Below are 49,479 nucleotides of genomic sequence, written 5' to 3'. Positions count from 1 at the left end.
CCCAGGAATTATTCCTGGGTTTGTCTACAATCTGGGGAGACCCAGTGAGGTCTCTTTTTCTTTTGGATTTTTTATTTTTAATTTTGTTTTGCTAATTTATATTTTTCAAATCTTTCTCTACTAAGTAGGTTTTTATTTACTAGAATGATTTCGTGTTATAATGTCCTTGGTGAAAAAATGATAATTTTAAGAAATATAAAAATTCCCTATGACAAGGACCAAGGGTTCTTGAGGGAGAAAATTGAAAAGGAAATAAATAAGAAGGATTTTGACTTTAAGATTCACAAGAAGTCTTTCGATGCCAGGAAGGGTTTGAACTTTGTCTACCAAGTTGTAATTGACCTAGACCTTGATGACATTGATGTGAAGATTAAGAAGAGACTTAAGAATAATCTTGCGGCCTTTGAAGAAGAGAAGCTTGAAGTTGAAAATAAAAATAAAGTTGAGTCAGCTGTAATTGTTGGGACTGGTCCTGCAGGACTCTTTGCAGCCTATCTCCTTGCCAAGAAGGGGGTCAAGGTTACTCTAATCGAGAGGGGCAAGGCAGTTGATGAAAGAGTTGAGGACATTGACAAGCTTCACAAGACTGGAGTATTAAATGAAGAATCCAACGTTCAATTTGGAGAAGGTGGAGCTGGAACTTTCTCTGATGGGAAATTAACTTCACGCTCCAAGGACAAGAGGATGGGTCACATCTTCGACATCTTTGTGGACCACGGAGCGCCAGAAGATATTCTCTACGAACAAAAGCCCCACATTGGTACAGACATCTTGCGTGATGTCATAAAAAATATGAGGAAGGAAATTGAAAGCTTAGGTGGAGTCTACCACTTCAGTGAAAGGTTTTTGGACTTTGAACTTGATGGCGGCAAGATTAGCAAAATCATTACTGACAAGGACAAGTACCAAGCTGATGCCTACATCTTGGCCCTTGGCAATTCTGCTCGTGATACCTTTAGGGCCTTAGACAAGTATGACCTAATTGAGCCTAAGCCCTTTGCAGTGGGTTTTAGGATTGAGCACTTGAGAAGGAACATTGAACTTGCACAATTTGGGATGACTTCTGATAAGCTACCAGCAGCGACTTACCAATTAAATGTTACTGACAAGGACTTTGACCACTCAGTCTATACTTTTTGTATGTGCCCAGGTGGCTATGTTGTGAACTCCTCTTCCCTTGAGGGACAACTTTGTGTCAATGGTATGTCCTACCACGATAGGGATGGCAAGAATTCCAACTCTGCTGTAGTTGCATCTATTGATGAGAAAATTTACGGGAAAGGCAATCTTGCAGGCATGGACTTTCAAAATATGATTGAGAAAAAGGCGTTTGATTTTGGTGGGGGCAAGGCTCCAGTCCAAAGACTAAAGGACTTTATGGAGGGAAGAGCTACAGAAAAACTTGGAGAAGTTAGCCCAACTTTTATACCAGGATATGTCTTTGCCGACTTAAATCAAATTTATCCAGAATCTATAAACCTTGCGATAAAAAATGCCCTTAAAGTCATGGACAAGAGGGTCAAGGGTTTTGCCAACGACGATGCGATTTTAACTGGGGTGGAAACTAGGACTTCTGCTCCAATTAGGATCAAGAGAAGTGACTACAGAACAGAAAAATTTCAAAATCTCTATCCCATTGGCGAGGGAGCAGGTTATTCTGGTGGAATAATTTCTTCTGCCCTTGATGGGATAAAGTGTGCCATAGAAATTTTAGAAGGAGACAAAAAATGTTAAACATAGTATTTTACGAACCAGAAATTCCCTTTAACACAGGTGCTATTGCAAGGACTTGTGGACTTACAAAGACAAGGATCCACCTCATAAGGCCCCTTGGTTTTTCCGTTGATGACACCCATTTAAAAAGGGCAGGTCTTGACTACTGGCATCTTGTGGATATTACTTATTACGATTCCTATGATGAACTTGTGGAAAAGTATCCTGACAGGAACTTTTACCTTGCTTCAACAAAGGCAAAGAAGAAGTACACAGATGTTGAGTATAAGGATGGGGACTTTATAGTTTTCGGACCAGAAACTCGTGGTCTGCCAGAAGATTTAATTTTTTCAAATTACGACAAGGCCATAAGGATTCCAATGCTAAAGGACTTTGGCAGGAGTCTAAACTTGTCAAACTCTGCAAATATAATTTTATTTGAAGCCCTAAGACAACTTAATTTTTTAGATTTGGAATAGGTTTAACTTACAACAAGTAGAAAGGATTTATTGTGAAGGAAGTAAGAATCTCCGTAAGAAATTTAATAGAATTCGTCAAGAGGTCTGGCGACATAGATAGGAGATTCTTTTCCAACAAGAGGGCTGTGGAAGGAATAAGGGCCCATCAAAAGGTCCAAAGGGAATACTCCAAGGACTTCTTGACAGAAGTTTTTTTGAGGACCACTGAAGAAATTGAAGGAATAAATTTTACAGTTGAGGGACGTGCTGACGGGATTGAAGTCACAGAACAGGTGACAGTTGATGAAATTAAATCAACTACGAGAGAGCTTGAGGACCTTGAGAAGGAAGAAAATATAATGCACTGGGCACAAGCCAAGTGCTATGCCTATATCTATGCCAAGGATCATGAACTTGATGAGATTAATGTCATGCTCACCTATTTCCAACTGGAGTCAGAAGAAATTTTAAATATAAAAAAGACTTTCACTTTTGGCGAGCTTCGTGACTTTTTTATGGGGACTCTTGTGGAATATCTCGAGTTTTCTAAGAGGATTGTTGAGTGGAAGGATATAAGGGACGAGTCTATAAAAAAATTAAAATTTCCCTTTAAGTCCTTTAGGAAGGGACAGAGAGAACTTTCTGTTGCAGTTTACAACACCATTGATGATGAAAATAAATTATTTGTGGAAGCACCAACGGGGATTGGCAAGTCAATTTCCACAATTTTTCCAACAATTAAGACCATGGGAGAGGACAAGATTGACAAGACCTTTTATCTTGTGGCAAGGTCCACAGGGAAGAATGCAGCCAAGGATGCCCTTGAAAGGCTTTTGAATAAAAAGCTTAGACTAAAGCTTACAATAGTCACAGCCAAGGACAAGATCTGCATCAACGACAAGGTAGCCTGCAATCCAAAGGACTGTCCCTATGCCAAGGGCCACTTTGACAGGGTCAATGATGCCATAATTGACATCTTTGATGCCTGCGACAACTTCACAAGAGAAAATATTGAAAAATTTGCAAGGCTCCACATGGTTTGCCCCTTTGAATACCAGCTTGACCTCTTGGACTTTTCTGACTTCATCGTCTGCGATTACAACTACATATTTGACCCAACAGTTTATCTCAAGAGATTTTTTGAAAATTCCATGTTGAGGTTTACTCTTCTAGTTGATGAAAGTCACAACCTACTTGAAAGGGGAAGAGAAATGTATTCGGCAGAAGTTTCCATTCCCGACCTTGAAAGCTTAAGAGAAATCCTTCCAAAGAAGAGGAAGGCTGCAAGAAAGCATCTTGCTAATGCCCTTGAAGAATTTCAAAAGTTGGACTCACGCAAGACCTTTCATTCTTATGAGTCCTTTGTAGGCTTTAATGGGGAAGTGGAGAAGACAGTTTTCTCCATGAACGACTTTTTGACCAAGGACAAGGACCAAGAAAACTATGACCAAGCTCTTGATATTTATTTTTCACTTTTTAACTACATCAAAATTTTGGAATACTACAACAGGGATTTTGTTTCCATAAAAGACGAGGACAAGATAAGGATAAAGTCCCTTGACATCGCACCCATTTTTCAAAATATTTTAAGGGCACCAAGGTCCTCTGTATTTTTCTCTGCAACCCTAAACCCCATAAAGTATTATGGAAAACTTTTGGGAGCAGACGAAGGGACTTCCTACTACAAGATTGAGTCCCCCTTTGATCCTAACAATCTCTTAGTTCTTCGCAACAATAAAATTTCAACAGTTTACAGAGATAGAGAAGAGTCCATTGACGAAATAATTGATAACCTCAAAGAGTTTTCGCAAGATGATGGAAATTATATTTTCTTCTTTCCATCCTACTCTTATATGGAGGCAGTCTACGATAGATATGTAGAAATTGATGGAGAAGCTATTAAGCAGGATAGAGAGATGACAGAGGTAGAGAGGGAGGAATTTTTAAACAATTTTACTTTCTCATCATCAACAAGGGCCTTTGCAGTCATGGGTGGAGTTTTCTCTGAAGGCATAGACTTAATTGGCGAAAGGCTAAGAGGAGTTGCCATAATTAGTGTTGGCATTCCCGGACTTTCTTACGAGAGAAATATTTTGAAGTCCCACTTCCAAAAGAAGTACAATAGAGGTTACGAGTATGCCTACATCTATCCAGGCATGATCAAGGTCATCCAATCCGCAGGAAGGGTTATAAGGACAGAAGATGACAGGGGAAAAATTTTATTAATCGACAAGAGATTTTCACTTGAACCCTACAAGTTTTTGTTACCCCACCACTGGCAAATTTTTGATTATGAAAAGTTAGACCAAATGGAAACAATTTTAAAGAACTTTACGAAAGAGAAAGGTAATTAAAATCACAAAAAGAATAAAAAAGGAGATTATACAATGAATTTAGAGAGGAAAAAAATTTTAGAAAAAATTGGATATGCTACAATTATTTCTTTTATTATTTTTATTTTTTTAGCATCAATTAAATTTAAAGGAGTTTCCGACTCTTTTTTTGTATTTAGATCTCTTTTAAATCCAGTTTCAATCTTTATTGGATTTAGTTGTTTCTTTGGTATTCATATTAGGGATTTTTTTAGAGATTTAATCAAGGGAATAAAAGAAATAAAATTAAAAGAGCTAATTTTATTTTTAAAATATGTTTTTATTTATCAGGGAATTATTATTTTGACAACAAATTTAGATGTTCTACAAGAAACGGATATTGAGACAAGTAACTTTATTGATTTATATGTAAGCATTACTATGATATTATTTGTCTTATTTGAAGAATATATTTTTAGGTATTTAGTCCAAAGAAAGTTAATGAATGTTTCAAGTGATTATGGGATATTATTTATGGCAATAGTTTTTGGACTATTTCATTATGGAAAATATAAATCAGGTTTTTTATTTGGTATTGCATTAGGAATTATTTACGCAATAACAAAAAATATCACTTGCACCGTAATAATCCACTATTTTTTAAATTCAACAGTATCCGTGAGAATTGTGGTATTTTTTCAAAATCTTTTTATAGCAAAGAATATTGAATTAGCCCAAATAAATAAGATGACAGGATTTATAAGTCTACTCTTGGGAATTATTTTAATTTTTGGACAATTTTTGTTAAATAAAAACTATGTAGCTACTTTTAGTCAAAGGGAAAAGGAAATTCTAAAAAAAATATTGCAAGAGATTAGATGTTTACCTGAACTCATGAAGATATTCCCACTTAACATAGGGCTTCTTTTTAGAGTCTTTATTTTTATACAAAAATATATCTAAAAATTTAATCTTTTGAGTATAAAAAGTCATTTTTTGCTAAAAAATTTTAATGAGGTCAAAAGCCTAAAAAATAGAGAAAATTTATAATAAATATCTTTACAAAGCCTTTCTTATGTGATAATATTGTTGAGTAAATTAGAAGGAGCCAAAGGCGGCTCTTTTTTTTAGCACTGGAGGTGTTTTTATGGCAGATAGAGTAGTACTTGAGTGCACACAATGTAAAAACAGAAATTATGTGACATATAAGAACAAGAAAAAGACTACTGAAAGATTGGAACTAAAGAAGTATTGTAAATTCTGTAAAGAACATACAACACATAAGGAAACTAAGTAAGGAGGATTTATGGCTACTAAAACAGCACCTAAGCCTGAAGAAAACAAAGGTGGTCTAGGTAGATATTTTAGAGGTGTGAAATCTGAATTCAAAAAAGTTGTATGGCCTACTAAGGAGACTGTAATCAAATATTCTATTATAGTAATCGTGGCAGTTATTTTGTCATCACTACTATTATTAGCATATGATAAGATCATAATGTTTTTATTTGGTTTTATTTATTGATTGGAGTGTTATAGTTGGATACACAAGAGCTTAACAACAATGAAGCTTCAAAATGGTATGTAATACACACTTATTCAGGTTATGAAAAAAAGGTAAAGGCAAATATGGAAGCCATGGTTCACAATCGTGGCATGGAAGATGTCATCTTCGACATTAGAATTCCTATGGAAGACTATGTAGATACTAAGGATGGCGTGTCCAAGGCAAAGGAAAGAAAGATGTTCCCATCTTATGTCCTTGTAAATATGATTATGAATGATGAAACTTGGTATCTTGTAAGAAATACAAGAGGAGTAACTGGTTTCGTTGGACCTGCATCAAAGCCTGTACCCCTAACTGATGAAGAAGTGTTACTACTTGGAGTTACTGATAACAAAGAGTTATTCGATAATTACGAGATAGGGGAGTTAGTCAAGGTTATACATGGACCCTTCAAAGACTTGGTGGGTAAAATTGACGACTTCAATTACGACAAAGGAAAAGTTAAAGTTTGTATCTCCATGTTTGGAAGGGATACAATAGTTGAATTAGATTTCAATCAAATTATTAAAGAGTAAGAGATGTGTGGGAGGGTAAACCCGCATTACCACAAGGAGGAAATAAAATGGCAAAAAAAGTCATAGCATTAGTAAAATTACAAATTCCTGCAGGAAAAGCTACACCAGCTCCACCAGTTGGTACAGCACTAGGACCTCATGGTGTAAATATCATGCAGTTCACAAAGGAATTTAACGCAAAGACTCAAGATCAAGCAGGTATGATTATCCCTGTTGTTCTTACAGTTTATCAAGATCGTTCTTTCACTTTTATCACAAAGACTCCACCAGCTGCAGTGCTTATTAAGAAAGCTCTTAATTTGCCAAAGGCTAGTGGTGAACCAAACAAGAAAAAAGTTGGAAAGCTAACAAAGGCACAAGTTGAAGAAATAGCAAAAACTAAGATGCCAGACCTTAACGCAGCAAGCTTAGAAGCAGCTGTTGAATTGATCGCTGGTACAGCTAGAAGTATGGGTGTAGAAGTAGAAAGATAAGTGGGAGGCTAAGCCGTAGGTACCACGAAGGAGGTAAATATGCCAAAAAGAGGTAAAAAATATCAAGAAAGCGCTAAGCTTGTAGATAAATCGAATTTATATGACGTTAACGAAGCTCTTGACTTAGTTACAAAAACTGCTAAGGCAAACTTTGATGAAACAGTAGAACTTGCAGTAAGACTTGGTGTTGACCCAAGACACGCTGACCAACAAGTTAGAGGTACTGTAGTACTTCCTAATGGAACAGGTAAAGAAGTTAAGGTACTTGTTCTTGCTAAGGGAGAAAAAATTAAGGAAGCTGAAGCAGCAGGTGCTGACTTCGCTGGTGGAGAAGAATTAGTTGAAAAAATCCAAAACGAAAACTGGTTTGGTTTCGACGTAATGATTGCAACTCCAGATATGATGGGCGTAGTTGGTAAAATCGGTAGAGTTCTTGGACCAAAGGGACTTATGCCAAACCCTAAATCAGGTACAGTTACATTTGATGTAGAACAAGCTGTTAAAGAAGTTAAGGCTGGTAAGGTTGAATATAGAGTTGACAAGGCTGCTATAATTAACGTACCAATTGGAAAAGTTTCTTTCGGAGCTGACAAACTTGCTGAAAACTTCAAGACAATTGCAGATGCTATTATTAAAGCAAAACCAGCATCAGCAAAGGGTCGTTATTTAAAATCAGTAACAGTTTCATCAACAATGGGACCTGGAATCAAAGTAAATGGTTCAAAATTAATGGAAAAATAAAAACACCTAAGATAAATAAAACCCCTCGACTTCTTATGAAGTAAGAGGGGTTTTATAATGGACTTAAGTTTAAAAGCTTAGGTCCTTTTTATTAGAAATTTTTAAAAACATTTGGTGAAGATTTTGAAAAATTATAATTTTTAAAGCAAAAGAACTTGCAATTTATAAAGTTAGGCACTATAATACTAAACGTTGATTAAGTATTTTACGGTGGTTACCGAAATTTTCAGGTAGTTTTTATCTGATGCTAAAGTTTACGACAAGAGAGCTTACTATCTGCCTGATGTGGGAGATAAAAAAGCTAAAAAGTAACTATTACGCTCAGAGTTTTTACAAGAAAAAATCAGCAAATAAAAAGCATCAACACCACAAGATTGCAAAAGTACGAAGGATATCCTTACGACCGACAGCAGTCTTTTTTTGTTGGTTGGATACCCTTCTAATATTGCGAAATATTAAGGAGGTGTTAAAATGCTAAATCAAAAGCTGACTTGGTTAAAATTATCAAGAGCAGGACTAATTAATATTATCTTAGGATCTATGATTGAGGCTTTTACAGTTGTAAATATTCATATCCCATCTCAAATTACAGAAGGTGGAATCCTAGGCCTTGCCTTATTATCCTACAAGACCCTTGGTATAAACCCATCAATCCTAAGTCCAGTAATGGATGTTATTTGTGTTATTATTGGAATAAATATTTTTGGAAAGGCATTTTTAAGAAAGACTTTATTAGCTTCTTTATTGTTTGCCCTCTTCTATAAAATATTTTCACTTATGGGACCAATTCTTCCTGATCTTTATAGCTATCCATTATTGGCAGCTGTAGTTGGAGGCATTGGCATTGGACTCGGTTGTGGACTAGTAGTATCACAAGGAGGAGCCACAGGTGGAGATGACGCCTTGGCCCTTGTAGTGTCAAACAAGACTAAGATAAATATTTCTTATGCCTACTTACTAATGGACCTAATAGTCTTAGTAATGTCTTTAACTTATATTCCATTTTCTAGATTAATTTATTCTTTAATTACTACAACAATATCATCTCTTTTAGTAGGTCAATTTGAAGTTAATGTTAGTCCATCAGTGGAAAAGACAAATCTTTCGATTTAAAATTTTATTTTAAGTTGATGATTTCTAAGTTCATATATGAGAAAGAGTAGCTTAGGCTACTTTTTTTTATTGAAATTTTTATTTTTATATTAGCTTGTGAGTTTAACTAACTTATTAAAAACTTGTAAACTTGTAGTTATTTATAAAGTCGTGAGAACTTATGACTTAATAAAAGCTTATGAGCTTGTAGTTATTTATAAACTTGCAATAACTTATGACTTAATAAAAACTTGTGAGCTAACAATTTTTTATAAATTAGTGAGACCTTAGGACTTAGCAATTTTTTATAAAGAAGTTAAGTAAAAATTAAAAGGCTTTTGATCTTGAGAAAAATAATGAAAAGTGGTTTGATAAAAATTTTTGAATCATAAATATAAGAAAACTTTAAAATCAATCTAATTTAATATATAATTATCTAGAAAATTGCAATTAAATATAGAAAAACAAAGAATTTAAAAATAAATGCAAATAATCATTGACAAGGACCCGAAGACTATATATAATACATATGTTACTAAGCCGCAGACAGTAGGTGGCACTGCCATAAATCCTACCGAGGTTTGAAATTCGGATTTATTTGATTTTCACATCTCACGGCGGTGTGAGATTTTTTTATTTTGGGGGTGACAAATTGAAAGAAGAAAAATTACAATCAAAACAAGCCCTAGTAGATGAAATTAAAGAAAAAATTCAAGGCGCTCAATCTATCGTTCTTGTAAACTACAGAGGATTAACAGTTGAAGAAGTAACTGAACTTAGAGCTAAGTACAGAGAAGCAAATGTTGATTACAAGGTTTATAAAAACACAATGATGAGACGTGCTTTCGAAGAGTTAGGTGTTGAAGGTTTAGAAGACTTCCTAAAGGGACCAAGCGCTATTGCATTTGGTATGGAAGATCCAGCATCCGCAGCAAAAATTTCATCAGAGTTTGCAGAAGATCATGAAGCACTAGAAATTAAAGCAGGATTTGTTGATGGAAAGGTATTATCACTTCCAGAAATCGACGCACTTGCTAAATTACCATCCAAGGAAGTTCTTGTTGCACAAGTACTTGGCGGCTTAAACGCTCCAATCCAAGGATTCGCAAATGTACTAAGTGGTACACTATCAGGTTTTGCAAGAGTTATTGCACAAATCGCAGACAAGAAAGAAAAGGAAGCAGCTTAATCTGCTAAAAAATTAAGAAAAATTATTATTTAAAATTACGGAGGAATAAAATGTCAGAAAAAGTAGAAAAATTAATTGAAGAAGTTAAAGAACTTACAGTATTAGAACTATCAGAAGTTGTTAAAGCTCTAGAAGAAGAATTCGGCGTATCAGCAGCAGCTCCAGCAGCAGTTGCAGCAGCTCCAGTAGCAGGTGCAGCAGCTCCAGCAGCAGCAGGCGAAGAAAAAACTGACTTCGATGTAATCCTTGCAGAAGCAGGACAAGAAAAAGTTAAAGTAATCAAAGTTGTTAAAGACGTAACTGGACTTGGACTTAAAGATGCAAAAGCATTAGTTGATGGAGCTCCAAAGGCAGTTAAAGAAGGTGCTTCTAAAGAAGAAGCTGACGAAATCAAGGCTAAACTTGAAGAAGCAGGAGCAACTGTAGAAGTTAAATAATTTAACTAAGTTAAAATTTAAAGAAACTGTCCCATTGGGGCAGTTTTTTGTTGAGAAATTTATAAGTGTGTAAAGAAAAAGAGAACTCCTTTTATGTCGAGTTCTCTTTTTTGATTGTGAGTAAAGTTTTGCCTATGAAATTTTCAGCTAAAATAAATTAGTGGAACTTGTTTTCGCTTGGGTTGTGAAATTTCACTACCTTGGCGGGAGCTCCAACGGCAGTTGAGTTGGCAGGTATATCTGTAAGGACAAGGGCGCCTGCACCAATTTTTGCTCCATCGCCAATTGTTACTGGTCCAAGGACTGTGGCACCCGTCCCAATTATGACGTTGCTGCCAACTGTGGGGTGCCTCTTCTTTTGCTTTTCGTTGCCTGTTCCACCAAGGGTTATGTTGTGGTACATGTGACAGTTATCTCCAATCTCGGCAGTTTCTCCTATAACAACAGCCATGCCATGGTCAATAAAAAGATTCTTGCCAATCTTTGCACCTGGATGGATTTCGATGCCAGTCTTCTTCCTTGCCCTTTGTGAAATCCATCTTGCAAGTGTAGTGTGGTCTTTTTCATAAAAGTAGTGGGCAATTCTATGACTCACCATACAGGGAACAATGGGATACATAAAAATTGCTTCGAATAAACTTTTACAGGCTGGGTCCTTTAATAAAATAAATTCTCCGTATTCTTTTATTTTTTTCAAATACTTAATCATTTTCAAAAAGTTCAGTGGACATATATCTTTCAGCTGTGTCAGGTGCAACTGTGACTATATTTCCACCAAGCTCCTCTTGCATTTTTAGTGCACCTACTACATTGGCACCAGCTGATATGCCAACAAGTAGTCCTTCTTCACGAGAAAGTCTTCTTGCCATTTCTATTGCTTCATTTGACTTAACAGTGATTGTCTTGTCTAAGATTTTTGTGTCTAAGACTCCTGGCACAAAGTTTGCCCCAATCCCTTGAATCTTGTGTGTGCCAGCTTGACCTCTTGTGAGTAGTGGAGATTCATCTGGTTCAAGACCCCAAACTTTTATCTTTTCATCCTTAGATTTTAAAAATCTTCCAACACCTGTGACTGTTCCTCCGGTTCCTATTCCTGCAACAAAGCCTGAGATGTCCTTTAGGTCCCTATAAATTTCTGGACCTGTAGTTTCTTCGTGGGCAAGTGCGTTGTACTTGTTTTCAAATTGGTTTGGCATAAAGTAGTTGCCTGTAGCTACAAGTTCCTTTGCCTTGTCAACTGCTGCCTGCATTCCACCTTCTCCTGTTAAAATTAAATTTGCACCAAAGGCTGCGATTAAGTTTCGCCTTTCAATTGACATAGACTTTGGCATAACAATATTTACCTTGTAACCAAGGGCACGACCAATCATGGCTATGGCGATTCCTGTGTTGCCACTTGTTGGTTCAACAATTTCCATGCCTTCTCTTAGGGATCCGTCTTTGATGGCTCCCCTTATCATGTAGAGGGCGGTCCTGTCCTTGATAGACCCTCCTGGATTAGACTTTTCTACTTTTACAAAGATCTTTCCTCCGCCAATGTTTTCTAATTGTACTAATTTTGATTCTCCAACTGTCTCTAATAATTTTGTCATTTTTTTCTCCTCCGTTAATACATAAAAAAAAGAGTATATGAAATCATATACTCTTAAAATCTTTCTCAATAACTAATAAAATTTTAAAATATTGATTCACATTCAAATAAGTCCTATAAAATTTTTTATAGAACAACAACAGAATGCTTGGCTTGTGAAATTTTTAAAAATATTTAAGTTTTTCATTTTTATCGCCTCTCAATATGTTTCGACTATACCCTTTAGAATTTTATTTGTCAAGTACAAATTAAATTAAAAAAATTTTTAGGACTTAATAAAAATTTATAAAAGTGTAAGACTTTACGACTTAATAAAGATTTACGACTTTATAAAAGTTTACAACTTTATAAAAGTTTACAACTTTATAAAAACTTACGACTTTATAAGAAACGATGACTTTGTAAAAATCTATAAGTTCACAAGAATTTATGACTTCACAAGAATTTACAACTTCATCAAGAATTTATTTTATTTTTACAAAATCCAAAAAAATCTTATACAAGAGGCTGAAATATAAATTTATTATGAAATTTTCTTGAATATAAGAGTCAATCTTAGTTATAATGTAAGAAGTAAATAAAAAGAGGTGTTTTATGAAAGTTTCAGTTATCCTGGCAGCAGGAGAGGGAACGAGAATGAAGTCCAAAAAACCAAAGGTACTTCATGAAATTCTTGGAAGACCTATGCTTTTTTATGTCCTAAATTCTTGCAAGCATTCGCAAGTTGAAAAGAATCTTGTAGTTGTGGGACACAATAAGGAAAAAGTACGCAAGGCCTTTGAAGATGAAAAAGATGTGGAATTTATTGAGCAACCCATTGGCGACAATGTACCCTATGGTACAGGCTATGCCGTTATGAATGCTCTTGATAAAATAGACGATGATGACACAGTTATTATCCTAAATGGAGATACTCCAATTATTTCTAATTCAACTATTTCATGCTTTTTGAGATATCACGAAGAGAGAAATAATGATATAACAGTTTTATCTGCTGATATGAAGGATCCTACAAACTACGGCAGGATTGTCAGGGATGAAAATGCAAATGTTGTTGCAATAGTAGAGGAAAAGGACGCAAGTGAAAAGCAAAAGTTAATTCGTGAAATTAATTCAGGAATTTTTGCCTTTAAGGGTTCTTCTCTGAAGTCAGCTCTTACAAAGATTGACACTAACAATGCAGCTAATGAGCTTTATATAACTGACACTCTTGAGATCCTAGTTAATGAAGGCAAAAGGGTTGACTCCTTTAAGCTTAGGGACACAAGAGAAATCCTTGGTGTTAATTCAAGATACGAGTTATCTATTGCAGCAGAAATCCTACAAAAAAAGATAAACAAGGAATATATGATAAATGGTGTTGGGATAATTGATCCTAAGTCCACTTATATTGAATATGGGGCTACAATCGAAAGAGATGTAATGATTTACCCAGGCACTCGCATTGACAGGAAGTCTATAATAAAAGAAGGGGCAGAAATTTACTCTTCAACAATAAAGAATTCAACAATTGGGGAAGATGTTCTTATTAGGTCATCTGAAATAGAAGACTCTACTATTGGGAGGGGAACTACAGTGGGTCCTTACGCCCACCTAAGACCAAACTCTCATGTTGGAGAAAATTGTAAGATTGGAAACTTCGTTGAAGTTAAAAATTCCAATGTTGGAAATGGGTCAAAGATGAGCCACCTTGCTTATATAGGCGATGCCGATGTGGGCAGTGGAGTTAACATAGGTTGCGGAGTGGTCTTTGTTAATTACGATGGAAGAGATAAGTTTAGGGCCAAGGTTGGGGATAATGCCTTTATTGGTTCTAATGCAAACTTAGTAGCACCAATTGAAGTAGAAGACTATGGCTATGTTGCAGCTGGATCTACTATTACAAAAAAAGTTTTGAAGGGGCAACTTTCTCTTGAGAGAGCACCTCAAAAAAATATAGATGGTTGGGTTGAGAGAAAAGGATTTATCAAATAGGAGGACATGGATAATGAACACAGTTAATGGAGATATTGTAGTATTTACAGGAAATTCTAACCTTAGTCTTGTAGATAAAATTTGTGAAAACTTGGGAATTGAAAAGGGCGCTTGTACTGTGTCCACATTTTCTGATGGAGAAATTTCAATTGATATTGGAGTTTCTGTAAGAGGTAAGGATGTTTTTGTTATCCAATCAACTTCTTCACCAGTTAATGACAACCTAATGGAACTTTTAATTTTAATTGATGGTCTAAAGAGGGCATCAGCTGGTAGAATTAACGCAGTTATCCCTTACTACGGATATGCAAGACAAGACAGAAAGACTAAGGCAAGAGAACCTATTACTTCAAAACTTGTTGCAAATCTAATTACTGAAGCAGGAGCTGACAGAGTTGTTGCAATGGACCTTCATGCTGGTCAAATCCAAGGATATTTTGATATTCCAGTCGACCACCTAACTGCAGTTCCTTACCTTGCAAGATACTTCAAGGACATTGTAAAGGAAGACGACTTTGTAGTTGTTTCTCCAGACCTTGGAGGAGTTACTAGGACAAGAAAGTTTGCCAACGAATTAAATCTTCCTATTGCAATAATTGAAAAGAGAAGACCAAAGGCAAATGTATCTGAAGTTATGAATATTATTGGTGATGTTGAAGGCAAGTCAGTTATACTTGTTGACGACATCGCAGATACTGCTGGAACTATTACTAAGGCAGCAGATGCTTTAAAGGCAAGAGGTGCAAAAAAAGTTTATGGAGCTGCAACTCACGGAGTCTTATCAGGTCCAGCTATTGAAAGAATAGAGAATTCATCTCTTGAAAAATTTGTAATCACAGATACTATTGAACTTCCAGAAGAAAAGAAGATAGATAAGATTGATATTGTGTCTGTTTCTCCAATTTTTGCATCAGCAATTAAGAGAATCAACACATCACAATCAGTTAGTGAAATGTTTGAATAAGGTGATTAAGTGTATATAATTGCAGGACTGGGAAACCCCGGCAAGAAGTATGAAGATACTAGGCACAATGTGGGCTTCTCAACAATTGATGTCCTTGCGGATAAGCTTAATATAAAAGTTAATAAGATTAAATTTAAGGGGCTTGTAGGTGAAGGGAGAATCGGCAACGAGAAAGTCATTCTCCTAAAGCCCCATACTTTTATGAACAATTCCGGAGAATCAATTGTAGAAATTTTAAATTTTTATAAATTAAAGCCAGAAGACTTAATGGTTATTGTGGATGATATTGACATTGAATTTGCACAGATAAAGATAAAGAAAAATGGATCTGCTGGAACCCACAATGGACTTAAGTCAATTGTAAACTTAACAGGAAGCAAAAATTTTGCCAGGTTTAAAATTGGTGTTGGAAAGAAACACCCTAATGAAGATTTGGCAAGTTTTGTTTTGTCCAATTTTCCAGCAAAGGATAGAAAGCACATTGCAGATGCTATTGATGCCTGTGCTGATGCAGTAATTGATGCAGTGGACTCAGGCATTGACAAGTCCATGAATTCTTATAACAACAACATTTATTGAGGTGAAAATTGAATTTTTTAATCAATAGTGTAAAAAACCTAGAAGCTTTTAAGGAATTAGATAAGTCGATAAAAATTTCAAAGAACACTGCAGTCTTTGGTTCAGAGGAGGCAGTGCTCTCTCTTTTTGCGCCCACTTTTGCAGCTGAGGGGAGGAAGGTTTGCCTCATCTCACAAGATAGGGTAAGGGCAAGAAAGGCCTACGAGGACCTGGAGTCCATCTCAGATGAGACTTGCGTCTACTATCCAGAGAAGGATGTCTTTTTCTATGACAGGGATTCAAAGTCCAAGGAGAATACAAAGAAGAGGCTAGAAGCCATGGCAGAGCTTTCAAGTGGCAGGGCAAAGATGGTTGTCACAACCTTAAATGCCTTGACTGCAAAAATATCAAGACCAGAAATTTTTGCTTCTTATAAGATTCTTATAGAAGTTGGGCAAGTTTTGAATCTTGATGACCTTCCCAAGAAGCTTGTGGAAATGGGATACGAAAGATTTCCAAGTGTTGAAGGCCTAGGTCAGTTTTCTCTTAGGGGGTCCATCATCGACATTGGGACTCAAGACGCCAATTATAGAATAGAACTTTTTGATAACGAAGTTGACTCTATTAGATCCTTTGAAATCGAAAGCCAAAGGTCCATTGAAAAGTTAGAAAAAATTACAATTTATCCAATAGAAGACTTGATTATAAAAGCAGATGAAAGGGATAAGCTTGCCGAGAGAATAAAAAAAGATATTTCTAAGACTAAGCTCGTGGGAAAAGAAAAAGATCGACTCAATGAAAAGTTTTTAAGATACGTTGACAGGCTAGAAAACCAAGAGACAATTATCAACAAGGACTTAATCCTTCCCTATGTAGACCAAGATGAAGTTGGCTCCTTCTTAGATTACTTAGATGATTTTATATTTTTAATCGAAGAGCCTTCCAGGATTGTTGAAAGAGAAGAAGAACTTGACCTTACCAATGGAGAAAAGTTTGCGATCTTAATTGAAAATGGTGAAGTCACAAAGACCCACGAAAAAACTTTTTACAACTACAAGGACATAGTTGAGGAGTTAAATGAAAAAACATTAATAACTTTTAACGCCCTCTTGAAGCCACCAAAGATGTTTAAGCCAAAGGACATTGTAAATATAAAGGTCAAGAGCGTAACCAACTATATGTCAAAGATAAAACTCTTCAAGGAAGACCTAGACTACTATGGGAAAAATAACTTCCAAGTCATCCTTCTTGGGGCAACAGAAAAAAGAGCCAAGAGACTTTTTGATAACCTTGTGGACTTGGGTTACTCACCTCAATTGGCAAAAAACACAAAGAATGAAAAAATTACTTCCAAGCTTGTTGTCACTACTGGTGCCTTAAATGATGGAATAGAATTTTCTGATTCCAAAACAGTTTTTATAAATTATTCAGAAATTTATGGGTCCTTCTCAAAGAAGAAAAAGAAAAAAACTCCTAAGAAGAAGTCACTAAACTTTGAGGATCTACAAATTGGTGACTACGTAGTTCACGAGGCCCACGGTGTTGGTAAATATGTAGGGACAAGAAGGCTTGAAGTATCAGGCATACAAAAGGACTACATCCTCATTGAGTACGGTGGAGAGGACAAGCTCTTCCTACCAATTGAGGCACTTGTTTCCATTTACAAGTACGTACAAGAGGGCAAGAGACCACCAAAGGTCAACAAGTTAAACTCTCTTGATTGGAAGAAGAAGAAGGCTCGTGCAAGACAGTCCATTGATGATATGGCTGAGGACTTAATAAAACTTTATGCAACTCGTGAGAAGACCAAGGGCTTTGCCTTTAGTGAGGACTCCCAGTACCAAAGGGACTTTGAAGATGCCTTCATCTATGAAGAGACTCCTGGTCAGTTGAAGTCTGCTGAAGAGATAAAAGAGGACATGGAGAAGCCTTCTCCTATGGATAGACTTCTATGTGCCGACGTTGGTTATGGAAAGACAGAGGTTGCCCTTCGTGCTGCCTTTAAGGCAATACTTGATGGAAAGCAAGTTGCAATTCTTGTGCCAACAACTATTTTGGCACAGCAACACTACAACACAATTAAGGAGAGGTTTAAAAACTTCCCTGTTGGAGTTGGACTTCTTTCAAGATTTAGGTCCAAGAAGGATCAGAAGATGGACCTTGAAGGTCTAAGGGATGGTAACATTGATATAATCGTAGGAACTCATAGGCTCCTTTCCAAGGATGTGAAGTTCAAGGACTTGGGACTTTTAATTATTGACGAAGAGCAAAGATTTGGTGTTCGTCACAAGGAAAAGTTGAGGATGCTAAAGGAAAATGTAGACACATTAACTCTAACAGCTACACCAATTCCAAGGACTCTCCAAATGTCTATGATTGGAATAAGGGATATGTCTGTTATAGAAGAGCCGCCTGAAGAGAGATTTCCAGTGGAAACTTACGTCCTAGAATATAACAATCTCATGGTGCGTGAGGCCATCCTAAAAGAAATTGAAAGAGGAGGACAAGTTTACTTCCTCTACAACAAGGTTTCAAATATGGAAAATAAACTTTTGGAACTTAGGAAGCTTGTGCCAGAGGCGACCTTCTCTATGGCAAATGGTCAGATGACTGAGAAGGCCCTTGAAGATACAATGATCGACTTCATAGAGGGTAATGTTGACGTATTAGTTTGCTCAACTATAATAGAAACGGGTATGGACGTTCCCAACGCAAACACGATGATAATAACAGACTCTAATAGACTAGGGCTTTCACAACTTTATCAACTTCGTGGAAGGATAGGAAGGTCATCGAGAATTGCCTACGCCTACTTCACCTACGACAGGACAACATCAATCTCTGAAGTGGCACAAAAAAGACTCCAAGCTATTAAAGAGTTCACTGAGTTTGGGTCAGGTCACAAGATTGCAGAAAGAGACCTTGAGATAAGAGGGTCAGGCTCCATACTTGGGTCAAGGCAGTCAGGTCACATAGAAAAAATTGGTTACGACCTCTATATGAAGTACCTAAAGGATGCTGTTATGAAGTTAAAGGGTCTTGATGTGGAAGAAGAAATTGAAACTACAATTGACCTCAAGCTTGATTCCTTTATACCAAAGGATTATATTGCAGATGACAGGACAAGGCTTGAGATTTATAAAAAGATTTCAGTTTTATCAACTGAAGAAGAGTACTCAGACCTTGTTGATGAATTAATAGACAGGTTCTCAGACTTTCCTGATGAAGTTTCAAACCTTATGGACATTGCCCTCTTAAAGAACAAGGCCCAAAAGGCAAAAGTTTCATCAATTGTTGAGAGAAGAGGAGAGTATAGGGTAAGAGTGGAAGGTGAAGTTCCACTTCCTACCATAATGGAAATAAACAACGAGTTCGAAAATGTTTCTTACTCCATGGGCAATGTTAATGAAATTGTATTGACTAAGCTTAAGTATCCTCTCGACGAGCTTAAAAAATTAGTTACAATTTTGTATTTACACAAAAAGGACACAAAAACTTCTAAAAAGTAGTGTATAATATAGATACTAAATGATAATAATTAAATAGAATAAGGAGAGAAAAATGTTTTTAAAAAAATTTAGTAAGATAGCAGTGACTATTGCACTAGCAGGTTCACTCGTAGCTTGTAGTGGTGCACATAAAGATGCAGCAGCTAAAGTTGGTGGAGTTGAAATCCCAATGGCAGATTTTTATAAGTCTTATGCAGCAAGGGTAAATCAACTTACTTCAATGTATGGTGAAGGTGTTCTTAAGAACAAGGAAGACGGTAAAAAGACAACAGAGGAACTTCTAAGAGAACAAGCAATCACTGACTTAACAACAACTGAAGCTCTTAAACAAGATGCAGAAAAATCAAAAATCACTGTTTCTGATGATGAAGTAAATAAAAGGCTTGACGAAATCAAGGCACAACTTGGTGGCGAAGAAGCCTTCAACAAGTTCCTAAAAGAAAATGGACTTCCAAAGGAATATGTTGCTGAAAATATGAAAAATCAAATGTTAGTTGGTAAATACACTCAAGAAAAATTAAAAGAACTTGAACCAACTGAAGAAGAAGTTAAGAAACAATACGAAGACAACAAGGATTCTTACTACAAGGCTAAGGCATCTCACATCCTAGTTGATGACTTAAAACAAGCTAATATTTTAAGAAAGAAGATCCTAAAGGGCGAAGACTTTGCTAAGCTTGCAAAGGAAAATTCTAAGGACACAGGAAGTGCACAAAACGGTGGATCACTTGGCGAATTCACAAGTGGACAAATGGTTGAAGCCTTTGACAAGGAAATTGCTAAGATGAAGGTTGGCGACATTTCTGAACCTATTAAGACACAATTTGGTTACCACATAATCAAGCTTGAAGATAAAAAGCCTTTAGAATTTGATGCAGTTAAGGACCAAATCAAGGCACAACTACAACAAGAAAAATTCAAAGATTACATTGACAAAGTTAAGAAACATGCTAAAATAAAAATCTATGTTAACACTTCTAAAGAAGTTCAACTTCCAGAAGAATACAAGAACTTTGGTAAGGTAGTAAAAGAAGACCAAGCAAAAGAAGCTAATGCAAAGTCTGAAGCAGCAAATAATAATGCAAAAAAAGAAAATGCAAAGGCTGAGAACAAGAAAGAAACTAAATAAGATTTAAATTAAAGCCTGTGAGTAAAGAGCAAAAGGATTAGAGTCCTCTCTTAGGTCACAGGTCTTTTATTTTTTATCTAATCAAGTCTTACTTTCCTTTAATAGTGAATTAAAAATCTAATTTTAGAAACAATAAAAATAAAATTCTGATATAATAAGAGAAATATGGATAATGAGGTGAAGTAATGAGTTTTTCATCAGAGATTAAAGATGAAGTCGCTAAGATAAAAGTAGATGACTACAAATTAATTTTATCTGAACTCGCAGGGATAACTCCCATGTGCGGGATTTTAAATTTTAAAAATAATAAAATTTCTATGGAATACATTACAGAAAATGCTCCTGTGGCAAGGAGAATTTTTACATTTTTACGAAGGTCCTTTGGTTTTAACGTTGAAGTTAAAAATGTTAGGTCCACTCAACTTAAAAAAAATGTATTTATTATCTATATATCGCAAGATGAGTCTTGCAGGTTACTTCTCGATGAGTTAAAATATATTAAGGGTGCAAGCGTATTTATGATAAACTATGCTCCCACTGATCTCATAAAAACAAGTAATGAGAAAAAGGCCTACATCCGTGGTGCCTTTATGGGTTCGGGATCAATTACTGATCCAAAAAAGGGATATCATTTGGAATTTGTTTCTGAAAACGAATCCAACGCATACTTTTTAAGAGATGCAATTAATGATTTTGGACTTAACTCAAAGGTGATTATGAGGAAGGAAAAATACATAATTTACATCAAGGACTCAGAACAAATTTCTGATTTCCTATCTCTTATAGGTGCCTATAATTCTGTTTTGAATTACGAAAATATTAGGGTTATAAAGGAAATGAGAAACAATGTAAATAGGATTGTAAATTGTGAGACTGCCAACTTAAATAAAACAGTTAAGTCATCTTATGACCAGGTAGAAGATATAAAGCTGATTGAGAAAGAATTGGGGATAGAAAACTTAGATGAAGATTTGAAAGTCATAGCCAAGATAAGACTTGAGAACAGGTCTATGAGTTTAAATGATATCGCGAACTCTCTTGAGCCAAAGCTTTCAAAGTCCACTGTTAATTATAGATTTAAAAAACTTAGGAGAATTGCTAACAAGTTGAGGGGTGTATAAAATGGTAAGTAAAAAAGTTGTACTTAATAATAGTGACGGGCTCCACGCTAGGGCAGCTGCACTGTTTGTAAGAGAGGCTAACAAGTTTGCTTCTGAAATAAATCTTGAAGCTCATAATGATAAGGTAAATGGCAAGTCCATTATTGGTATTATGTCTCTTGGTGCCTTCACAGGCGAAGAGATTATCATCGAAGCTGATGGAGTAGATGAAGAAGAAGCTGTAGAAAGATTAGCTTACTTAGTTGAAAAAGAATTTATAAATCTTTAATTTAATAAAAATAATTTGCTTGGAGTTTTGCTTTGTCAAAACTCTTTTTTCATGTCCTTTTATTTGTCTTTGGCCTTTGATAAAATATATTAAAGATTAGTAATGAAAATTTTTTATTTTTTTAAAGTTTATAAGCTTGTGAAAAAATTTTAAGAAGTCCTTAATGAGTGATAAAAAATTTTTTTTAAATCAAGTTGAAAGTTTTGAAAATTTTTATATCACTAATTAAAGATGAAATGATTTTAAAATAAAAAATTTGTGATTTATAGATTAAGGATGATCCTATGAATAAATTTGTTCACCTACATCTCCATAGTGAATACTCTCTCTTAGATGGTTCGACGAGAATAAGCCTCTTGCCTCAAAGGGTAAAGGACCTTGGCATGGATGCAGTTGCCCTAACTGACCATGGCAATATGTATGGGGCAATTGCCTTCTACAAGGCCTGCAAGGATGTTGGAGTAAAACCCATCCTAGGTTGTGAGGTCTACATCTCAGAGAAGGATATGACTGTAAAGGACAGGACCAACAAGAGGTACCACTTGATTCTCTTGGCAGAGAACAATGAAGGCTTCAAAAATATTATGAAGATAGTCTCCATAGGTTACGTTGATGGGTACTATTACAAGCCTCGTGTTGATAAGGAAGTCTTAAAAAAATATTCCAAGGGTATTATTGCAACTTCAGCTTGTCTTGGTGGCGAAGTTCAAAAATTTCTTTTAAATAGGGATAAGGAGGCTGCAAAAAAAGCTGCTCTTGAGTATAGAGACATCTTTGGAGAAGAAAACTTCTTCTTAGAACTTCAAGACCATGGCATGCCAGAGCAAGCCAGGGTTAATCGTGAGCTTGTCCTTCTATCTGAGGAGCTAGGGATTCCCCTAACTGCATCTAATGACGTCCACTATTTAATGAAGGAGGATGCAAAGAGTCACGATGTCCTACTTTGTATTCAAACAGGAAAGACTGTCAAGGACACAGACAGGATGAAGTTTCCATCAGATGAATTTTACCTAAAGTCTCCTGATGAAATGGCAGCTATCTTCCCAGAAAATCCTGAGGCCCTAGAGAACACTGTGAAGATTGCAGAAAGGTGCAAGGTTGAAATCACCTTCCACGATCTTCACTTGCCAGAGTTTACAGTGCCAGATGAATACACCCACGAGGAATACTTAAAGAAACTTGCCCTAGAAGGAATGCTTAAGAGATATGAAAATGTAACTGATGAAATTAAGGACAGGTTTGAGTTTGAATTCAACACCATAAAGAACATGGGCTATGTTGACTACTTTTTAATAGTTTGGGACTTTATAAGGTATGCAAGAAAGCATGAGATCCAAGTTGGACCTGGAAGGGGATCTGCTGCTGGTTCTATGGTTTCTTATTGCCTGGGAATAACTGACGTGGACCCTCTAGAGTTTGACCTACTATTTGAAAGGTTTTTAAATCCAGAGAGGGTTTCTATGCCCGATATTGATATAGACTTTTGCTATGAAAGACGTGAAGAGGTTATTGAATATGTAAACAGGAAGTACGGAGACTCTCACGTTGCCCAAATAGTTACCTTTGGAACCATGGCTGCCCGTAATGCCATAAGAGACGTGGGCCGTGCCCTTGATATGTCCTATGCCAAGGTGGACTACATTGCCAAGCAGGTACCCCAAGCCATTAACATGACCATAGAAAAGGCTCTAGAAGTTTCAGAAACCTTTAAGGAAATTTACGATGGAGAAGAGGATTCAAGACTTTTAATTGATATGGCTCTTAAACTTGAAGGACTCCCAAGACACACGTCAACTCACGCAGCTGGTGTTGTAATATCCAAGGACGAACTGACAGAATATGTTCCCCTAACTAGAAATGACAAGATTATTGCCACTCAGTTTAATATGATTGAGCTTGAAGAGTTGGGACTTTTGAAGATGGACTTCTTGGGTCTAAGGACTCTTACAGTTATAAGGGATGCAATTAATTTAATAAAAGAAAATCAGGGGAAGGTAATAAATTTTGACAACTTCAACTACAATGACCCAGAAGTTTTAAAGATGTTTGCAAAATCAGAAACCCTTGGGGTCTTTCAATTTGAATCCTCTGGTATGAGGGCCTTCTTAAAGGAACTAAGGCCAGATGAATTTTCTGACTTAGTTGCTGCCAATGCCCTTTTTAGACCTGGACCAATGAAGCAAATTCCAAAATTTGTGGGTTCTAAGCACGACAAGTCCACAATTTCTTACATCCATCCAAAGCTTGAGCCTATTTTGAAATCAACTTATGGTTGTATAGTCTACCAAGAACAGGTAATGCAAATTGTTCAACAAATTGGTGGCTACTCTCTTGGCAGAGCAGACATTGTTAGACGTGCCATCTCCAAGAAGAAGATGAAGGTCATGGAAGAAGAGAGGAAGAACTTCATCTATGGCAACAAGGAAGAGAGAGTTTGTGGTGCCATTGCCAATGGAGTCGACGAAAAGGCTGCCAACGAAATTTATGACTTGATAATAGACTTTGCCGACTATGCCTTTAACAAGTCTCACTCCGTTGCCTATTCTGTAGTTGCTTATAGGACAGCTTGGCTAAAGTATTATTATCCAAGGGAGTTTATGGCGGCACAAATTTCTACTTACACCAACGACATCAAGCAAGTCAGTCTTTATATTGAAGAGATAAAGAGACTGGGAATAGAAATCTTGCCACCAAATATTAATTATTCTTATAAGAACTTCACTGTTGAGGACAATAAAATTAGGTTTGGGCTAAAGGCTGTTAAAAATGTTGGGGACAACTTAATAGATGTAATTGTGAGAGCAAGGGCAAAGGGACCCTACAAGTCTCTAAAAGATTTTGTTGATAGGATCAATGCCCTTGACAAGTCTGTCCTTAACAAGAGGGCTGTGGAATCCCTAATAAGGTGTGGAGCCATGGACGACTTCAGGGGTAACAGGGCCCAATACCTTGCAATTTATGAAGGGATTTTATCCTCTTCATCAAATACTGCAAAAAATAATGTAATGGGTCAATTTTCACTTTTTGAAGAGACTGACCTCCAAGAGGACTTGCCAAGACTTCGTGACTTTCCACAAAAGGACAAGCTTGACATGGAGAAGGAAGTTATTGGTATGTACATCTCTGGTCATCCCCTTGATCCTTACAGGGAATTAATCGAGAAGAATTCATCTATAAACACAAATCAAATCTTTGAAAAGTATAGGGAAAATCTCTTGAGGGGGTCCAAGGTCAAGGTTGGAGGAATTTTAAAAGCCAAGAAGACCATGATAACAAAGACCAACAAGATGATGGCCTTTGCAGCCCTAGAAGACTTATTTGGAACAATTGAACTTGTAATCTTTCCAAATGTCTACTCACGCTACAAGGACTTGATTGAAGATGAGAATGTGGTTGTAGTTGAGGGTCACTTCCAAGAATCAGAAATTGAAGAGCCAAAGATTTTGGTGGATTCAGTATCAAGACTTAAGATGCCAACAAAAAATAAATTATATATTTCTGTTGACTCTATGAAAAATGAAAATGTAAATGAAATAAGAAGAATTTTAAAAGATTATGAGGGGTCCACTCCTGTGGTCTTCTTTGAAGAAGAAACGCGAAAGGCCTTTGGGACTGATCCAAACCTTTGGATTGATGACAAGTCCTTTGACGAAATTCAAAATAAATTGATAGCTTATACTAAGTCTAGAGACAAAATTATTTTAAAGTAGGTGGATATGAGAGTTGCAATTTTAACAAGTGGCGGAGATGCTCCAGGCATGAATGCCACAATAAGAGCTGTTACAAGAACCTGTATCTTTGAGGGTATAGAGGTTTATGGCATTAGTGGAGGCTACGAGGGCCTCATTGACGCAAAGTTTGAAAAATTAGTCCAGTCTTCTGTTGCTGACATTATCCAAAGAGGGGGAACAATTCTTTCCACTTCACGTTCTGAAAGGTTTATGACAGAAGAGGGACTTGAAAAGGCAATAAACTCCCTAAAAATTTTTGAAATTGATGCCCTAATAGTCCTTGGTGGCGACGGAAGTCTTAAGGGTGCCAATAAATTAAGGGAGAGGGGAGTAACTGTAATTGGTATTCCTTGTTCCATTGACAATGACCTTGCCTACACAGACTTCACAATAGGCTTTATGACTGCAGTGGAAACTGTCACTGAAGCCATAAGTCACATTAGGGACACAACAGAGGCACATGGACGTGCCAATGTTGTCGAAGTAATGGGTCGTGAGTGCGGCGACATTGCCCTTTACTCAGGAGTTTCTTCTGGAGCTGAATCAATTGTAGTTCCAGAGATTGAAACCAACATAAAGGAAATTGCCGAGAAGGCAATTATGGGTAAGAATCGTGGCAAGAGACACCATATAATTATTATGGCTGAGGGCTGCGGGTCTGCCTTTGACTTTGCAAAGGACTTCCAAGACTTAACTGGGATTGACACAAGAGTTACTGTTCTTGGTTACATCCAAAGGGGAGGAGCTCCTTCTATCTTTGATAGGATCCTCGCATCACAATTTGGTTATCTTGCAGTTAAGGAAGCCAAAGAAGGAAAGTCTAGAGTCCTTGGATTTAAAGAAGGCAGGGCAAGGGCAATGACCTTTGAAGAAATGTTTGAGGCTAAGAAAGTTTTTAGACAAGATCTTTTAGACATCCTAAAGACTGTTTCTATATAGAGGTGGAAAATGAAAAATACAAAAATTGTTGCCACTATTGGGCCGGCAAGTGAAAGTGAAGAAACTTTAAAAATCCTCTTCAACGAGGGAGTTAACGTTGCAAGACTTAACTTCTCACATGGAAGCCATGAAGAGCACAAGATAAAAATTGACAGAATTAAAAAACTCAGGAAGGAAATGGACCTTCCTCTTGGGATTATGCTTGACACCAAGGGGCCAGAAATTAGGTTAGGAGATGTTGATGGCGAAGTCACTTTAGAAATTGGAGATGAATTCGTCCTAACAACTGAGGAACTTATAGGCGGCAAGTCTATTGCCAGCATCTCCTATAAAGAACTTTACAAGGATGTAAAGGCTGGCGACAAGATTTTAATTGACGACGGACTTGTGGAACTTCTTGTAAAGGAGATTGAGGGAGAAAAAATTATTACAGAAGTGGAAAACTCTGGAGTGATTTCTTCTCACAAGGGAGTCAATGTGCCTGGAGTTGACATCAATCTTCCTGCCCTAACTGAAAGAGACATTGATGACATAAAGTTTGGAGTTAAAGAAGACGTAGACTTTATAGCAGCTTCCTTTATCAGGTCAAGGGATGATGTCCTTGCCATAAGGAAGGTCCTTGAAGAAGAAAGGGACTACACAACAAAAATTATTTCAAAGATTGAGTCCCAAAAGGCTGTGGAGTTAATTGATGAAATCATAGAAGTTTCAGATGGAATAATGGTTGCTAGGGGAGACCTTGGAGTGGAAATAGAAACCGAAGCTGTCCCTATAGTTCAAAAGGAAATTATAAAAAAATGTAACGTTGTAGGCAAGACAGTAATCACTGCAACACAAATGCTTGATTCAATGATAAGAAACCCAAGACCAACCCGTGCCGAAACTAATGACGTTGCCAATGCAGTCCTCGATGGGACAAGTGCAGTTATGCTTTCAGGGGAAACTGCCAGTGGCAAGTATCCTGTAGAGGCAGTGGAAACTATGAGAAAAATAATAGAATACACTGAGTCCACAGTTGACCATGACGAAATTTTGGAAAACAGGATCAAGGACGTGGAAAATTCTATGACCAACTCCATTGGAAGGTCTGCCTGCGTTATTGCAAGAGACCTCCACGCTAATGCCATCATCACTGCAACAACATCAGGTAACACATCAAAGGCTATTGCAAAATTTAGACCAGGGACTCCAATTATTGCATCAACTCCCTTTGAAAAAATTAAAAACCAACTTAGTTTGGTTTGGGGAGTGAGACCTGTTAAGGTTCTTAACTTTAAAGACACAGACAACCTAATTGATGCTTCTATGGAAATTGCTGTGAAGAAGGGATTTTTAAAATCTGGAGACTTAGTTGTCCTCACTGCAGGAGTGCCTACAGGAATTGCTGGCTCAACTAACCTCTTGAAGATTGAAAATGTTTCAGAGATCTTAGGCAGGGGAACACCTATAGGTAAGAAAAAGAAAAAGGCAAGGGCAGTTGTTGCCAATACCTTTGAAGAGTTAGAAGCGAACTTCGAGACTAAGGACATAATCATCTGCAATGGAACTGATGGCAGAATGATTCCTTATATGGAAAGGTCCTCTGGTTTTGTTACAGAAGAAGCAGGATTCACTTCCAATGGAGCTGTCTCTGCAATTGCTCTCAACAAGACAGCCATTGTTGGGGTAAGGGACATTACTAAGCTTATAAAAACTGGAGACATCATAACAATTGATGGAAGTGATGGAAGTATTAGGAGATAAATTTTTTGTGAACTTGGGATAAAAGACGAAGTTGTAAAAGTTTATGACTTTATGAAACTTATTTAAGTTGTGAAAAATAATGACTTGATGAAAATTTATGAATTTATAAATCACGATGACTTTGTAAAAATTATTTAAGTCATAAGCTACAATGACTTTGTAAAAAATTTGAAGTCATAAATTTATATGAGTTCACGGGAAAAATTGAATAAATTAATTTTTTTAGACAAAGAAAAGAGACCTCTTTTGATACCTTATCAAAGGGGTCTCATTTTTGTCTTATTAATTTTTTAATACTTTCTTCTCTCTCCTTGAGGTTGGAGTTAAAGTTTAAAAATTTGGTCTTAAACTTCTTTGATTCCTCTAGAACTTTTAAATTTGCAAGTCTTTCAGACTCGTTAAGGCCATCAAAGTAGTCACTTAAATTTTCATCTATGACCTCATAAATTTTGTCAAGTGCAAGAGAGCCGTCAACTAAATGATTTAGAGTCAAGGCTAAGTCTACTACAAATAAGATTCCAAAAAATATCACAAGTGAAGTAAGAAGCCTGTCACTTGATAGGGACAAGAAGAAGAGCAAAATTGGAGTGAGCTTCTTGACTATTAAAATATTTGCCAGACCAAAGATCAAAAGACCGTAGAGGCAAACTCTACTCTTGATTTGGAAGGGGTAGTTGGAGTAGTCCCACCAACGCTTATGGAAAAATTTTTCCAAGAGGTAGCCAATGATGTACTCAATGAGGCAGGACAAAAAGGCTGAGTAAATAAAAATTTCAAGGCTTGACTCAAAGTTTTTCAAAAATCCAAAGGAAAGGCTGGCTCCTAAACCATAGATGGGACAAATGGGTCCCAAGAGGAAGCCCCTGTTGTGAATTTTATCTAACTCAATGGCAGAGCAAGGGAAGGTCTCCCAAAACCAGCCAAGGAAGGAGTAGATAAAGAATATTAAGTAGAATTCTTGGTATCTCATGGTCTCACCAACCCAACTTTTACAGGTATGCCCCTAAGAGTTTCGGCAAGGGAGACGTACTTGTCAGAGTAAGTTACAATCCAAGACTCCAAGTACCTTGGTGGAAGGGGAGTCAAGGGGAACATATGCTTGATAATTATGTCTCTCTCAATCCTATTAAGATTTAGCTCGGACTTGGCATTGCGATAGGCCTTCATGGGATGGGTGAAGCCATGAATGCATCTTTCCCTTTTGCCGTCGTGCCAGTCATAGAGGAAGTAATCGTGGAGGAGTGCTCCCCTAATCATTGAGTCCATATCCACATTTAAGTTATATTTTTCTGCCACTTCAATAGATTTTTTTGCCACAGCAATTACGTGGGCATAGACAGTGGTGTCTCCATGTTGTATGAAGTTTTTTGTTTCTAGAAATCTCGTGTTCTCACTTAAGAACTTGATAATTTCTTCTAATTTTTTTATGTTTTCCATTTTTATCTCCTGGATTTATTTTAAACCAAAAAAGTAAAAAAACTTCAAAGTTTTCTTTAATTTTTTATTTAAAAAATTTTTTTATTAGTACATTAATATATCTTATAAAATTTTTCAAAAAAATAAAAGCCATACAAGTATGACTTTTATTTTCTACTAAAATTTTGTTTCCATGTAAATTCTATTTTTCCCTTCCGCCAAGACATCCTTAACTTCTTTTAACTTTTGTCCTTCCTTGTCAAAGATTAGGATTGATGTTATCTTGTCGATTTCTCTATCGAGGAGTCCATACCTCTTCTTGATTAAGTTAACTTCTTCCTTATCCTTTGTTGTGAACTCGTAGGATGTGTCCTCTTTTCTCTTTAGGATTGTTGGCTTTGTTGATGTTATGTTTAAAAAGTCTGCAAGGGATTCAGGACTTAGGGAACTTTTGATTTGATCAAGTGGTAGGTCTGTAATTTCTTCTTCGCTTAAAGTTATTTTTTTCATCGTGTCTTCAAACTTGACTTTTGTGTTTAAGTCATCTGATGTCCAAGGATTATTTTTTATGGAAGCGATAAGATCAGGATAATTGCCAGTGCTTGCAATTTTATTTTCAAATTCTAACTTTTCTTCCTTAACTTCCTCTTTAACATCTTGAACCTTTTCTTTTACTTCTTCTTTAATTTTATCAGCCTTGACGTCAGTTTCCTTTTTTATTTCGTTAGCCTTAACTTCAACTTCTTCTTTGACCTCTTTGGCTTCTTCTTTTACTTCTTTTTTTACATCTTCAACTTTAGTTTGAGTTTCAGCTTTTACTTCTTCAGTCTTAGCTTCAGCTTCTTCTTTTACATCTTGAGCCTTTTCCTTGACTTCTTCTGTAACTTTTTCAAATTTGACTTCAGCTTCTTCTTTAAAGTCTTTAACTTCTTCTTTTACATCTTCAAGCTTAGCTTCTGCTTTTGTTTCGAGTTTCTTAGCTTCGACTTCAGTTTTTTCTTCTACTTCTTCAGTCTTTTTCTTTATTTCATCAATAGCGGAGTTTGTATTTTTCTTTTGACGTCTCTTCTTGCCACGATCCTTTTTCCTTGATCTATCGTAGACTTCCTTTTCTTTTACTTCAGGGACCTTGTCACTAGAAGTTTCTTCAGATGAATTTGCCTCACTCATCTTATGTAGTTCTTCTTTTTTAAAATTACTCTTAGCCTTACTTGATGTGTCAATTGACTTTTGAGCCTTCTTTCTCTTTTTGACAATGGACTTTCTCCAAAAAATCAAGCAAACGATTACAATGACGGCAATTATATAGTTTGTGCCCTTCATATAAACACCTCCAATTTATTAATATTATACCACTTAATTATCAAACGACTACTTTAATTGTATAAAATTTTAATAAAATTACAAAAATAAACAAGACCCAATGACTCGAGCCTTGTTTATAAATTTTAAAATTTAATTTTCTATAGATTTAAGCTTTCTATGTTCAAGCTTTTCTCTCACTATGCCAACCACATCTCTCACTTCACGAACTCCTAACTTGTAGAGGCAGAAGACATAAAAGGTTCCTGCAATAGTAACTACTACCATCAAGAATCCCAACCTTAAAAGTGTTTGGACTCCGCCAGATGTTAGTGACATTATGAGTTTTTCATAAGGGAAGTAAGCTAAAGTTATTGCTCCCATTACAAGGGATGCCATTACAGTCTTTATAAGAGCCTTGATGTAGGATCTTATTCCAAGATTTCCAATTCTTTTCTTCAAAAGTATAAAGGAAATGAAAACTGCAATTGTTGTGGCAATAGAAACTGATGCTGCCAGTCCATTTGTACCAAAGTGTCTTGCTACTAAGAGGTTTAGACCAACGTTAATAATTACGTTAGTTACACCAACATAGAAGGGTGTCTTTGTGTCCCCAATAGAATAGTAAATCCTATTTAAGACGTTGATAACAGAAATTGAAATAAGTGATAGTGAGTAACATCTTAGAGTTGATGTTGCTGCCACACCATCAGCCGCAGTAAAGGAACCACGCACAAAGGCAATTTCTATTATAGGTCTTGCCAAGATAATTAGGCCAACTGTTGCAGGAACAGTTATAAATAAAACAGTCTTAACTGATGCATTCATAACTTTTTTACCACGCTTCATATCGCCAGATCCCAAAGTCCTTGTTAGGATAGGGAAGACTATGGCAGTGATGGCTGTGATAAAAATTCCAATTATCATGGTATTCATCTTGTTTGAATAATATAAAATTGATGCTGCACCTTGTCCCATACCTGATGCAAGGTTTCTATTAACAATTGTGTTAATGTCATTTACTGATACAGAAACAAAAACTGGAAGGGCAAGGACAATTGCCTCCCTAACATACTTGTCTTGAAAGTCTGCAAGAAGCTTTGGTCTGTAACCAATTTTTATCGCATTAGGTAGTAGGAATAAAAATTGTGCCAAGATACCTAATACTGATGCAATTGTAAGTCCTATTATCCCAACGTGGTGGGAGAAGAGGGCTAAATAAACTATATAGGTTAAGTTAAGTGGTATTGCAATGGCACCAGTTGCTGCGAACTTGCCACCGTGTTGGAGGTAGCCTTCCATTACACCAACCCAAGATGAAAATAAAACTACGGGCATTCCAACTTGTATTAACTTAACAACAATTGCATAGGTTTCTGGATCAGCTTGGGATGCAGATAAAAGTGCAATTTGATTTGGGAATAAAATTCCAAGAATAATTAGGACAAGGGACACAAGGGAAGTAACCATAAAAAGGTTGTTAGTAAAATAATTTTTCCTACTTGGTCCATGGTCGCTCTCTGCCTTTTGGGCAGAAGGTATATAAGTTGTTGCTATTGCTTGAGTGACAAAGCTTGCTATCATTGCTGTGGCTGCTTGAGCAAGAGAAAAGGCATCCATTTCCGTGCCTGCACCAAAGACATAAGCTGTAAGTGACTCCCTAAAAAATCCAAAGACCTTACCCACAAGAAGGAAGCCAGTAATGGCAAGGGTGGACTTTGCAATTCGTGAGCCTGCGCTACTTTTATTTTCCAATTTAAAATCTCCTTTGTAAGTCTTATCAAATTATAAGTTGTTTGAATTTTTATGTCAAGTGAGGTTATTTTCTAGACTTTTAAAGGATTTTATTTTTGTGTTATCATATAATTAGATAGTTTAAAAAATAAATTTTATATAGAAGGAGGAGAAATGAAAAATAAAAATTTAATAAAAAAAGTTGCACCCTACTTCTACAAGTACAGGTTAACACTTTTTCTCGATTTATTTTGTGCAGGTCTAACAACTGCCAGCGAAATGATTCTTCCACTTATCTTAAGGGCTCTTACTAACAAGGGGATGAAGGACCTTGCTTCTATTAGCTTCGACTTCATCACGAAGCTTGCCCTTATATATTTAGGAGTTAAGACAGTGGAAGTTGTTGCTCAATACTTTATGACATCCATTGGTCACATCATGGGTGCCAAGATCGAAACAGATATGAGAAGAGACCTCTACTCTCATCTTCAAACTCTCTCAGACACCTTTTACAATGAGACCAAGGTGGGAGTCATTATGTCAAGGATCACCAACGACCTTTTTGACATAACAGAGTTCGCCCACCACTGCCCAGAAGAATATTTTATTGGAGTCATAAAAATAATTGTCTCCCTACTTATCCTCTTACACTTCAACGTAAAGATGACTCTTTTGATTTATCTAATGATTCCACTTATGATTTACTTCTCCGGTCACTTTAGGAACAAGATGCGAAGGGCACAGAAGGACCAAAGAGTTCACGTTGGTCATTTGAACTCAGCTATTGAAGACTCCCTTCTTGGCATAAGGGTGGTCAAGTCCTTTGCCAAGGAAGACCTTGAAAGGGAAAAGTTCACTTATGAGAACAACAAGTTCTTGGGCATAAAGAAGAGATACTACAAGTCCATGGCTGGCTTCAACACAATTAACAGAATTTTTGACGGTCTAATGTATCTCATCTTAATTGTATCTGGTGGCTACTTCCTTATGAAGAGAGAAATTGGTCCAGAAGACTTGATACTTTATGTAATGTATGTTCAATCACTTCTTGCAACTGTTAGAAGAATTATTGAATTTACAGAACAATTCCAAAAGGGGATGACAGGCATTGAAAGATTTTCAGAAATAATGTCTATTGAGTCTGACATCAAGGACAAGAAAGACGCTATAAAAATTAAAAGCCTTAGAGGTGAAATCACTTTTGACCACGTAGACTTTTCTTATGGACAAGATGAAGAAAAAGTCCTAGATGATTTTTCAATTCACATTAGTCCGGGACAAAAGCTTGCCATAGTTGGTCCAAGTGGGGCAGGCAAGACTACAGTTTGCAATTTAATTCCAAGATTTTACGACGTAGACAAGGGAGCAGTGAAGGTGGACGGTCTTGACGTAAGGGATGTGGAGATAAAATCTCTCAGAGAGAACATTGGAATAGTTCAACAAGACGTATATTTATTCTCTGGCTCAGTTAGAGATAACATTGCCTACGGTAAGGAGGGAGCAAGTGATGATGAAGTCATAAAAGCTGCCAAGCTTGCAGGAGCCTACGATTTTATAAGAAATCTCCCAGATGGATTTGATACCTATGTGGGAGAACGTGGAGTGAAACTATCTGGAGGACAAAAGCAAAGAATTTCTATTGCTAGAGTTTTCTTAAAGAATCCGCCGATTTTAATCTTAGACGAAGCCACTTCAGCCCTAGATAACAAGTCAGAAGTTGTTGTTCAAGACTCTATCGAAAAATTATCCAAGGGAAGGACTACACTTACAATTGCTCACAGGCTAACAACAGTACAAAACGCAGACCTAATTCTAGTGATGACTAAGGATGGAATTGTTGAGAGAGGGACTCACAAGGAACTAATGGAAGCAAAGTCCTACTACTACAAGCTTTACACCAAGGGCGGTAGGTTAGAATAAATTTTCAGGGTAAGACTTTACTAAGATATATAAAAAACTTGCGAGGTGAATTATGAAAGATTATATAGAAATAATTAAGAAGAGAAGATCCTACTACAACTTGTCAGAAGATGTTGACCTTACAAATGAAGAAATAAAATATCTTGTTGAAGATGTAATGAATGCTACACCATCACATATGAATGCAGAGACAAGTAGGATTGTATTACTCTTTGATGACAAGTCCAAGGACTTTTGGACAAGAGTAAATGAAACTTTTGACAAGTCTATTAATAAAGAGAAGTTTCATGGCTTTTATCATGCCAAGGGAACAGCCCTCTTCTTTATAGATATGAATGAAATTTGGGATCAAGAGATAAATATGTCATCATACAGAGATTATTTTGAAACTTGGGGACATCATTCAGCTGCCATGCTTCAACTAAATCTTTGGCAAGCATTAAGAGATGAAGAAATTGGTGCCAGCATCCAACACTACAACCCAGTGATTGATGAATGGGTTAAGGAAGTCTATGACCTTCCAGAACATTGGGAGCTTGTAGCACAAATGCCTTTTGGAAAAATTGAAGAAGAGCCAGAAGCAAAAGATAAAAAAGCAAGTGAAGAAAAATTATTAGTCATTGAATAAGACCTAGGTCCATGTGGCCTAGTTTTTTATTTGCCTTTATTCCTTGTAATAAGGAAAACTTATGCTTATAATTAACTTATCAGGGGAGCGCATGCTGAGAATAGGTTTATCCTTAAACCCTATGGACCGGGACAGGTAATGCTGTCTAGGGAAGGCTGCCTCTATTTCTAGAGGCTTTTTTTATTGGAAATTTTTATAAGGAGGTTAAGATGAAAATATCAGTAGCGATACAGATCCTACCTACTACTAAAGAAGGAACTACAGAGTCAGTAGTCAAAGTAGTGGATAGGGTTATAGAATATATTCAAAGCGAAGAAGTTAACTATGTAGTCACTCCCTTTGAAACAGTTATAGAGTTAGACGACTTTGACAAGGCCTTTGAGATCTTAAAGAACTGTGTAAAGTTAGCGGGAGAAATTTCAGAACAAGTGGCTTGTTACTCCAAGACCTTCTATTCTGAGAAAGGAATTTTAACAATTGAAGAAAAAACAGGTAAGTATCAAGGATAATATCTCAGCAGCTTCTTTGATAGTAATTATTTTAGTCCTTTGGCACTTTGCAACAACTTATGGTGGTATATCAGCCTTTATGCTTCCAAAACCACTTGATGTAGTAAAGGCCTTTGTAAATGACTTTCCAACAATTTCATCCCACATGGGGACAACCTTGACAGAAGCCTTTTTAGGTTTATCTGTTGGTGTTACTTTAGGATTTCTTGTGGCACTACTAATGGATTTATCAGACACACTTTATTCAGCATTTTATCCAATCCTAGTAATTAGTCAGACTGTTCCAACAGTTGCCATTGCACCCCTACTTGTCCTTTGGATGGGTTATGGTGTTATGCCAAAGATTGCCCTAATTGTAATTGGAACTTTCTTTCCAATTGCAGTATCCCTTCTCGAAGCCTTTAAGCAAGTTGATCCAGACAAGACAAAATTATTAAAGGCCATGGGAGCTGGCAAGTATGAAATTTATAAGTACATTAAGTTTCCAGAAAGTCTTACAAACTTTTTTGCTGCCTTTAAGATTGCTGTTTCCTATTCAGTTGTAGGAGCAGTTATTGCCGAATGGTTAGGTGGCTACAAGGGACTTGGAGTTTATATGATAAGAGTTCAAAAAAATTACTCTTTTGACAAGATGTTTGCAGTTATATTTTTAATTTCGGCGATTTCACTTTTCTTGATGAAGTTAGTTAGCTTTATACAAAGAAGGGTAATGCCGTGGACGGAGGCAAAATGAAAAATTTAAGAAAACTATTAATTTTAATCCTTGTTGGACTTTTTCTAACAGGATGTGGCAAGAAAGAAGAAAAAAAATCAGAAGAAGCTAAGAAGCTTCCAAAGGAAAAGGTAAGTTTCCTACTTGATTGGGAACCTAACGTAAACCACGCAGGTCTTTATGTTGCTATGGACAAAGGCTTCTTTGAAGAAGAAGGCATTGAAGTAGAAGTAAACCAACCACCAGCTAATGGTGCTGAAGCTCTAGTTGCATCAGGTAAAGCTGACTTTGGAGTATCTTACCAAGATACAATTGCACCAGCCTTTGCTAGTGATGACCCACTTCCAGTAACAGCTGTGGCAGCTATTATTAACCACAACACTTCAGGAATTATTTCTCTAAAGGATAAGGGAATTGAAAGACCAAAGGACATGGAAGGACACAACTATGCAACTTGGGGACTTCCAATTGAGCAAGCAATCCTAAGACAAGTAATAACAGACGATGGTGGAGACTTCTCTAAGGTTCAACTTCTTCCAGAAAATGTTGTAAATGCAGTTCAAGCAATTAGTGGAAAGATAGATACAGTTTGGGTATTCTACCAAGTTGACGGAGTTCTTGCAGCAAAGGAAAATGTGCCAATTAACTACTTCGCATTTAGAGATATTAGTCCAGTTTTTGATTACTACACACCAATCCTTATTGCAAACAACGACTTCTTAAAGAACAAGGAAGATGTGGCAAAGAGATTTATGCGTGCCTTCGTAAAGGGCTATGAATATGCAGCAAAAAATCCAAAGGAAGCAGCAGATATCTTAGTTAAGATAAATCCAGAACTTGACAAGGACCTTGTAGAAAAGGGAATGGAATATCTTGCTGACAAGTATCAAGATGACGCAAAATACTTTGGACAAATTAATCCAGATAGATGGAACAATTTCTACCAATGGTTATGGAAAAATAAATTAATCGACAAAGAAATTCCAAAGAACTTTGGATTCACTGACGATTTTGTAAATCCAGAAAAATTAAAATGAGTGAAAAAATAGAAATTTTAAGAGTAGACAATGTTTATAAGTCCTTTAATGACAGGTTAGTCTTAAAGGACATAAACATAAAATTAAATAAGGGAGAATTAGTTTCTCTCGTGGGAGTTTCTGGCAGTGGTAAGACAACACTCTTTAATATTATTGCAGGACTCTTAGGGCCAGATGAAGGAAAAGTTTATCTAAAGGGCGAAGACGTCACAGGTAAGGCAGGCAATATTTCCTATATGCTTCAAAAGGATATGCTCCTACCCTATATGACAATCATCGACAATGTTTCTCTGCCCCTAGTACTTCGTGGCAAAAAGAAAAAAGAAGCCAGGGAAGAAGTGCGAGGACTCTTTGGTGACTTTGGACTGGAAGGCTGCCAAGAAAAATTTCCTTCACAACTTTCTGGTGGTATGGCACAACGTGCAGCCCTTCTTAGGACCTATGTCTTTTCCAATGAAGTTGCCCTTCTCGATGAACCCTTTTCTGCCCTTGATGCAATAACAAAGGCATCAATCCACAAGTGGTACAAGAATATAATTAGTGAAATTGGAATTTCAACAATTTTTATAACCCACGACATAGAAGAGGCAGTTAAGTTGTCAGACAGAATTTATATCATGGGGAAAAATCCAGGAACAATCATAGAAGAAATACAAATCAAAGAAGAATTTGATGAAAACTTTTTTGAAGATAAAAAATTTATAGAGTACAAAAAACACATTATAGAAAAACTTGACAAACTTATATGAGAAGAGGCTTCGGCCTCTTCTTTTTTAGCCATTAACACTTTTAAAATTATTACAATTTTAGGTAAGAAAAGGTTTGCTTTTTTCTTAGCACAGGAATATAATTTAAGCATATTATTGCAATGATTTATAAAACAGAAGGAGGAAACAAATGCAATATTTTGTAGATTTAAACAGTGACATTGGTGAATCATTTGGTGCCTATAAGATGGGTATGGACCAAGAAATTGTAAAATATGTTACTAGTATTAACTGTGCATGTGGTTACCACGCTGGCGACCCACTTATTATGGATGCTACTTGTAAGGCGGCAGCTGATAATGGAGTAGAAATTGGAGCACACCCAGGCTATCCAGACCTAATGGGATTTGGCAGAAGAAAACTAGCAGTGACTCCAGAAGAAGCGAGAGCCTATATGCTTTATCAAGTTGGAGCACTTTCAGCTTTCGCAAAGGCTAACGGCAAAAAACTTCAACATATGAAACTACACGGTGCATTTTATAACACAGCTTGTAATGATGAAAAACTTGCAAATGCAGTTTTAGATGCAGTTGAAGAATTTGACAAAGATTTAATTCTAATGGTTCTTAGTGGCTCATACATAGCTAGAGAAGGTAAGAGAAGAGGACTTAGAGTTGCACAAGAAGTTTTCGCTGATAGAGGATACAACGAAGATGGAACTCTAGTTAATAGATCTCTACCAGGAGCCTTCGTAAAGGATCCAAAGGAAGCAATACCAAGAGTTGTTAAGATGATCAAAGACAACAAGGTAGTAACTGCTAATGGTAAAGAAATTGATATAGTAGCAGATTCAATTTGCGTTCATGGAGATAATCCAGAAGCTCTTGAATTCGTAAAGAATATTCGTGAAGGACTTAAGGCTGAAGGTATTGAAATAAAACCTTTAATTAGTTTTTTATAATTTAGGAGGAAGAAATGAGTAACAATAAAAATAATTTGTCTGTCCTTTTAGGGGCAGCCTTCCTAATGGCAACATCTGCCATAGGACCTGGATTTATGACACAAACTGCAACATTTACTACAAAAATTGGAGCAGACTTCGCAGCAGTAATTTTAATTTCAATTATATTTTCTTACATTGCACAACTTAATGTTTGGAGAGTTATTGCAGTTTCTAAGATGAGAGGTCAAGACATTGCTAACAATGTACTACCTGGTCTTGGATATGTAATTGCCTTCTTAGTAGCTCTTGGCGGCTTGGCATTTAACATTGGTAACGTTGGTGGAGCAGGACTTGGACTTAACGTTATCTTTGGTGTAGACGTAAAAATTGGTGCAGCTATTGGTGGAGTTATTGGTATTATCCTTTTCTCATCAAAGTCAGCATCTTCTATCATGGATAGAGTAACTCAAGTGCTTGGTGCACTTATGATTATCCTAATTGCCTTTGTAGCAATTAAGACACAACCACCTGTAGGTGAAGCTCTAAAATCATCTGTTAGCCCATCTGGTGGATTTAACAACATTATTTCTCCAACACTTACACTTATTGGTGGTACTGTTGGTGGTTACATTATTTTCTCAGGTGGTCACAGACTTATTGACGCAGGTATCACTGGAGAAGAAAATCTAAACCAAGTAACTAAATCCGCTTCTCTAGGTATCGGCGTAGCTTTCGTAGTAAGAGTCTTATTATTCCTTGCAATCCTAGGTGTAACAAAGATGGCTGGAGCACAAATTGATCCTGATAATATTGCAGCATCTTCTTTCTTAGCAGCTTCAGGTGTTGTTGGTTATAAGATTTTTGGTTTTGTATTTGCAGCAGCAGCCTTCACTTCTGTAGTAGGTGCAGCATATACTTCTGTATCTTTCCTAAAGACTTTATTCAAATTCGTAGCTGATCACGAAAATATGGTTACAATTGCCTTTATCGTAATCTCTACAATTATGTTTATCTTTATTGGACAACCACAAACTCTACTAGTAGTAGTTGGTACACTTAACGGATTTATCCTTCCAATTACACTTGCAGTAATCCTACTTGCATCTAAGAACAAGAAAATCGTTGGCGACTATGTTCACTCTAACGCTCTTTTCATCTTAGGCTGGATAGTAGTAGCAGTAACTGCTTTTATGGGAGCACAAACTGTAATCGCAAACCTTGGAAAATTATTTGGTTAATAAGAGATATTTTGACATAAGTATAGGAGCAAAAAATGTATGATAAAATAAAATTTCTAACTGCTGGTGACTCTGCCATAGTTATGGAATTTGGCGACACTATTGAAAAAGAAATAAACGCCAGAATTGCCGCAGTTGTAGAAAGTTTAAAAAAGAAAAATATTGATGGTATCTTGGACATTTTGCCAACTTACAGGTCTGTTTTAATTAATTATGACCCAGTAAAGATTTCCTATGGCGAAATGGTGGATACCTTAAAGGGACTTAGCAAGACTGACTCAGGGGAACAAAGTGACGAAGTTAGACTTATTGAAATCCCAACACTTTATGGCGGTGAATATGGTCCAGACATTGACTTTGTAGCTGAAAACGCAAAATTATCTAAAGAAGAAGTTATAAAGATTCACTCTGGAACAGATTATTTAGTTTATATGATGGGCTTTATGCCAGGCTTTACTTATCTTGGTGGACTTGATGAGAGAATTGCAACTCCAAGATTAAAGAGCCCAAGATTAAAAATAGAACCAGGTTCAGTTGGTATAGCAGCTAATCAAACTGGTATGTACCCACTTGAATCACCTGGAGGATGGCAACTAATAGGAAGAACTCCACTAAAGCTTTTTGATGACACTAAAGAACCACCTGTATTCATCCAAGCTGGTGACTACATTAGGTATATCTCAATAGATCAAAAAGAATATGACAGGATCAAAGATGAAGTGGAAAAAGATACCTACAAGGTTTCAATTAAGAAGGTAAAGAGGGGTGATCTTCATGAGTAGTATTGATGTAATTAACGGTGGGATTCTCACAACAATTCAAGATTCTGGTAGATATGGCTATCAAGAACTAGGTATACCTACATCAGGTGTCATGGATGATTACAACTACAGACTTGCTAATATCTTAGTTGGAAATAAGCTTGATGAAGCTGTCCTTGAAATGACTTATTTCGGGCCTACTCTTAAGTTTAACGAAGATCTTACACTTGCAATAACAGGTTCAGATATGAATCCAAAAATAAATGGTCAGCCTGCACCAATGTTTGAAACTATTAAGCTTAAGGCTGAAGACACTTTACAATTTGGCAAGGTTAATGAAGGTGTTAGAGGATACCTTGCCTTTGGTGGTTCTATAGATGTACCAGTGGTCAATGGTTCAAAGTCAACTCACATCAAGACAAAAATGGGTGGAATTGACGGAAGAGCCTTAAAGCCAAAGGACACTTTGAATATTATAAAATCTAAGGATAAGACAATGAGAAGGATACCTGAAGAGTACCTCCCTAAGTTTAACCACTGCAACCTTCTAAGAGTTGTTCTTGGACCTCAAGATGATTACTTCACTGAAAAGGGAATCCACGACCTATTTAGGTCAGGTGGTTACCAAGTGACTAAAGACTTTGACAGGATGGGAATTAGACTAAAGGGAACTTCAATTGAACACAAGGAAACTGCAGATATTATTTCTGACGGAACAACTTTTGGTTCAATCCAAGTACCTGCAAATGGTCAACCAATTATCCTAGTTGCAGATAGACAAACTACTGGTGGCTATACAAAGATTGGTAACGTAATAACACCAGACCTCTATAAGCTTGCTCAAATGTCCTTCTTAGATAAAGTTTTATTCCAAAAAGTTACTATCGAAGAAGCACAAAAGGCAACTCTTGACTACAAGAATAAGTTTGAAACAATTAAGAAGGAGTCTGTAATATGAAGCTAAGTGAACTTGGTAAATTACACCCAAGAGAAGTAAGAGAACTTATTAGAAAGGGAGAAGTTGATCTTCCAACTTCAGGCATGAGTGAAGGCTACCTACAAGCTAACCTTGCAATCCTTCCAAAGAAATATGCCTACGATTTTTTATTATTTGCTCAAAGAAATCCAAAGCCTTGTCCAATACTTGAAGTTCTAGACGAAGGAAGCCCTCTTACAAAGATAATGGCTGATGGTGCAGACATAAGGACAGATGTGCCAAGGTATAGGATATATAAAAATGGTGAATTTGTTGAAGAAGTTAAGGACCTTAAAGACGTTTGGCAAGATGACTTTGTTACTTTCGTTATTGGTTGTTCCTTCTCCTTTGAAAAAGCAATGTTAGAAGCTGACATACCAGTAAGACACATTGAAGATGAGCACAACGTTCCAATGTATATAACAAACCTTGCAACAGAACCAGCTGGCATCTTCCATGGAAACACAGTTGTATCTATGAGACCAGTTCCTTATAAGGATGTTGTAAAAGCAACAACTGTTACTGCAAGATTTCCAGCAACTCACGGAGCACCAGTTCATATTGGTGACCCATCTGTAATTGGAATCAAGGATATTGATAAGCCAGACTTCGGTGAAAGAAGTGAAATAAAAGAAGGGGAAGTGCCAGTATTCTGGGCTTGTGGAGTAACACCTCAAGCAGTTGCTATGGCATCTAAACCTGAAATTATGATTACTCACGCTCCAGGTTACATGCTTATCTTAGATAAAAAAGACGCTTACGTTTCAGTATTTTAAATAAAATTAATTTATCTGCCAGGGAAACTTGGCAGTTTTATTATGCTTTAAAATTGAAAATTTGATATTTGTTGATTAGCTAGAGGTGGGGGTAGTATAATTAGATAAAGTAATAAAGTTTAAAGGAGATGTATTTATGAAGAGAGTTTACAAAATTTTACTTAGCTTTGTGACCTTGATGTTTTTCGTTACTGCTTGTGGCAATAAATCTCTTTACTCTATGAAGACTGACCTATCTAATGAAAGGGGTTTAGAAAAATTAGTTGCAAGCATTGACTGGGGACCTTATAAGCTTGAAGATGTAAAGATAAAAGATAAGGCTTTGGAAATTAAATTAAGTGGCAAAGCAAAAGCAAGCAAAGATGAGTCCTCCAAGACAGGATTTATAAATGGAGTGGTCTTACTTGTCTTAACTGATGCAGAAGAAGTTTGGTATTCAGGAGAAGACCTATATTTTACTTCAATTGATAAGGACCTTGCCAATGAAATTTTAAAAACAAAGTATGGGAAAGAAGTTAATGATTATAAGAAGAGCCAAGAGGACTTTGACAACTTAGTTAAAAGTTTAGAAAATGAAAAGTTTGAAGCTGGTGCTGCTAAATTTGAAATGATGGAGTAAGACCTAGTCAGAAAAAATTTAATTTCATCCTCAACTTGTGTTATTATAATTTGTAGTTTATAAGTTGAGGATGATTTAATTGGAAAATATTTATATACTTATAATTTTAAACCTAATGAATTTTATTCTTTACGGCTTGGATAAGTTTAAGGCCAAGCACAAGATGTGGAGGATAAGCGAGAAGACTCTCTTAATCTTTTCTCTTGTGGCAGGTCTTGGTGGTCTTGCAGGAATGGAATTTTTCCGTCACAAGACTCGCGAGAAGAAGTTTTATCTCGCAAACTTTATCGGAATACTTACAACAATTTACGTGACATTAAAATAAGGATGCCTAGTTCAGTGTGGGCATCCTTTTTGCTTGCAATACTTTATTAAGTCATAGGTCAAGAGAAAAAATTTAAAATCAACTAATAAATAAAAAATGAAAATTTAAAATCAACTAAGAAGTCAAAAATAAAAACCTAAGTAGTTTATAAAATTAAAAAATTAATAGGACTCAATCTCACCTAAGATATCACGACCTTCTAACATCTTGAGAATATTTTTTATATCCAAGATTATTACTCTTTCCTTCTTTAACTTTTCCTTGGTTTCCTTCTTCAAGAAAGAGGTATTGACAAAGAGGACTGGGATTATACTTTCGTAAAGACCTGAGAACTTGTCCAAGAGCTTTTGTACTTCCCTTTCTGATAAGACTTCTGTGTCCTTGTACTTTTTAATTTCTAGGGCGTACCTCTTAGACCCTTTCTTAACATAAAAGTCAAAGGAGGTGTCCCTGTCCTCGTTATTAAATCTTTCTAGCCTGTAGCCAGTTCTTTGAAGGGCAATTTGTGCAAGACCTTCTGCTGTTACTTCTTCATCAAGACTTGATAGACCACTTAAGAGGTTCTTGGGAAAGATTTTAAAAATTCCTGTGCAGATTTCTTGCCCACCAGGACCAAACTTGTAGTCGAAACCCACAAGCATATCCTCAACAAGGTTAAAGTTGCCATGGGCAAGGGAGTTTCTTATGTGCCTTAAGAGGCAGTCGGTTTTTGATTCTCCCTCTGACTTTGTCAAAATAATTTTTTGAGAGTGGGGGCAAATTCTCTTGTCGTAAAATTTTACAATGTCTGGGTCTATATAGTTGAGAAATGCCACGTCCTTATTTGCTAAATTCATGTAATTTTTTATTATACCAAAGACAAAATTTTCAAAGTTAAGAGATGATGTGAGTTCATTTTCTTGGGACTGAGCAGAATTAATATTTGGAACATACCAAAGGAGGTACTCCAGGGTCTTAGTCATATCTTCACTTAACTTTAGGGGCTTGTCCTCATGCTTTATGGAATAAGCAACCTTCTCCTCGCAAGTTTCAAATTCAAAACCAAACTTTTTTAAATTGACAGGCATTCTCCCACCTCTTTCTCAAACTTATAAGGAAAGTATAACATAGTTTCAAAGCTTTATTATTTATAATATTATTGACAAGTAAATAAAAATTTTATTAAATGTTTAGTAATGAATAATTATCTTGGAGGTAAAAATGGAAAACTTTAAAGACTCAGAAAGAAAAAAGAAATTCGTTCCCTCTATTGAAACAGAACTACGAAGAAGACAGGTATCAGTACCCGAAGTAACATATAGGGCAAGTGGTATTAACTTTATGGGTAAGAGAATAAAATCTCTAATCTTCACTAACGATATACCAATAATTGTAAATAACAATGCTCAGGCAATTATGTCTGTTTATCCCTTTACACCCCAATTAAAAATTGTATCTGCTATAATGGAAGTTGCGTCAGTGCCAGTTTTTGTTGGAATAGGTGGAGGAACAACTTCAGGACTTAGGACTGTAAACATTGGACTTCAAGCCGAGCTCTTGGGTGCCAGTGGCGTTGTAGTAAATGCCCCTATGACTAATGAAAATATCAGAATGATATCCGAGGCACTTGACATAGCAGTAATAGCTACAGTTATATCAAAGTACGACGACATAGAAGGAAAAGTTGAAGCTGGTGCAAGAGTTTTAAATATTGCAGGTGGCAAAAAGACCGCAGAACTAGTAAGATATACAAGAAAGCTACTTGGAGAAGAGTTTCCAATTATAGCAACAGGTGGTCATACTGATGAGCATATACTTGAGACAATAGAAGCAGGAGCCAATGCAATCACCTATACGCCAGTATCAAGCTCTGATATTTTTTCTGAAGTAATGGATATCTACAGAGAAAATAAGAGAGAAGAAGAGAATAAATAGTAAAGGAGAAGAAATGGAATTTGGATTTTTATCGATAATTCCTCCAATAGTTGCCATAGCCTTGGCACTTATAACCAAGGAAGTAATAACTTCACTTTTAATTGGTATTATAGCTGGAGGACTTATCTTTTCAGGTGGAAATATTATTGCCGCCTTAGAAACAGTTTTTACACTAATGGGGACCAAGCTAGGGGACAATGCCCTTATGCTAGTCTTCTTAGCAATGCTAGGATCCCTAGTAATGGTTATGAATATGGCAGGAGGATCCTTTGCCTATGGTAAGTGGGCAAGCAAGAAAATCAAGAGTAAGAAGATGGCAAAACTAGCCTCAGCCTTCTTGGGGATAATAATTTTTATTGACGACTACTTCAACTGCTTGACAGTAGGAGCAGTAATGAAACCAATTACTGACGAGAACAAGGTATCAAGGGCAAAACTTGCCCACATAATAGACTCATGTGCAGCGCCAGTTTGTATCTTGGCACCAGTTTCATCATGGGCGGCATCAGTTGTTGCAGTTATAGGTGACACAGGAGTTGCAAACCCAATGAGGGTCTTCTTATCAACAATACCAATGAACGCCTATCCTCTTTTGACCCTTATTTTAATTTTATATTTTTCTACAACTGATATAGAAATGGGAGTTATGGAAAAGTATGAACTAAATGACACATCAAGAATAATTGAAAAAGAAGATCTTGGTTATGAATATTCAAAAAATGGCAGGGTCTTTGACCTTGTAATACCAATTGTAGTTTTGATCTTTGTAACAGTAATGATGATGCTTAAAACAGGTGGCTTCTTCTCAGATAGCATTGGACCTGCAGCAGCCTTTGGAAATGCCAATGTAAACTTGTCCCTTGTAATAGGAGCCTTCTTTGCAATTGTAATTTCCTTCGCCCTTTATATACCAAGAAAACTTTTAAGATTTGATGACTTTATGAAGGGGATAGTAGAAGGAATGAAGACAATGGTATCTGCCATTGTAATCCTTTCCCTAGCATGGACAATTGGAGGAATCACAAGTGATGAGTACCTAAACACAGGCTCCTACATTGCATCACTTATTTCAAACTCAACAATGCCAATGTGGATGCTACCAGCAATAATCTTTGTAGTAGGTGCCTTCTTGTCCTTCTCAACAGGAACAGCTTGGGGAACCTTTGGAATCTTAATACCAATAATGGTGCCAATCCTAATGCACACAGACCACATGAACTTCTTGACAATTATACTTGCAGCAATATTCTCTGGCTCAGTATTTGGAGACCACTGCTCACCAATATCTGATACAACAATCCTATCATCAGCAGGAGCAGGGTGTGATCACATAGCCCACGTATCAAGTCAGTTGCCTTATGCAATTAGCGTCGGCATTTCATCCTTCTTTGCCTTTTTAATCTCAGGCATACTTGATAAGCCAAGCCTAACCCTACCCATAGGACTTATCATCTTGGCAGTGATAGTATTTGTAATGAGAAGAATGACAATAAATAAATATATAAAACATACAGAGGATTAAAAAAATTAGGCTGGCTATGCTGGCCTTTTTTATTTTGATTTAAAAAATTATAAAATAGAGAAAATTTTATATTTAGCACTTTAAAAATCTCTTGATGTGGTATATAGTTTAGGTAAGATAAAGAAAGGGGGCTACAATGAGCTTTCAAATTGAAAAGAAAAATATATTAGATTATGACGTAGATGCAATAGTTAACGCTGCAAATAAAGAGCTTAGACCTGGCGGAGGAGTTTGCGGACAAATCTTTGCTGGAGCAGACGACAAAGAATTGGAAGAAGAATGTAAAAAACTTGCCCCAATAGAACCTGGCCAAGCTGTTGTAACTAAGGGATACAAATTAAAGGCGAAAAATATTATCCACGCCGTTGGACCAATTTATTTTGATGGTAAACAAGGCGAGAGAGAAAGCCTAAGAGATGCCTACAAGTCTGCCCTTGACTTGGCAGTGAAAAACAAGTATAAGACCCTTGTATTTCCACTACTATCTTCAGGGATCTATGGTTATCCATTAGAAGAAGCAGCGGAAGTTGCAGTTGATACAATAAGGGATTTCCTAGAAGACCACGACCTTGATGTGACAATTTCAGTTTTAAACGACAAGGTACTTAAAGTCTTAAAAGAAAAAAACAAAGAATGGATTGAAAAGTAAAAACTCCTAAAACTTAGGAGAAAGATAAAAGACCAAATCCTTCAGATTAACTTGAAGAAATTTGATTTTTAACCAGAGATATTAAACTTATCTCTGGTTTTTTATTGTAGGCAAATAAGGGGAGTAGAAAAATATAAAAAAGATTTATAAAAGCCATAAGGGAAACAAAAAAAGAAAGAAAAGAAAAGAAAAATTTAAAGAGACAAAATAAGTAAGAAAAAATCTAAGGTTTAAAGAACAAAAATACAAGATTAACTCATGCCTTAAAGTAGAGAAAAAAAGCCTATGATAAATAGGTATTAATACATATAACATAAGCTTGACAAGAATAAGGTTAACGCTTACAATTTAAGGGAAATTCGATGAATTGAAAGGAGACTGATGGCAATAAAAATATGACACTTAATCTATACAGTTAAATAATTAAAATAAAAGAAGGGATAATAAAAAGGGATAATAAAAAGGGAAAAATAAAATGGAGGTAAAAATGAAAGAAAATAAGAAAAAAATAATGGGATTTATCCTTACCCTAGTGATGTTTATTGGTTGCCTATCCCTGAACCCAATAGCTACATATGCAGAAGGTGATGTGGCAATAAATGAGACAAACTTTCCTGATAATAATTTTAGGGCGTATGTAAAAAATAAATTTGATACAGATAATAATGAAGTTTTAAGTCAAGAGGAGCGTGATAATGTTAAAAACATTTCAGTGCCCGTTTCTTATATTATTTCTTTAAAAGGAATTGAATTTTTTAAAAATCTTGAGTCCTTAGATTGTTCTACAAACAGCTTAACAGAATTAAACCTAAGCAAGAACACAGCACTTAGTCAATTGAATTGTAGTGGTAACGAACTAACAAATTTAGATCTAAGTAAAAACACAGCTCTTACAAAATTGGATTGTAAACGAAACCAACTAACAAGCTTAGATGTAAGTAAAAACATAGCTCTTACAAAATTGGATTGTAAACGAAACCAACTAACAAGCTTAGATGTAAGTAAAAACATAGCTCTTACTGATTTGAACTGTGCAGAAAACCAACTAACAAATTTAGATTTAAGTAAAAACACAGCTCTTACAAAATTGAGCTGTGATAGAAATCAACTAACAAATTTAGACCTAAGTAATAACACAAAACTTAAAGAATTGTCCTGTTCATTTAATCTATTAACAAAATTAGATTTAAGTAAAAATACAGAACTTCAGATATTGGAATGTGGATACAACCAACTAACAAGCTTAGATGTAAGTAAAAACACAGCTCTTACAAAATTGGACTGTCCTTACAACGAACTAACAAGCTTGGACCTAAGTGGATATACTGCTCTTAAGGATTTTGAATGTTATGGCAACGAACTAACAAACTTGGACGTAAGTGGAGATACTGCTCTTGAGAAGTTGAAATGTAGTAACGACCAACTAACAAGCTTGGACGTAAGTGGAGATACTGCTCTTAAGGATTTGGAATGTGATAACAACCAACTAACAAACTTGGACGTAAGTGATAACCCAGCTCTTGAGTATTTGAACTGTGATTGGAACCAACTAACAAATTTAGATCTAAGTAAAAACATAGCTCTTACAAAATTGGAATGTCCTAACAACCAACTAACAAGCTTGGACGTAAGTGGACATATTGCTCTTAAGAATTTGAATTGTTATAACAACCAACTGACAAGCTTGGACGTAAGTGGAGATACTGTTCTTAATGAATTGCAATGTTTTAACAACCAACTAACAAGCTTGGACCTAAGTGGATATACTGC

At 36.2% G+C, this 49,479-nt stretch carries 46 protein-coding genes and 1 other annotated feature; of the genes, 39 read left to right on the top strand and 7 right to left on the bottom strand.

Translation table 11 applies throughout. From position 1 onward, the window contains the following. Positions 1-177: 177 nt before the first annotated feature. From HMPREF1864_RS07540 to rplL, 12 genes are all read left to right on the top strand, one after another. Positions 178-1,734: an NAD(P)/FAD-dependent oxidoreductase gene (locus tag HMPREF1864_RS07540; protein ID WP_062572177.1), complete on the top strand. Its 1,557-nt coding sequence runs from the start codon at positions 178-180 to the stop codon at positions 1,732-1,734. Then, a complete protein-coding gene (locus HMPREF1864_RS07535) occupies positions 1,728-2,192 on the top strand; it encodes a tRNA (cytidine(34)-2'-O)-methyltransferase (RefSeq protein ID WP_062572176.1) in 465 nt (154 codons plus the stop codon). The genes HMPREF1864_RS07540 and HMPREF1864_RS07535 overlap by 7 nt, the downstream gene beginning before the upstream one ends. A 32-nt stretch (positions 2,193-2,224) precedes the next feature. Then, positions 2,225-4,525, top strand: coding sequence for an ATP-dependent DNA helicase (locus HMPREF1864_RS07530; protein WP_062572175.1), 2,301 nt, complete (start codon positions 2,225-2,227; stop codon positions 4,523-4,525). A gap of 33 nt (positions 4,526-4,558) precedes the next feature. Continuing rightward, on the top strand, positions 4,559-5,446 hold the full coding sequence (locus HMPREF1864_RS07525; protein ID WP_062572174.1) for a CPBP family intramembrane glutamic endopeptidase: 888 nt from the start codon (positions 4,559-4,561) through the stop codon (positions 5,444-5,446). Between the two features lie 184 nt (positions 5,447-5,630). Next, entirely contained in the window at positions 5,631-5,780 is a 150-nt protein-coding gene (gene rpmG / locus HMPREF1864_RS07520) for a 50S ribosomal protein L33 (protein ID WP_062572173.1), read from the top strand. Between the two features lie 9 nt (positions 5,781-5,789). Then, positions 5,790-6,005 (top strand): preprotein translocase subunit SecE, encoded by a 216-nt coding sequence (secE, locus tag HMPREF1864_RS07515; RefSeq protein WP_062572172.1) that lies wholly within the window; start codon positions 5,790-5,792, stop codon positions 6,003-6,005. A gap of 14 nt (positions 6,006-6,019) precedes the next feature. Further along, positions 6,020-6,562 carry a transcription termination/antitermination protein NusG gene (gene nusG, locus HMPREF1864_RS07510; RefSeq protein WP_062572171.1) on the top strand — a complete coding sequence of 181 codons (543 nt, stop codon included), beginning with the start codon at positions 6,020-6,022 and terminating at the stop codon, positions 6,560-6,562. 47 nt (positions 6,563-6,609) lie between these two features. Then, on the top strand, positions 6,610-7,035 hold the full coding sequence (gene rplK / locus HMPREF1864_RS07505; protein WP_060799627.1) for a 50S ribosomal protein L11: 426 nt from the start codon (positions 6,610-6,612) through the stop codon (positions 7,033-7,035). A gap of 39 nt (positions 7,036-7,074) precedes the next feature. Then, positions 7,075-7,776, top strand: a complete 702-nt coding sequence (gene rplA / locus HMPREF1864_RS07500; protein ID WP_062572170.1) for a 50S ribosomal protein L1 — start codon at positions 7,075-7,077, stop codon at positions 7,774-7,776. Between the two features lie 471 nt (positions 7,777-8,247). Continuing rightward, entirely contained in the window at positions 8,248-8,889 is a 642-nt protein-coding gene (locus tag HMPREF1864_RS07495; RefSeq protein WP_062572169.1) for a DUF6198 family protein, read from the top strand. Positions 8,890-9,390: 501 nt separating this feature from the next. Further along, positions 9,391-9,512: a sequence feature (ribosomal protein L10 leader region), on the top strand. A gap of 8 nt (positions 9,513-9,520) precedes the next feature. Next, positions 9,521-10,057: a 50S ribosomal protein L10 gene (gene rplJ / locus HMPREF1864_RS07490; RefSeq protein WP_062572168.1), complete on the top strand. Its 537-nt coding sequence runs from the start codon at positions 9,521-9,523 to the stop codon at positions 10,055-10,057. 50 nt (positions 10,058-10,107) lie between these two features. After that, a complete protein-coding gene (gene rplL / locus HMPREF1864_RS07485; RefSeq protein WP_062572167.1) occupies positions 10,108-10,494 on the top strand; it encodes a 50S ribosomal protein L7/L12 in 387 nt (128 codons plus the stop codon). A gap of 157 nt (positions 10,495-10,651) precedes the next feature. Here the strand turns inward: rplL and epsC are convergent, their stop codons facing one another. Continuing rightward, complete coding sequence (epsC, locus tag HMPREF1864_RS07480; protein WP_062572166.1) at positions 10,652-11,203, bottom strand: serine O-acetyltransferase EpsC; 552 nt, start codon at positions 11,201-11,203, stop codon at positions 10,652-10,654. After that, on the bottom strand, positions 11,196-12,086 hold the full coding sequence (gene cysK, locus HMPREF1864_RS07475) for a cysteine synthase A (RefSeq protein WP_062572165.1): 891 nt from the start codon (positions 12,084-12,086) through the stop codon (positions 11,196-11,198). The genes epsC and cysK overlap by 8 nt, the downstream gene beginning before the upstream one ends. 593 nt (positions 12,087-12,679) lie before the next feature. Here cysK and glmU point away from each other — a divergent pair. The 10 genes from glmU (at position 12,680) to pyk (ending at position 28,021) form a co-directional block, all read left to right on the top strand. Then, positions 12,680-14,059, top strand: a complete 1,380-nt coding sequence (gene glmU / locus HMPREF1864_RS07470) for a bifunctional UDP-N-acetylglucosamine diphosphorylase/glucosamine-1-phosphate N-acetyltransferase GlmU (RefSeq protein ID WP_062572164.1) — start codon at positions 12,680-12,682, stop codon at positions 14,057-14,059. Between the two features lie 13 nt (positions 14,060-14,072). Further along, complete coding sequence (locus HMPREF1864_RS07465) at positions 14,073-15,023, top strand: ribose-phosphate diphosphokinase (protein WP_062572163.1); 951 nt, start codon at positions 14,073-14,075, stop codon at positions 15,021-15,023. 9 nt (positions 15,024-15,032) lie between these two features. Then, positions 15,033-15,602 (top strand): aminoacyl-tRNA hydrolase, encoded by a 570-nt coding sequence (pth, locus tag HMPREF1864_RS07460; RefSeq protein ID WP_062572162.1) that lies wholly within the window; start codon positions 15,033-15,035, stop codon positions 15,600-15,602. 8 nt (positions 15,603-15,610) lie between these two features. Then, on the top strand, positions 15,611-19,090 hold the full coding sequence (mfd, locus tag HMPREF1864_RS07455; RefSeq protein WP_062572161.1) for a transcription-repair coupling factor: 3,480 nt from the start codon (positions 15,611-15,613) through the stop codon (positions 19,088-19,090). A gap of 52 nt (positions 19,091-19,142) precedes the next feature. After that, entirely contained in the window at positions 19,143-20,219 is a 1,077-nt protein-coding gene (locus HMPREF1864_RS07450) for a peptidylprolyl isomerase (protein WP_062572160.1), read from the top strand. A 185-nt stretch (positions 20,220-20,404) separates the two neighbouring features. Further along, positions 20,405-21,340 (top strand): DNA-binding protein WhiA, encoded by a 936-nt coding sequence (whiA, locus tag HMPREF1864_RS07445; RefSeq protein ID WP_062572159.1) that lies wholly within the window; start codon positions 20,405-20,407, stop codon positions 21,338-21,340. A gap of 1 nt (position 21,341) precedes the next feature. Then, positions 21,342-21,608: an HPr family phosphocarrier protein gene (locus HMPREF1864_RS07440; protein WP_062572158.1), complete on the top strand. Its 267-nt coding sequence runs from the start codon at positions 21,342-21,344 to the stop codon at positions 21,606-21,608. 284 nt (positions 21,609-21,892) lie between these two features. Further along, on the top strand, positions 21,893-25,318 hold the full coding sequence (locus HMPREF1864_RS07435; RefSeq protein ID WP_062572157.1) for a DNA polymerase III subunit alpha: 3,426 nt from the start codon (positions 21,893-21,895) through the stop codon (positions 25,316-25,318). Positions 25,319-25,324: 6 nt separating this feature from the next. Continuing rightward, a complete protein-coding gene (locus tag HMPREF1864_RS07430; RefSeq protein WP_062572156.1) occupies positions 25,325-26,278 on the top strand; it encodes an ATP-dependent 6-phosphofructokinase in 954 nt (317 codons plus the stop codon). 9 nt (positions 26,279-26,287) lie between these two features. After that, complete coding sequence (gene pyk / locus HMPREF1864_RS07425; protein WP_062572155.1) at positions 26,288-28,021, top strand: pyruvate kinase; 1,734 nt, start codon at positions 26,288-26,290, stop codon at positions 28,019-28,021. 268 nt (positions 28,022-28,289) lie between these two features. Here pyk and HMPREF1864_RS07420 read toward each other — a convergent pair whose 3' ends face one another. The 4 genes from HMPREF1864_RS07420 to murJ form a co-directional block, all read right to left on the bottom strand. Beyond that, positions 28,290-28,991 carry a putative ABC transporter permease gene (locus tag HMPREF1864_RS07420; RefSeq protein WP_062572154.1) on the bottom strand — a complete coding sequence of 234 codons (702 nt, stop codon included), beginning with the start codon at positions 28,989-28,991 and terminating at the stop codon, positions 28,290-28,292. Beyond that, positions 28,988-29,458, bottom strand: a complete 471-nt coding sequence (locus HMPREF1864_RS07415; protein WP_156435965.1) for an HD domain-containing protein — start codon at positions 29,456-29,458, stop codon at positions 28,988-28,990. The genes HMPREF1864_RS07420 and HMPREF1864_RS07415 overlap by 4 nt, the downstream gene beginning before the upstream one ends. A 156-nt stretch (positions 29,459-29,614) precedes the next feature. After that, positions 29,615-30,760 (bottom strand): hypothetical protein, encoded by a 1,146-nt coding sequence (locus HMPREF1864_RS08545; RefSeq protein WP_062572152.1) that lies wholly within the window; start codon positions 30,758-30,760, stop codon positions 29,615-29,617. A gap of 132 nt (positions 30,761-30,892) precedes the next feature. Continuing rightward, on the bottom strand, positions 30,893-32,494 hold the full coding sequence (murJ, locus tag HMPREF1864_RS07405) for a murein biosynthesis integral membrane protein MurJ (protein WP_062572151.1): 1,602 nt from the start codon (positions 32,492-32,494) through the stop codon (positions 30,893-30,895). 153 nt (positions 32,495-32,647) lie between these two features. Here murJ and HMPREF1864_RS07400 point away from each other — a divergent pair, with 153 nt between their 5' ends. The 13 genes from HMPREF1864_RS07400 (at position 32,648) to HMPREF1864_RS07340 (ending at position 43,624) form a co-directional block, all read left to right on the top strand. Beyond that, entirely contained in the window at positions 32,648-34,393 is a 1,746-nt protein-coding gene (locus tag HMPREF1864_RS07400; RefSeq protein ID WP_062572150.1) for an ABC transporter ATP-binding protein, read from the top strand. A 52-nt stretch (positions 34,394-34,445) separates the two neighbouring features. Continuing rightward, the gene (locus HMPREF1864_RS07395; RefSeq protein ID WP_062572149.1) at positions 34,446-35,021 is read left to right on the top strand and encodes a nitroreductase family protein; all 576 of its coding nucleotides are present in this window, start codon (positions 34,446-34,448) and stop codon (positions 35,019-35,021) included. A gap of 209 nt (positions 35,022-35,230) precedes the next feature. Next, complete coding sequence (locus HMPREF1864_RS07390) at positions 35,231-35,530, top strand: thiamine-binding protein (RefSeq protein WP_062572148.1); 300 nt, start codon at positions 35,231-35,233, stop codon at positions 35,528-35,530. Beyond that, positions 35,499-36,263 carry an ABC transporter permease gene (locus tag HMPREF1864_RS07385; RefSeq protein ID WP_062572147.1) on the top strand — a complete coding sequence of 255 codons (765 nt, stop codon included), beginning with the start codon at positions 35,499-35,501 and terminating at the stop codon, positions 36,261-36,263. Before HMPREF1864_RS07390 ends, HMPREF1864_RS07385 begins: the two co-directional genes overlap by 32 nt. Further along, a complete protein-coding gene (locus HMPREF1864_RS07380) occupies positions 36,260-37,279 on the top strand; it encodes an ABC transporter substrate-binding protein (RefSeq protein ID WP_062572146.1) in 1,020 nt (339 codons plus the stop codon). The genes HMPREF1864_RS07385 and HMPREF1864_RS07380 overlap by 4 nt, the downstream gene beginning before the upstream one ends. Continuing rightward, entirely contained in the window at positions 37,276-38,028 is a 753-nt protein-coding gene (locus HMPREF1864_RS07375) for an ABC transporter ATP-binding protein (protein WP_197415090.1), read from the top strand. Before HMPREF1864_RS07380 ends, HMPREF1864_RS07375 begins: the two co-directional genes overlap by 4 nt. A gap of 148 nt (positions 38,029-38,176) precedes the next feature. Next, positions 38,177-38,947, top strand: a complete 771-nt coding sequence (locus tag HMPREF1864_RS07370; protein ID WP_062572145.1) for a LamB/YcsF family protein — start codon at positions 38,177-38,179, stop codon at positions 38,945-38,947. A gap of 14 nt (positions 38,948-38,961) precedes the next feature. Then, entirely contained in the window at positions 38,962-40,167 is a 1,206-nt protein-coding gene (locus HMPREF1864_RS07365) for an NRAMP family divalent metal transporter (protein ID WP_062572144.1), read from the top strand. A 35-nt stretch (positions 40,168-40,202) separates the two neighbouring features. Beyond that, complete coding sequence (gene pxpB / locus HMPREF1864_RS07360; protein ID WP_062572143.1) at positions 40,203-40,949, top strand: 5-oxoprolinase subunit PxpB; 747 nt, start codon at positions 40,203-40,205, stop codon at positions 40,947-40,949. Then, on the top strand, positions 40,942-41,886 hold the full coding sequence (locus HMPREF1864_RS07355) for a 5-oxoprolinase subunit C family protein (RefSeq protein WP_062572142.1): 945 nt from the start codon (positions 40,942-40,944) through the stop codon (positions 41,884-41,886). The genes pxpB and HMPREF1864_RS07355 overlap by 8 nt, the downstream gene beginning before the upstream one ends. Beyond that, positions 41,883-42,680, top strand: coding sequence for a putative hydro-lyase (locus HMPREF1864_RS07350; RefSeq protein WP_062572141.1), 798 nt, complete (start codon positions 41,883-41,885; stop codon positions 42,678-42,680). Before HMPREF1864_RS07355 ends, HMPREF1864_RS07350 begins: the two co-directional genes overlap by 4 nt. A gap of 136 nt (positions 42,681-42,816) precedes the next feature. Beyond that, complete coding sequence (locus HMPREF1864_RS07345) at positions 42,817-43,299, top strand: hypothetical protein (protein ID WP_062572140.1); 483 nt, start codon at positions 42,817-42,819, stop codon at positions 43,297-43,299. Between the two features lie 79 nt (positions 43,300-43,378). Continuing rightward, positions 43,379-43,624: a DUF1294 domain-containing protein gene (locus tag HMPREF1864_RS07340; RefSeq protein WP_062572139.1), complete on the top strand. Its 246-nt coding sequence runs from the start codon at positions 43,379-43,381 to the stop codon at positions 43,622-43,624. A gap of 161 nt (positions 43,625-43,785) precedes the next feature. Here the strand turns inward: HMPREF1864_RS07340 and HMPREF1864_RS07335 are convergent, their stop codons facing one another. Next, positions 43,786-44,691: a restriction endonuclease gene (locus HMPREF1864_RS07335; protein WP_062572138.1), complete on the bottom strand. Its 906-nt coding sequence runs from the start codon at positions 44,689-44,691 to the stop codon at positions 43,786-43,788. Positions 44,692-44,824: 133 nt separating this feature from the next. On the opposite strand from HMPREF1864_RS07335, the gene HMPREF1864_RS07330 reads away from it, so the two are divergent. The 4 genes from HMPREF1864_RS07330 to HMPREF1864_RS08650 form a co-directional block, all read left to right on the top strand. Continuing rightward, positions 44,825-45,538, top strand: a complete 714-nt coding sequence (locus HMPREF1864_RS07330; protein ID WP_062572137.1) for a hypothetical protein — start codon at positions 44,825-44,827, stop codon at positions 45,536-45,538. Positions 45,539-45,551: 13 nt separating this feature from the next. Next, on the top strand, positions 45,552-47,060 hold the full coding sequence (locus HMPREF1864_RS07325) for a Na+/H+ antiporter NhaC family protein (protein ID WP_062572136.1): 1,509 nt from the start codon (positions 45,552-45,554) through the stop codon (positions 47,058-47,060). 136 nt (positions 47,061-47,196) lie between these two features. After that, positions 47,197-47,709: a macro domain-containing protein gene (locus HMPREF1864_RS07320; protein WP_062572135.1), complete on the top strand. Its 513-nt coding sequence runs from the start codon at positions 47,197-47,199 to the stop codon at positions 47,707-47,709. Positions 47,710-48,196: 487 nt separating this feature from the next. Then, positions 48,197-49,479: leucine-rich repeat domain-containing protein (locus HMPREF1864_RS08650; RefSeq protein ID WP_369817842.1), on the top strand; the 1,283-nt coding region annotated here is incomplete at its 3' end.

This window comes from Peptoniphilus sp. DNF00840 (genome assembly GCF_001553125.1).
GTDB lineage: Bacteria > Bacillota > Clostridia > Tissierellales > Peptoniphilaceae > Peptoniphilus_A > Peptoniphilus_A vaginalis.
This window is presented reverse-complemented; position numbering and strand designations above follow the sequence as displayed.

Excerpts from the sequence above, each read along its gene's own strand:
- HMPREF1864_RS07355 (WP_062572142.1), top strand. The coding sequence starts at position 40,942 with ATGAGTAGTATTGATGTAATTAACGGTGGGATTCTCACAACAATTCAA.
- HMPREF1864_RS07540 (WP_062572177.1), top strand. The coding sequence starts at position 178 with ATGATAATTTTAAGAAATATAAAAATTCCCTATGACAAGGACCAAGGG.
- HMPREF1864_RS07320 (WP_062572135.1), top strand. The coding sequence starts at position 47,197 with ATGAGCTTTCAAATTGAAAAGAAAAATATATTAGATTATGACGTAGAT.
- HMPREF1864_RS07395 (WP_062572149.1), top strand. The coding sequence starts at position 34,446 with ATGAAAGATTATATAGAAATAATTAAGAAGAGAAGATCCTACTACAAC.
- HMPREF1864_RS07525 (WP_062572174.1), top strand. The coding sequence starts at position 4,559 with ATGAATTTAGAGAGGAAAAAAATTTTAGAAAAAATTGGATATGCTACA.
- HMPREF1864_RS08545 (WP_062572152.1), bottom strand. The coding sequence starts at position 30,760 with ATGAAGGGCACAAACTATATAATTGCCGTCATTGTAATCGTTTGCTTG.
- pxpB (WP_062572143.1), top strand. The coding sequence starts at position 40,203 with ATGTATGATAAAATAAAATTTCTAACTGCTGGTGACTCTGCCATAGTT.
- HMPREF1864_RS07400 (WP_062572150.1), top strand. The coding sequence starts at position 32,648 with ATGAAAAATAAAAATTTAATAAAAAAAGTTGCACCCTACTTCTACAAG.
- HMPREF1864_RS07365 (WP_062572144.1), top strand. The coding sequence starts at position 38,962 with ATGAGTAACAATAAAAATAATTTGTCTGTCCTTTTAGGGGCAGCCTTC.
- secE (WP_062572172.1), top strand. The coding sequence starts at position 5,790 with ATGGCTACTAAAACAGCACCTAAGCCTGAAGAAAACAAAGGTGGTCTA.
- rplK (WP_060799627.1), top strand. The coding sequence starts at position 6,610 with ATGGCAAAAAAAGTCATAGCATTAGTAAAATTACAAATTCCTGCAGGA.
- HMPREF1864_RS07345 (WP_062572140.1), top strand. The coding sequence starts at position 42,817 with ATGAAGAGAGTTTACAAAATTTTACTTAGCTTTGTGACCTTGATGTTT.
- HMPREF1864_RS07415 (WP_156435965.1), bottom strand. The coding sequence starts at position 29,458 with ATGGAAAACATAAAAAAATTAGAAGAAATTATCAAGTTCTTAAGTGAG.
- rplL (WP_062572167.1), top strand. The coding sequence starts at position 10,108 with ATGTCAGAAAAAGTAGAAAAATTAATTGAAGAAGTTAAAGAACTTACA.
- rpmG (WP_062572173.1), top strand. The coding sequence starts at position 5,631 with ATGGCAGATAGAGTAGTACTTGAGTGCACACAATGTAAAAACAGAAAT.
- HMPREF1864_RS07325 (WP_062572136.1), top strand. The coding sequence starts at position 45,552 with ATGGAATTTGGATTTTTATCGATAATTCCTCCAATAGTTGCCATAGCC.
- HMPREF1864_RS07450 (WP_062572160.1), top strand. The coding sequence starts at position 19,143 with ATGTTTTTAAAAAAATTTAGTAAGATAGCAGTGACTATTGCACTAGCA.
- rplA (WP_062572170.1), top strand. The coding sequence starts at position 7,075 with ATGCCAAAAAGAGGTAAAAAATATCAAGAAAGCGCTAAGCTTGTAGAT.
- HMPREF1864_RS07430 (WP_062572156.1), top strand. The coding sequence starts at position 25,325 with ATGAGAGTTGCAATTTTAACAAGTGGCGGAGATGCTCCAGGCATGAAT.
- HMPREF1864_RS07370 (WP_062572145.1), top strand. The coding sequence starts at position 38,177 with ATGCAATATTTTGTAGATTTAAACAGTGACATTGGTGAATCATTTGGT.
- HMPREF1864_RS07495 (WP_062572169.1), top strand. The coding sequence starts at position 8,248 with ATGCTAAATCAAAAGCTGACTTGGTTAAAATTATCAAGAGCAGGACTA.
- HMPREF1864_RS07440 (WP_062572158.1), top strand. The coding sequence starts at position 21,342 with ATGGTAAGTAAAAAAGTTGTACTTAATAATAGTGACGGGCTCCACGCT.
- HMPREF1864_RS07390 (WP_062572148.1), top strand. The coding sequence starts at position 35,231 with ATGAAAATATCAGTAGCGATACAGATCCTACCTACTACTAAAGAAGGA.
- cysK (WP_062572165.1), bottom strand. The coding sequence starts at position 12,086 with ATGACAAAATTATTAGAGACAGTTGGAGAATCAAAATTAGTACAATTA.
- HMPREF1864_RS07380 (WP_062572146.1), top strand. The coding sequence starts at position 36,260 with ATGAAAAATTTAAGAAAACTATTAATTTTAATCCTTGTTGGACTTTTT.
- HMPREF1864_RS07435 (WP_062572157.1), top strand. The coding sequence starts at position 21,893 with ATGAATAAATTTGTTCACCTACATCTCCATAGTGAATACTCTCTCTTA.
- HMPREF1864_RS07350 (WP_062572141.1), top strand. The coding sequence starts at position 41,883 with ATGAAGCTAAGTGAACTTGGTAAATTACACCCAAGAGAAGTAAGAGAA.
- HMPREF1864_RS07465 (WP_062572163.1), top strand. The coding sequence starts at position 14,073 with ATGAACACAGTTAATGGAGATATTGTAGTATTTACAGGAAATTCTAAC.
- whiA (WP_062572159.1), top strand. The coding sequence starts at position 20,405 with ATGAGTTTTTCATCAGAGATTAAAGATGAAGTCGCTAAGATAAAAGTA.
- HMPREF1864_RS07330 (WP_062572137.1), top strand. The coding sequence starts at position 44,825 with ATGGAAAACTTTAAAGACTCAGAAAGAAAAAAGAAATTCGTTCCCTCT.
- pyk (WP_062572155.1), top strand. The coding sequence starts at position 26,288 with ATGAAAAATACAAAAATTGTTGCCACTATTGGGCCGGCAAGTGAAAGT.
- HMPREF1864_RS07420 (WP_062572154.1), bottom strand. The coding sequence starts at position 28,991 with ATGAGATACCAAGAATTCTACTTAATATTCTTTATCTACTCCTTCCTT.
- HMPREF1864_RS07375 (WP_197415090.1), top strand. The coding sequence starts at position 37,276 with ATGAGTGAAAAAATAGAAATTTTAAGAGTAGACAATGTTTATAAGTCC.
- epsC (WP_062572166.1), bottom strand. The coding sequence starts at position 11,203 with ATGATTAAGTATTTGAAAAAAATAAAAGAATACGGAGAATTTATTTTA.
- glmU (WP_062572164.1), top strand. The coding sequence starts at position 12,680 with ATGAAAGTTTCAGTTATCCTGGCAGCAGGAGAGGGAACGAGAATGAAG.
- HMPREF1864_RS07335 (WP_062572138.1), bottom strand. The coding sequence starts at position 44,691 with ATGCCTGTCAATTTAAAAAAGTTTGGTTTTGAATTTGAAACTTGCGAG.
- HMPREF1864_RS07535 (WP_062572176.1), top strand. The coding sequence starts at position 1,728 with ATGTTAAACATAGTATTTTACGAACCAGAAATTCCCTTTAACACAGGT.